Here is a 54,433-nt window from a genome sequence, read left to right as displayed (position 1 = left end):
GGTAGTACAGGCTCGGACGGTTTCGGGTACGGTCCGTCATCGAGATCCGCCAACGGGCGTACCTTGATCTCGTTCGCAGTACGCGTCCGACCGCTTGACTCAGCAGTAATCCCCGGTAGTGGCGACGTTCGGCCACTCGCTGTGATACTCCCCCGTATGGCGAAGACACCGGAGCTGGCGCGCAACCAGCGGGTGACGGGGACGGAGCGCACCAAGCTCGGGAACGAGCTGCTCAAGCGGTACCAGAAGGGTGCCAGCATCCGGGAGATCTGCTCGGAGACCGGCTACAGCATCGGCCGGGTCCGCCGGCTGCTCGTCGACGCCGGCGTGGAGTTCCGCGGCCGTGGCGGGACGCAGGGCCGCAGCCGCCGCGAGAGCAGCACCAAGAGCGCCTAACCGCGCTTGGACCCCCGGCGTCGTGCCATCAAGTTGAAGCCGCGCTTCGCGGCGGCGTCGAGGCGCGAGCCGTCGGCGGGCAGCAGGCCGATCTGGCGGGCGAACTGCATCTGGTCGAAGACCACGAAGTTGCTCGCGATGACGCCGTCGGCGAACGTGAAGTGGTCCATCCCGTCGAGGTCGACGTGTGAGCCCGTGGCCGCGATGCCCTCCCACTCGCCGCCGCTGTGGTGCCCGGTCAGCTGCCAGCGCATGAAGACCTCGTCGCCGTGCTCCACCAGACCCTGGATCGTCAGCGTGAGGTCGGGGACCGCGGCGAACACCTCGTCCCACCACGCCTCGAGCTCGTCGACGCCGCGCACGGTGCGCGGGGGGAAGCGGACGCGGACCTCGTCGGCCCACACCTGACGCATCGCCGCCGCGTCGCGGGCATTGATCATGTCCACGGTCCAGCGCACGATCGCCCCCGGCGAGCCGCCGGCGGGCGGCGTCGCCTTCGGCGGGTCGGGCGCCGGACGCCGGGTGGTCGACGGCACAGCAGACGAATCGGACTCGCTCACGACGCGGGAGCGTAGACCGCCGTCCGGTGGGGCACCTCCTCGTCCGGACTCACCCGCACCACCATCACAGAGGACGACCACGAATGACTTCGCAGATCGCCGCGCAGTGGGTGTCGGCGGTCGGCAGTGCCGGCTCGCTGCTCGGCTTCGCCGCCTATGTCTGGATCATGCTCCTGAACCGGAAGGACCAGGTCGAGGTCCGCCAGGAGCAGCAGGCGCAGGGCGTCACGGCCTGGCTCGATGAAGGCGCCCGGCACGACCGCGACGAGGACTACGTCCTCATCGTGCACAACGGGGGCGACTCCCCGGTCTTCCAGGTGCGCTGCCTGTTCAGCCTGCCCTCCAGCGACGAGCAGCACAGCGTCTCGATGGCGCTCCTGCCCCCGGCCAGCGACGAGATCCACTCGCTGCCCTTCGACGCCGGCGAGGTGGACCGCGACGAGCTCTACTCCGCGCCGGCCGTGCCGGAGATGCGGTTCACCGATTCCCACGGGACCCACTGGGGCCGCGACAGCAACGGGATGCTGCACCGCCTCGACCGCCGCAACGTGCGCCGCAAGCCGCGCTCGGACGGCGGCGAGGACGCGGCCCGCGACGACTCCGGGTGGGAGCAGGCGCACCGCGAGCGGGCGGACGCCCCGCGCGAGGGCGCGTCGCAGGGCGACTCGCCCCAGGACGACCGGGCGGCGAGCCAGTCCTAGGTGTGCCCTCCGGGCATGTGAGCAGTTCGAAGTGCTCCAGCACTCCGAACTGCTCACCTGCGCCGGAGGCGCACCTCAGGCCAGGGTCAGCACCCGCGGGCCGTTCTCGGTGATCGCGACGGTGTGCTCCACGTGCGCCGCGCGGCTGCCGTCGGCGGTCCGCAGGGTCCACCCGTCGGCGTCGTGGACGTACTCGTCCCCACCACCGGCGTGCAGCATCGGCTCGATCGCGATCACCATGCCCGCGCGCAGCCGCATGCCCCGCCCGGCACGGCCCTCGTTCGGCACGTGCGGCGCCTCGTGCATGGCGCGCCCGATGCCGTGGCCGCCGTGGTCGGCGAGCATCCCGTAGCCGGCCTCGCGGGCCACCGCGCCGATGGCCGCGCCCAGGTCGCCGAGCTTCCCGCCCGGCACCGCGGCGTCGATCCCGGCCTGCAGGGCCCGCTCGGTGGTGGCGATGAGCGCGAGGTCGGCCGGGTCCGGGTCGGCGCCGACCACCAGGCTGATGGCGGCGTCGCCGCACCAGCCGTCGAGGAACGCGCCGCAGTCGACGCTGAGCAGGTCGCCCTCGGCCAGCCGGTGGGGCCCGGGGATGGCGTGGACGACCGCGTCGTTGACGCTGGCGCAGATGACACCCGGGAACGGGCTGGGCGCGAAGTGCGGGTGGTAGTCGAGGAACGCCGGCACCGCGCCCGCGTCCTTCATGACGTCGTGCGCCACACCGTCGAGCTCCTCGAGCGACGTGCCGACCGTCGCGGCGGCCCGCACCGCGTCGAGGCAGCGCGCGACGACGCGCCCCGCCTCGCGCATCGCGTCGACCTCACCGGAGGTCTTGAGCTCGATCTCGGAACGCCGCAACATCCTTCCGACCCTAGACACCGGCCGGATCCGGGCCGGTAATCACAGGCGTGTAGTTCGTCCCCAGTGTGGACAGACCCTGTGGACAACTACCGCGAGATGAAGTCGTACTCGGCCGGATCGATCCGCGCGACGGCCCGCACGTACTGCTCCATGTAGTTCGGCCAGTTGGCGACGATGCGACCCGACTCGTCGCGGTACCAGGAGTCGCACTGCGTCCACGCCGTGCCCTCGAACTGGGCCTGGAGCCGCCGGTCGAACGCCTGCTCGACGTCGCGGCGCACCTCCAGGGCCGCGGCCCGGCGGCGCGCGGTCTCCTCGAGCGCCTGGCGCACGTACGCGACCTGCGCCTCGAGGAAGACGATGATCGAGCCGCCCGAGGTGTTGGTGTTCGGCCCGTAGAGCACGAACAGCGACGGGAAGCCCGGCACGGTCATCCCCAGGTGGGCGTGGGCGCCGTCGCTCCACTCCTCCTGCAGCGTCCGCCCGTGGCGGCCGACGACGTCCATCGGGAACATGAACTCGGTCGTCTTGAACCCGGTGCCCCAGATCAGCACGTCGGCCGGGTGGTGACGCCCGTCGTCGGTGCGCACGCCGTCGGGCTCGATCGCCGTGACCCGGTCGGTGACGAGCTCGACGTTGTCGCGCTCGAGCGCCGGCAGGTAGTGCGAGCTGAACAGGATCCGCTTGCACCCGAAGGTGTAGTCCGGCCACGCCTTGCGCCGCACCTCGGGATCGCGCAGCTGCCGTCGCATGAACAGCGTCGAGTACAGCTTCCCGAGCCGCCCGACGGTCGAGGGGTGGCGGATCATCACCGTCAGGGACTCGAGGTAGCCCTTGAGGAAGAAGCGCCGCGCGCGCATCACGCCGGGCACGCGCCGGAAGAACTCCCGCAGCGCCGGCGGGTAGTAGCGGTTCTTGCGCGGGAAGAACCAGTTCCCGCTGCGCTGGAACACCGTCATCTTCCCGACCTCGGGCGCGATGGCCGGCACGAACTGCACCGCGCTCGCCCCCGTGCCGACCACCGCGACGCGCTTGCCGTGCAGGTCGACGTCGTGGTCCCAGCGGGCCGAGTGCATCGTCGGGCCGGCGAAGTCGTCGGCACCGGGGATCGGCGGGATCGCCGGGGTGTTCAGCTGGCCCGTGGCCAGCACGACGGCGTCGGCCTGCCAGCTGCGCCCGTCCTGCGCCTCGACGGTCCACGTCATCGTCGCCTCGTCGAGCCGGACCGTGGAGACGAGCACCGACGGCTCGAACACCTCCTCGAGCCCGTACTCCTTCGCCACGCCCTGCAGGTACTCGAGGATCTCCGGCTGCGGGGAGCACAGCCGCGACCAGTCGCTGCGCTGGGCGAACGAGAACGAGTACAGGTGGCTCGGGACGTCGCACGCCGCGCCCGGGTAGCTGTTGTAGTACCAGGTGCCGCCGATCTCCGGCGCGCTGTCGAGGATCACGACGTCGGTGATGCCGTGGCTGCGGAGCTCGATCGCCGCGGCGATGCCGCCGAAGCCCGCGCCGACCACCACGACGCGTGTCTGCGTCCCCCGCTGTGTCCCCTGCTGACTCCCGTTGCGTCCCGTCACGGGCCGGGACGGTATCCGTTCCGCGCCGCTTTTGGCAGGCTGCCAACATGACCTCACCCGCGGGGCGACCGCACCCGTCGCTCGGGGGCGTGGTGCGTCGTCACGAGGGTTACGACGAGCTCGCGACGGCTCCGCTGCGGCGGCGCGAGGCACCGCACGGTGCCTGCACGCTGATCCTGTCCTGGGCCGACCCCCTGGAGACCTCCGGGCCCGGCGGGAGCAGCCGGCAGGCCGCGTTCCTCGCCGGCATGCACGACGGGGCCGTGCTCACCGCGTTCGCCGGCCACCAGCAGGGCATCCAGGTCGACCTCACCCCGCTCGGTGTCCTGCGCCTGCTCGACCGGCCCCTCTCGCTGCTGACCAATCGCATCACCGCACTCGACGACCTCGAGGTGCCCGCCCTCGCCGAGCTGCCCGGACGCCTCGCGGAGACGCCGAGCTGGCCGGACCGCCACGCCCTGGTGGACGCCACGCTGCGCCGGCTCCTCGACCGCTCGCACACGCGGCCCGACCCCGAGATCGTCCACGCCTGGGGCCGCCTGAGCGCGGCACGCGGCCGGGTGGCGGTCGCGACCCTCGCCGACGAGACCGGCTGGAGCCGCCGGCACCTGCTGACCCGCTTCCGCGACCAGGTCGGGCTCGCGCCGACCACGGCCGGGCGCGTGCTGCGGTTCCGGGAGGCGGCGCGGCTGCTGGTCCCCCGGGCGTGGGACCGGCACGAGCCGTCGTCCACGACCATCTCCGACGTCGCCGCCGCGTGCGGGTTCGCCGACCACTCGCACCTCGTGCGCGAGTTCCGCGACCTGGCCGGCGTGACCCCCACCCGCTACGTGCAGGAGTGGCGCAGCGGGTTCCCGGACGTCCAAGACGCGGCGGGGGCGGCGACCTAACGTCGTCGCCATGAGCGTCTTCCCGACCCTGCGCTACCAGGACCCCGACGCGGCGATCACGCTGCTGCGCGACGCGTTCGGCTTCACCGTCGCCGCCGCCCACCGCGACGGCTCCGGTGCGGTGCAGCACGCCGAGCTCGTCCACGACGGCGGCGCGGTGCTGCTCGGGCCCCGCCGGGAGGGCGATCAGTTCGCCACCGGGCGGGCCGTCACGTACGTCGTCGTCGACGACCCCGACGCCCACCACGCCCGCGCCGTCGCGGCCGGGGCGACGGTGATCATGGAGCTCGTCGACCAGGACTACGGCTCCCGCGAGTACGCGGCCGTCGACGACGAGGGCAACGTCTGGTCCTTCGGCACCTACCGGCCCGGCACCCCGGCCTCCTGAGGGCGCCATCCTGAGGGCATGGGCACCCTCATCGTCGTCCTGCTGGCGATCCTGCTCGTCCTCGCGATCCTGTCCGTCGCCTTGACGGTCGTGGAACGCCGGCGGCGGCGCCCGGGTGACGGCCACGACCCGCGGCTGCGCGCCGACCGCGACCCGAGCTGAGGCATCGTGGGGTGATGGACAGCCCCGCGACCGGCCGCCTCGTGTTCGACGGGCAGTGCGGCTTCTGCACCCGCTGCGTCGGCTGGCTGCGGACGATCGACCGTCTCGGCCGGATCGACGTGCAGCCCTTCCAGGCCCCGGGCGTGCCCGCGTCGGTCGGCGCCACCGTCGAGCAGTGCCAGGACGCGGTGCAGTGGCGCGGCCCCGACGGGGTGCGACGCAGCGGCGCCGAGGCGGTCAACGCGGTGCTCTCCACCGTCATCGGCACGGACGCGCCGTCGGCCCTCTACCGGGCGACCTCCGGCGTGCAGGATCGCGCCTACCGCTGGGTGGCCGAGCACCGCGGGCGCTTTCCCGGGATGACGCCGCACTGCCAGACGCACCCGGCGGAGTGCGCCAGCACTGGTCCTGAGTAAGGACTCTCCAGTACGGTCTCGGGATCAGATGGAGACCCGTCCCGCCCGTCACGGCGGTTCCACCCGTCGTCGCGCGGCGCTACCTTGGCCCGCTCGTCCTGGTCCCTCGAGCCCCTGGAGAACGTCGTGGGCGTCCGTCTCAACCCGTACCTGCACTTCGACGGCAACGCCGCGGAGGTCGTCGCGTTCTACACCGACGCCCTGGGCGGCACGTCCAACGTCATGACGTTCGGATCGATGGGCATGGAGGGCCCCGACGCCGACAAGATCATGCACGGCCAGATCGAGACCGACAGCGGCATCACGCTGATGGTGTCGGACTTCCCGCCCGGCGTGTCCCGGGAGTCGGGCAACGACGTCACCATCTCGCTCTCCGGTGACGACGAGGCGACGCTGCGCGGCTACTGGGACAAGCTCTCGGCCGGCGGGAAGGTCGAGACCCCGCTGGAGAAGCAGATGTGGGGCGACACCTTCGGCGCCTGCGTCGACCGCTACGGCGTGAGCTGGCTGGTCGACATCTCGGCCCCGACGAGCTGAGTCCTGGCTGGCTGAGACCTGTCCCGGGGACCTCCCGGAGACCTACGGTCACTCTCGTGACCGGGGCGCGCGAGGTGGAGGCGGCGCGCTGGCGGTTCCTGCGCGGCGGCGCGTCCGCGGTCGGCGACGGCGCGGTCCGCGCGGTCGTGCTGGCCTCCTGGGAACGCTCGCGGGCCCACGCCGTCGACACCGAGCGCCTCGGGGCGTCCTTCGTCGGCCACGGCGGTCCCCCGGCGACACCGCTCGAGGCCGCCGGCTCCGTGCTCGACGAGGCGCACGCCGACAACCCGGAGTTCACCGGGTCGCTGCTGCTCGTCGACGCCGACGGCCTCGTCCGCGTCCGGCGCGACGGCGACCCCGCGCTCTCGGACCTGCTCGACGCCGTGCGCCTGGTACCCGGCTACCGCCACGCCGAGGCGGCGGTGGGCACGACGGCGGCGACCCTCGCGCTGCACGAGGGGACGGCGCTGGCCGTCGAGGGTCCCGAGCACTTCCACCCGCAGCTCAGCTCCCTGGCCGCCGCGGCCGCGCCCGTCGGGCAGGGGCGGCCCGACCTGGCGCTGGTCGTCGTCCGGCACGCCGCCGACGGTGCCGCCGACCACCTGCCGTGGGCGCGGGCGCTCGCGCGGCGGGTCGACGACCAGGGCACCCGCCGGCGGCGGGCCCGGGTGCTCGCGCTGCACGACGCCCTCGACGCGGCGGGCGCGGACGGCGCGCCGTGGGCGGTGGCCACCGACGGCGACGTCGTCCTCGTCAGCAGCGGTGTCCGGCGCGTGGCGCCCGAGGACCAGCAGTCCCTCAGCGACCGCGCGCTCGCCGCGCTGGTGATCGACGAGCCGCCGCGGCCCCACCACGTCGACCTCCCGTCGGGGACCTGCGCCGAGGTGGCGGTGCACGAGATCCGGGCGGACGGCGTGCCCGTCGGCTGCGTGCTCACCGGCGGACCGGCCGAGCACGACGAGGCCCCGGCCGCGACCGAGGCGCGCCGCCGGCAGGGCTCGCACGTGGCGCCGACCGCCCGCCGTGACTTCGCCGCGCCACTGCGCGACGACCGCTCCCCCGCGGAGCGCGCGCACGCCGAGGCCCGGGTCCGCGCCAACCGCGAGCTGCTCAGCCCGTACCTGCGGGCGCGCCAGGAGGTCGTCGCCAACCTGGGGCACCGGCGCCACCAGGTGCTCCTCGGCGAGACGGGCGTCGGCAAGCGCACGCTGGCCCTCGAGCAGTTCCACCGGCTGCACCCGGACGGCGCGGTCACGGTCGTGGAGTGCGCCAAGATCGGCGACACCCCGGCCGCGACGGATCCCCTCGCCGGGCTCGCGCAGACGTCACCGTCCCGTCCCCACCTCGCGCTGCTGCGCGGGGTGCAGGCCCTCGGGCCGGTCGCCGCCCGCCGCCTCGACGAGTCGTTGCGCGTGCTGGTGGCCCGCGCCGACCCGGTGGTGGTCGTGGGGTGCCTCGACACCGCGTCGGTCGACGCCACCCGCCCCTACGGCCTGCTCCTGCGCCATTTCCACGAGACCGTGCGGGTGCCGGCCCTGCGCTACCGGGCCGATGAGCTCGGCGACATCGCGCAGTCGGTGCTGCGGACGATGACCACCGGGCGGTCGCTGCGCCTGTCCCACCAGGTGGTGCGCGTCCTCGAGGGCTACCCCTGGCCCGGCAACATCAACGAGCTCGAGGACGTCCTGCGCTACGTCGTCGCCCGCAAGCCCGTCGGCGTCGTCCAGGCGCCGGACCTGCCGTCCCTGTGCTTCACGAGCCGCGCCCCGAAGCTGTCGATGCTCGAGACCGCCCAGTGCGACGCGATCATCCAGGCCCTCTACGAGGCCCGCGGCAACCGCTACCGGGCGGCGGCGATGCTCGGGATCGCGCGCTCCTCGCTCTACCGCAAGATCGACGCCTTCGGGATCAGCTACATCGCTTGATCCCCGGTCCCCGGGATGACCACTGTCCCGGTTCCCGGTCAGTGATCCACACCGGACGCCCGCCCGTGACGCGGATGGTCCCGGAATGGGACAGGCGCCTGTGTCCTGCGCCACTAGCGTCGGTCGGCGGACGACGCGGCAAGCCAACGAAGGCGGCACACACATGAAGGCACTGGTCTACCACGGTCCGGGCAACAAGGCCTGGGAGGACGTCCCCGACGCACGGGTGGAGGAACCCACCGACGTCGTGGTCAAGGTCGAGACCACCACCATCTGCGGGACGGACCTGCACATCCTGCAGGGCGACGTCGCCGCGGTCACCGACGGACGCATCCTCGGCCACGAGGCCGTCGGCACCATCACCGAGGTCGGCGACGCCGTCCGCGGGTTCTCGGTCGGCGACCGTGTCCTCGTCCCCGCCATCACCAAGTGCGGGCGCTGTGAGTACTGCCAGCGGGGGATGCCCTCGCACTGCCAGACCGTCGGCGGCATCGGCTGGATCTTCGGGCACCTCATCGACGGCACCCAGGCCGAGCTCGTCCGCGTGCCCTACGCCGACACCTCGCTCTACGCGGTGCCGTCCGGGGTGAGCGACGAGCAGGCGATCTTCCTCGCCGACTCGCTGCCCACCGGCTACGAGGTCGGCGTCCTCGCCGGCGGCGTGCGTCCCGGCAACACCGTCGCGGTGGTCGGCGCCGGCGCGGTCGGCCTGTCCGCCGTCCTGACCACCGGGCTGTGGGGCGCGTCGAAGGTCATCGCCATCGACTCGAACAAGTTCCGGCTGGAGAAGGCCCTCGAGTTCGGCGCGACGGACACCGTCGAGGTCGGCCCGGGCACGGTCGGCGACGTCATCGGTCTCACCGACGGACTGGGTGTCGACGTCGCGATCGAGGCCGTCGGCTACCCCGAGACGCTGCTGACCGCGGCATCCCTGGTCCGGCCGGGCGGCACCATCGCCAACGTCGGCGTCCACGGCACGCCCGTCGAGCTGCCCATGCAGGACATGTGGATCTCGAACGTCACGCTGACCATGGGCCTGGTCGACACCGTCTCCATCCCGACCCTGCTGAAGATGGTCGCCTCCGGGCGCATCCCGGCCGAGAAGATGGGCACGCACCGCTTCACGTTCGACCAGTTCGACGAGGCCTACGACGTGTTCGCCAACGCGGCGGCCAACCTCGCGCTCAAGGTCGTCATCACGCCCTGAGCGGGTCCGCCCGCGACGGCGCCGTCACGCGTCCCCTCCGCGTGACGGCGCCGTCGTGCGTGACGGGGCGGTTCAGCCGTCGCCCTCGGCGGGGGCCTTGGCCGGGGTCTTCGCGGACGCCTTGGCCGGCGCCTTCGCCGGGGCCTTCCCCGCGGCCTTCGTCGGTGCCTTCGTCGCGGTCCTGGTCGCCGACCGGGTCGTGGACGTGGTGTCGTTCGCCGCCGACGTGGCGGTGTCCGTCGCCGACGTGGCGGTGTCCGTCGCCGACGTGGCGGTGTCCGTCGCCGACGTGGCGGTGTCGGTGGCCGCGTCCACGGCGCCTTCCGGCGACGCCGTCACCGAGGTGCTCGCGGCGGGGGTCGACGCGGACGCGGAGGCCGCGGGCTCGTCCTCGGTGTCCTCGCCCTCCTCGTCGTCCTCGTCCTCGTCCTGGGGCGCCGACCGGGTGCTCCGGCGCCACGACAGCTCGATCTCGAGCTCCACCTCGTCGCCGTCGATCTCGACCTCGATCTCGAGGTCCATCTCGTCCGCGACCGGCAGGGTGAGCACCGGGCCGGACAGCGAGAGCTCGGCGGAGCCCCCCTCGCGGATGGCGTCCGCGAGGTCCGCCAGCCAGTCGGCCACCTCCTCGCGCGACAGCGTGACCTCGTGCTCGACCTTGACGTCCGACATGCGCCGTCCCTTCGTCGGGGCGCCGGTCGGTCCCGGGCGCCGTCTCCGGGTCCAGCCTCCCGGATCAGCGCCGCGGTGACATCCACCGGCTGAACTGCTCCTCGAGCGGGCACCCCGGGGACAGGACCGCCGACGACCTGGGGAGCGCGCATGGCCGAGGACATCGCTGACGACCGGGGCGACGACGCGACGCCACCCCCCGACGACGCCGACGCCGACGCCGACGTCGAGGCCGCGCTCGGGGCGGCGGTGGACGACGCCCTCAAGGACGAGGTCCAGCGCCAGAAGGCGCGGTTCGTGCAGGAGATCATGGGCCTCGACCGCCAGGAGGGCGTCGGCCGCGACGACGGCCTGCGCAACGACAGCACCTACCGCGACCTCGACCCGGACCGTCAGGAGGACCCGGAGGCCTGACGCCGGGGGGTCAGCTCCACCCGCGGGCGACCGCGAGGAGGCTCAGGCCGCGCCCCTCGCGACGGAGGGCGAGCCAGGTCCGCAGGATCCGCATGGCTGCGGAGGGTGCCGGGGCGCCCGGTCGGTGTCCATCGAACAGGCGTGCGACCGACCCGGTGGCCTACCCGCGCACGGTGCCGGTGACCGACGGCGAGGTCCCGGGCACGCCCGCCTCGAGGGCGAGCCCGTCGTCCGGCTGGTCGGCCGCGGGCTCGGCGACGACGTGCTGGCCGGCGAAGACCGGGCGGCTGAGGCGGAAGTCGAACCGGCGTACCGGCTCCGCCGGGCGGTGCCGGCGTGGCACCTCGAGCAGCTGCAGCGCCAGCAGCGGCCCGTGGACCACCAGGCCCGGATAGCCCTCGACCTGCGTGACGTACGGCAGGTCGTAGTGGATGCGGTGGGTGTTGTAGGTCAGCGCCGAGAACCGGAACAGCATCGTCTCGCTCGGCGTGAGCGTCACCGCTTCCGCTCCGGGGGTGGGGGCGGGCCCGTCGGGGGCATCGAGCGTGAGACCGCGGGCCTCGCCGGGCGGCTGGGAGCGGTAGACGATGTCCTGCTCCTCGGTGACGATCGTCGTGCCCGCGCGCACGAACTCGTGCCGGACGGTCACCAGCACCATCTGCCCGCTGCGCCCGGACTTCACGTCGCAGCGCCGGAGCGAGGAGTGGCGCTCGAGGGTCTCGTCGACCCGCATCGGCGCGTCGATCTCCAGCCGGCCGCCGGCGATCATGCGCCTGCGGTGCGGCAGCGGGGGCATGAAGTGGCCCTGCGCCGGGTGGCCGTCGTCGCCGAGCTGGTCCTGGCGGGGGTGGTCGAGGAACCCGAACCAGTGCCACAGCGGCGGCAGGTCGTCCCCGCTGTCGGCGACGGGGGGCAGGTCGAACAGGCCGGACACCGCGCCGACGGTCCAGGCGCCGGTGGAGCCCGAGGTGACGAGCGGTTCGGGGGACCACCCGCGGACGAGCTCGGCGAGGTCGGGCGGGGTCGGGGCGCTCATCGGTGATCGGCCTCCCGGGACGGTTCGGTCGTGCGCAGCCACGCGCGCACCTCGTCGTCGTGCTCGCCGACGGCCGGGACACGGGCGGGCGGCGACGGCCACCCCGCCGTGACCGGGGGCCGGAGCATCTCGATGTCGCCCTGCGGGGTCCCGACGGTCATCCACCGGTCGCGGGCCTGCAGCTGGGGGTGCTGAGCGAACTCGTCGAGGCCGCGTTGACGGACGTGGGCGATGCCGGCGGCGTCGAGGCGGCGCTCGGCCTCGGTCACGTCGAGACCCGCGAAGACGCCCTCGATGGCCTCGTCGAGCTCCGCGCGGTGCTCGGCGCGGGCCGCGTTGCCGCGGAACCGCGGGTCCTCGGTCAGGTCCGGGCGCTCCAGCACGTCGGTGCACAGGGCGGCCCACTCGCGCTCGTTCTGCACCCCGATGGTGATCACGTGTCCCGACGCCGTGGCGACGGGACCGTAGGGCGCGATCGTCGCGTGCGCGGCCCCGGCCCGGCGGGGGGACGTGCCGCCGTAGCGGGCGTAGAGCTCCGGGTAGCCCATCCACTCGCCGAGCGCCTCGAGCATGGACACCTCGAGCGCCCGTCCGCGGCCGGTCCGCTCGCGGTCGTAGAGGGCGGTGAGGATGCCGGTGTAGGCGTACATGCCGGCCGCGATGTCGGCGATGGAGATGCCGGCCTTCGCCGGCTCGTCCGGGGTCCCGGTGATCGAGACGAGGCCGGCGTCGCACTGGATGAGCAGGTCGTAGGCCTTGCGGTCGGAGTACGGGCCGCCCGCTCCGTAGCCGGACACGTCGCACGCGACCAGCCGGGGGTGCTGGGCGGCGAGGGTGTGCGCGTCGATCCCGAGACGCCGCGCCGCGGCGGGCGCCAGGTTCTGGACCACGACGTCGGCGCGCGCCACGAGCTCGGCCAGCGTGCGGCGTCCCTCGTCGGCCTTGGCGTCGAGGGTGATCGACCGCTTGCCCCGGTTCAGCCAGACGAAGTGGCTCGACTGCCCGCGCACGGAGGCGTCGTAGCCGCGGGCGAAGTCGCCGTCGCCCGTGCGCTCGACCTTGATGACGTCCGCACCCAGGTCGGCGAGCTGGCGGGTCGCGAACGGCGCCGCGACGGCCTGCTCCACCGCCACGACGACGATCCCCGCGAGGGGACCGCGCGCCTCCGTGTGCCCCTGCGGGCTCATCGTGCTCCTCTCGGCGGGACCCCGGTCGGGGCGAGGCAGGCCTGGTGACTCAGGGCGTCGGGTCGCTCCACACCGGCGGGCGCTTCTCGGCGAAGGCCGCCAGGCCCTCGCGCTTGTCGGGGCCCTCGGCGATCCGCACCTCGGCGCGGTGCGTCGCCGCCCAGCCCGCCTCCTCGGCGTCGGACCACTGCTCCTCGAGCGCCGCCAACGTCGCCGAGACCGCGGTCGGCGAGGCCACGCCGATCTCCTCGGCGAGCTCGAGGGCCACCTCGACCGCGGCACCGGGTTCGGCGAGCCGGTTCACGAAGCCGATCTCGTGGGCCCGTCGCGCGTCGAGCCGGGCGCCGGTCAGCAGCAGCTCGCGCGCGACGTTGATCGGCAGGCACCGCATCGCGCGGCCGAGCGCCCCGGAGTTCGCGACGAGGCCCCGCCGGGTCTCGGGCAGGCCGAAGGACGCCGCGGCGGAGGCGACGACGAGGTCGCAGGCCATGGCGATCTCGAAACCGCCGCCGAGCGCGAGCCCCTCGACGGCCGCGACCACCGGCTTGGTGTGACGGCGCCGGATGATGCCGTAGGGACCGCCACGGGGCGTGGGCTCGCCGGGGCCGGCGACGATGTCGGTGCCGGCGCAGAACACCTCCGGCGTGCCGGTGAGGATCGCGACCCACAGCCCGGGGTCGTCCTGGAACCCGTTGAGGGCGGCGTCGATGCCCTCCGCCGTCGGCCCGTCGATCGCGTTGCGCTTCTCGGGTCGTTCGATCCGGACGACGAGGACGCGGCCGTGCCGGTCGGTGCTGACGGTCATCGAGAACCTCCCTCGTCGAACGGGGCCGGGACGGGTCAGTAGCTGCTGATCTCGACCAGATTCTGGTCCGGGTCGCGGACGTAGACACTGCGGATCGGGCCGAGGGCCCCGGTGCGGTCGACCGGACCCTCCTCGATCCGGACGCCGTGGGCCGTGAGGCGCTCGATCACCGTCTCCAGCGCGTCGTCGGTGACGAGGCACAGGTCGGCGCTGCCCGGGGTCGGGTGGAGGGCCTTGGGCTCGAACTCCTGCCCGGCCCGATGCAGGTTGATCTTGTTGCGGCCGAACGCGAGCGCCCGGCGTCCGCCGCCGAAGGTGACCGGCTCCATCCCCAGGGCGTCGACGTAGAAGGCGATCGTCGCGTCGATGTCGGCGACGGTCAGCACGACGTGGTCGAAGCCCTGCAGCGGCATGGACGTCCTCCCTCGCGCCGGAGGAGCGCGGGCCGCCCGTCCGTCGACGCGGGTAGTGTCCCCCGCCCGTGGGTGTCCGCCGGATCGCCCCGACCGACGTCGGGACCGTCACCGAACTGGTCCACGAGCTGGCCCGGTACGAGAAGGCCGCCGACCAGTGCCACCTCACCCCCGAGCAGCTGTCCGCGGCGCTGTTCGGCGAGCACCCCCACCTGTTCGGCCACGTCGCCGAGCAGGACGGCGCCGTGGTCGGGTGCGCGCTCTGGTTCCTCAACTACTCGACGTGGGACGGCGTCCACGGCATCTACCTCGAGGACCTGTTCGTGCGCGCCGACCACCGCGGCTCCGGGCTCGGCAGGGCGCTGCTCGCCGAACTCGCCGCCGAGTGCGAGCGGCACGGCTACTCGCGGCTGCAGTGGTGGGTGCTCGACTGGAACACCCCGGCGATCGAGTTCTACCGGGCCCTCGGGGCCGAGGCGATGGACGAGTGGGTCGTCTACCGCGTCTCGGCCGGTCCGCTGCGCACGCTCGCCGGCCCGACCGCGCGGGAGCGATGAGCTGCGCGGACCCCGCTGGGCCGGTCTCGTGGGCGCATCCGCGCTACGGTGGCTCTCGCGGCGTTCGACCTGACGGGCGCCGATCGGACGCGGAGCGTTCCGCTCGGTACGAACGCTCCCGGCGGTCCCGTTGATCATGTGCGTCCCGACCCACCTGCGGGTGGCGGGCAGATCGCAGCCCATGGCGCTTCGGCTCTGCTCGGCGCACCGGCACCCTCGGCGTGTGCGCGCGTCCCCGCCGCGACGCACGAGGTAGGGCCCCATGAACTCCTCCCGGCACGACGACCTCGTGACCGCCCTGCGCCAGGCCGCGCGTGGCCTGGCGAGCCGGCGCAGCATCCGCGACCTCGAGGAGACGCTCGGGCAGATCGTCACCTCGGCGGTGGCCACGATCCCCGGGGTGGACGCGGGCAGCATCTCCATCACCCACCACGGGCGCATCGAGACCCGCCACCCCACGACCGAGACGATCGGCAAGCTCGACCGCACCCAGAGCGAACTGAACGAAGGCCCCTGCATCTCGGCGATCGAGGACCCGCCCGAGGACGGGATCGTGATCGCGCGGGACCTCGCCGGCGACGACGCCGAGCGTTGGCCGCGGTTCGCACCGCTGGCGGTCGAGGCCGGTTACCGGGCGCTGATGTCGACCCAGCTGTCGGCCAACGGGGGCCCGCGGGCCGCGCTGAACCTGTACTCAGCCAAAGCGGACGCCTTCGACGAGCACGCCCAGACCCTGGCGGGGCTGTTCGGCATCCAGGCCGCGATGCTGCTCTACGGCGCCGACACCGCAGCGAACCTGCAGCGGGCCGTCGACAGCCGCGACCAGATCGGGCAGGCCAAGGGCATCCTGATGGAACGCTTCTCCCTCGACGACGAGGCCGCGTTCCAGATGCTGGTCAAGTCCTCCCAGGAGACCAACATGAAGCTCACCGACGTCGCACGCTGGCTCACCAGCGAGACCGGGAAGCGTTCCGCCGGGCTCGGCACCGACCGCGAGAGCCGCTGATCCCTCGCCGGTTCCCTCATCCGGGGATCCGCTCGATCTCACCGGGCCGCCAGGTCTTGTCGAACCACGATGCGAGCGGACCGTAGAGCCGCAGGATGGTGAACCAGGACTTGCCGGGAACGGTCCGGACCCAGTTCGCCTCCCGGCCGGCCGGCGGGGTCGGCCCGAAGAAGAGGTCGACGCTGCCGTCGTCGTTCGCGCTCACGGCGGGGTCGAGGCTCACGACCGAGGGATGGGGGTCGTCGACCTCGAGCAGGGAACGGGTCTGGGTGTCGTAGAGGTCGACCGCCCAGAAGTTCTTCGCCGGGATGCCGGCGGGCAGGCGGAGGCGGTAGGCCCAGGCGCCGTCGAGCCAGGCGCCGGTGGCGTCCTTGGCGGTGTAGGCGTAGGCCGACCCGGTGCCGACGTGCTCGGCGGCCATGGCCGGGGTGATGACCGTGGCGAAGTAGTGGAACTGGGCGCGGGCGTCGAGCAGTCGCGCGTGCTGCCGCAGGAACTCGTGGCTGCCGCCGACGAAGCCGTGGAGCCACTGGCTGTCGGGGTAGATGTAGGCCTCCGGATCGCGGGGCGAGTACGCGAGCGCCCGGGCGGCGGCCGCGGCGAGCGGGGCGGCCAGGGCGAGGATGCGCCGCATCCTCTCGTCGGGGGCGAAGGGCTGCCCGTGCACGATGCCGAGCGCGGCGCACTGGCCGGCACGTTCGGGGTCCAGCGCGGCGGCGGGCTCTTCCTGGACGAGGGTGTTGATCTCGTCGTAGAACGTGTGGTCGTTGGCGTGGATGGTGTTGAAGCGCCGGTCACCGATCTCGAGGTAGGTCATCGCGGGCGGGTCGTCGGCCATGGCCAGTGGATAGACGCGGGTCCCGGTGATGTCGTCGACACCGCCGAGGGCGCGCACGACCAGCCAGTTCGTGAAGGTCGGGGTGCGCAGGACGGTGTAGCCGTCGGGTGCGGGGCCGTCGTGGTCCGGCGGCAGCAGCACGTACTTCCCGCCGGCGCCCCGGTCGGGTCCGGCGAGGCCGAGGTCGCCGACGTAGCGGAACCAGAAGTCGTCGATGACGCACAGGGTGTTCGGCGGGTTCTCCACGACGAGGGGGCCGTCGTGGAGGTCGAGGAACATCACGCCGTAGGGCGTCGCGGTGTTGGCGGTCAGGAAGAAGGCGCCCGAGTTGGCGCGGGGCGTGATGACGCCGAGGGTCGCGTTGCCGTCGAGGCCGACGCTGCGGAAACCGTGGCGCATGGCGACGAGTGAGGCTCCGGGCAGGGTGGTGAGGTAGACCTCGATCGCCCGGTTCAGGTCGAGCATGTCGTAGATCGCCGGGATCGACTCGGCGCTGGGCACCCCGTCGAAGAAGGTCAGCTCCCCGAACGGTGACGCCACGCGGTCGGGAAGGGCGATCGCCCGCCGCGCCGCGTCCATGTCCCCGACAGCGCCCACCGTGGTCGTCATGACGGCGACTGTGCCGCCCGTCGCGGGGCGGCGACCTCATGCACAAAGGATGACGTCCGACGGGCCCGAAGTGGAGACGTCGACATCCATCGACGGATGTTAGAGTCAACCCGTGGAGTCCGAGAACCTCGCGTTCGACGCGCTGTCGGACCGCGTGCGGCGCCGGATCCTGAGCGCCCTGGGCGACGAGGGCGAGCTGACCGTCACCGACATCACCGACCGCGTGGGCGCGGTCGGTCGCACGACGATCTCGAGCCACTTGCGCGTCCTGCGCACCTCGGGAATCGTGCGGGAGCGCCGGGTCGGACGGAACCGCTACTACTCCCTCGACACCGACGGCGCCGTCCGTGACGCCTTCACCTACCTGCAGTCGATCATGCGAGCGGGCGTCGACGATCTCCAGCAGGCGACGTCCGCGGCGCCACGGGAAAGCGACCGCGGCGTCGGCTAGCACCTGAAGCCAACGGGGCCCGATGTACACGACCGTCGCCGCCGAGCAGACAGTGTCGCTCGCCCCGCACGAGGTCTTCGCGCTGTTCGGGTCGGCGCACGCGACGGGATGGCTCTTCAGTGCGCGGTGCGACGCCGTGGCACCGGGCGCGATCGTCTCCATGCAGTTGCCCCTCGACGAGCGCGGCGGGAGCCGGGGCGTCGACATCCTCGGGCGTCTGACCCGGGTCGTGCCGGGCGCGATGATCGACATCGAGCACACCCAGCCGTGGCGCGGGCGGATCTGCCTGCGCTTCCGGCCGGCGGGTGCCCGCCGTACCCGGGTGCAGGTCCGTGCGAGCGTGCCGCTCGAGGGCGTCCAGTGGCTGCTGCACCGACGGGGCCTCCCGTTGCCCGAGCCCGCGGACGACGGCGCGGTACGCCTCGGCGTGATCACCTCGGCCTCGGGCACGGGGGCGGTGTACTCGATGTCGGCCGAGCTCATGGCCGAGCTCGCCGTCGACGAGATCAACGCCGACGGCGGGGTCGCGGGCCGTCGGGTGCGGCTGGTGGTCGCCGACGACGCCACCGACGCCGACCAGGCCGCCGACGAGGCGCGACGCATGGTGCGCCTCGGATGTCGCGTCGTCTTCGTCAACAGCACCTCGGCCAGCTTCGACGCGGTCCGGCGCGCCGTCCGCGGGCGCAAGGTCCTGGTGGTGCACACCGTCGTGAACGAGGGCGGTGGCGTGTCCCCGACCGTCGTCCGTCTCGGCGAGCGTCCCCAGGCCCAGCTCGACGCCCTCGCCGCACCGGTGATGCGGCGGGCCGACGCCCGTCGGTGGTTCTTCGTCGGGCAGACCTACGTCTGGTCGCACGGAGCGCACGCCGCAGCCCGGCGTGCGGTGTCGCGCGCGGGCGGACACGTCGCGGGCGAGGACCTCGCCCCTCTCGGCACCACGGACTTCTCGGACACCCTGGACCGCATCCAGCTCTCCGGCGCCGACCTGGTGCTCAGCACGCTGGTCGGGGCCGACGAGGTGGCGTTCGAGCGGCAGAGCGAGGCGGCCGGGCTGCGCGGCTCGACCCGGACCGTCTCGCTCGTGCTCGAGGAGTCGACGCTCGCCCACATCGGCCCGCGTGCCAGTGCCGGGCTGCAGACGGCGCTGAGCTACTTCCAGGACAACCCGCTCCCGGGCAACGCCGACCTGCTCGCCCGCTACCGCGCCGCCTACGGACCGTGGGCGCCTCCGGTGACGTCCCTGTCCGAGACGGTGTACGAGGCGATCCACCAGTACGCGCGGATCCTGCACGTCGACCCGGAGGGCGACGCCGCCAACCACGGTCGCGCGCTCTCACGACGACGTCGCGGGTCGCACGGGGACGCCATCGGGTCCCGCGATCTGGTCGCCCCCGCGCTCTACGTCGCCGAGGCCGGTCCGTGCGGGCTGGAGATCGTCGAGGCGGTGCGGGAGAAGGCCGGGGCCTGACGGCGTCCGCGACACGTGATCGAAACGCGTAGATGCGTCGCTGAGTATTGACGTGTCTTCCCGGCTGTTCCTAGGGTCGGTGCTCCCCCCGTCCGCTGCTCGAGGGAGCTGCCATGTCCCTGCCCGTCCCCGACAACGCCGCGCTCGAGGGGGTGGCCGCCGGCTACCGACTGGGCCTGGACCAGGCGCAGCTCGACGAGTACGCGCCGCTCGTGGCGGGCCTGCTGGCCTCCTGGGACGCCGTCGCGGAGCTGTACGAGGCGGAGGCCCCGGTCGCGCCGCAGCGGCCGTGGTCGCAGCCCTCGGACGCGGAGAACCCGTTCCACGCCTGGTACGTGCAGACCTCGATCACCGAGACCACCGACGGCCCGCTGGCCGGCCGGACGGTGGCCGTCAAGGACAACACCGCGGTCGCCGGCGTCCCCATGACCAACGGTTCGAGCACCTTCGAGGGCTACGCGCCCAGCGAGGACGCGACGATCGTGAAGCGCCTGCTCGCCGCGGGCGCCACCATCGCGGGGAAGGCGGTCTGCGAGGACCTCTGCTTCTCCGGCGGATCGCACACCGCGGTGTCCGGGGCGGTGCAGAACCCGTGGAACACCGCGCACAACTCCGGCGGGTCCTCCAGCGGCAGCGGCGCGCTCGTCGCCGGCGGCGTCGTCGACCTGGCGACCGGTGGCGACCAGGGCGGTTCGGTCCGCATGCCGGCCGCCAACTGCGGGCTGGTGGGGCACAAGCCGACCTGGGGTCTCGTGCCCTACACCGGCGCCTTCCCCATCGAGGCCACCATCGACCACCTCGGTCCGATCACGCGCACCGTCTCGGACGCCGCCCTGATGCTCTCGGTCATGGCCGGGCCGGACGGGCTCGACCCGCGCCAGCCACACGATCTCGTCCCGCAGGACTACCTCGCGGCGTTGTCCGAGGGCGCCCGTGGCCTGCGGGTCGGGGTGCTGCGCGAGGGGTTCGGTCGCCCGGAGTCCGAGGAGGTCGTCGACGAGACCGTCCGGCACGCGATCACCGTGCTCGGCGACGCGGGGATGAGCGTCTCCGAGGTCTCGGTGCCGTGGCACCTGCACGGCGCGAAGATCTGGGACGTCATCGCCACCGAGGGCGCCACGTCGCAGATGGTCGACAACTACGGCTTCGGGCTGAACTGGAAGGGCCACTACGACCCCGAGCTGATGCACCACTTCGGCCGTCGTGCGACCGAGGACGGCTCGCAGTTCTCCGAGACCGTGAAGCTCGTCCTGCTCGCCGGGAAGTACGGGCTGAACACCACCCACGGACGGCACTACGCCATGGCGCGCAACCTCGCACCGAAGCTCGCGGCCGCCTACGACGCCGCGATGGCCGACCTCGACGTCCTCGTCATGCCGACCCTGCCGATGCGTGCCACGGCCATCCCGCCGCAGGACGCCGGCATCACCGAGGTCGTCGCCCGCGCGCTGGAGATGCTGGGCAACACCTGCCCCTTCGACGTCACGGGCCACCCCGCCTGCTCGGTGCCGGCCGGGCTCGGGGACGGCCTCCCGGTCGGGATGATGATCGTCGGTCGCCAGTTCGAGGACGCCACCGTCCTGCGCGCCGCCCACGCCTTCGAGCAGGCCGTCGGCGGCTTCCCCGCGCCCCGGGCCGCCACTCCAGTCGGCACCGGCGCCTGACCGTCCCGCTCAACCCCGTCCCGATCAACCCCGTCTCGTTCAACCACAGGAGAGTCGATGAGCAGCGGAGTCCATGATCTCGGTGGTCGTGAAGGGATCGGCGCCATCAACCCGACCCCCGCCGAGCCGGTGTGGAAGGCGGAGTGGGAGAAGCACGCCCACGCCCTCTTCCCCCTGGCCTTCCGGGCCGGGTTCTTCGGACTCGACCAGTTCCGCTCCGGCATGGAGCAGATGGACCCGGACGAGTACCTGAACACCCCGTACTACGAGCACTGGGTCCACTCCGTGGTCCACCACGGTGTGCGGCACGGCCACTTCGACGCCGACGAGCTCGACCGGCGCACGCAGTACTACCTGGAGAACCCCGACGCGCCGCTGCCCGAGGGCAAGGACGCCGAGGGCGAGCTGGTCGCGTTCATCGAGGGCATCGTCCCGGTCGGTGCGCCAGCCGGCCGCGACACCGGCAAGGCGGCGAAGTTCTCCATCGGCGACCGCGTCACCGTGCTCTCCGACGCACCCGAGGGCCACACGCGCCGGGCGCGCTACATCCGCGGCAAGACCGGCGTCATCGATCGGGCCCACGGCGAGATGATCTATCCCGACACCGCGGGCAACGACAGGGGCGAGTCGCCGGAGCACGTCTACACCGTCCGCTTCACCACCGAGGAAATCTGGGGCGCCGAGGAGGGCGAGCCCAACGGCTCGATCACCTTCGACGTCTGGGAGCCCTACATCGTCCCCGCGAGCAAGTGAGGCCCGCCGTGAGCGCACCCGAGAAGGCCACCGACCACCAGGCGGAGATCGCCGCCCGCGTCAAGGCCATCGAATCCATCATGATCGAGAAGGGCCTGATGACCACCGAGGCGGTGGACAGGCTCGCCGAGATCTACGAGAACGAGGTCGGTCCCCAGCTCGGCGCCAAGGTCGTGGCCCGGGCCTGGACCGACCCGGAGTTCAAGGCCCGGCTGCTCGAGAACGCCAGCACCGCGTGCGCGGAGCTCGGGATCAGCGGCCTGCAGGGCGAGGACATGGTGGCCGTCGAGGACACCGACGACGTCCACCACGTGATCGTCTGCACGCTGTGCTCCTGCTACCCGTGGCCGGTCCTGGGTCTGCCGCCGAACTGGTACAAGATGCCGCCGTATCGCGCCGCGATGGTGAAGGCGCCGCGCAAGGTGCTGCGCGAGGAGTTCGGCTACGACGTGCCCGAGTCGGTCGAGATCCGGGTGTGGGACTCCAGCTCCGAGCTGCGCTACTGGGTGCTCCCGCAGCGGCCGGCGGGCACGGAGGACTTCACCGTCGAGCAGCTCGAGGCCCTCGTCACGCGCGACTCGATGATCGGCGTGGGTGCACCGAAGGCCGCCGCGTGACCGCCCCGGAGCGCGAGGGCACCGAGATCGGCGACGCCCGCCGGCGCGTCCAGACCCTCGTGGCAGGGCTCCCGGGCGGTGAGGAGCAGGCGTCCTTCCGCGAGCCGTGGGAGCTCCGTGCCTTCGCCCTCGCGGTCGCCGCGTACCACGCCGGCCAGTACGAGTGGTCGGAGTTCCAGCTCTCGCTCATCGAGTCGATCCGGCGGTGGGAGGACGACGGCGCGAACGCCTCCACCGAACCGTGGAGCTACTACGAGCACTGGCTCACCGCCCTCGAGACCGTGCTCGCCGGGAGCGGTCTGCTCTCCGAGGCCGACCTCGACGACCGGACCAGAGCCGTCCTCGCCACCCCGAAGACCGCGAACCACCACGAGGCGCACCGCGAGCCGGTCGCCGTCGACCCCGCCACGCGCTGACGTACCCGGGGCCCCGCCGACCGGTGACGGTGGGCGGGGCGCTCGGGACGTTGCGGCCGCTCAGCCGACGGCGACGGGCAGGTCCGGATCCGCGGTCCACTCCGACAGGGAGCCGTCGTACACGGCGACCTCCGCCCCGCTGACGAGGTAGGCGGCGAAGGCGGGCAGCGTCGCCGCGATCCCACCGCCGCAGTACGTGACGGCCCGTTCGCCGTCCACGAGCCCGGACTCCCGGAGCTCCTCCGCGAGCGTGTCCCGGTCCAGCAACCGTCCCGTGGCCCGATCGACCAACGTGGAGCCCGGCAGGTTGCTGCTGCCGGGGATGCGACCGCGACGCGAGTACGGGCTCACCTCGGACTCGCCCCGGAACGTGGCGGGATCGAGCGCGCACACCACGGTGCCGCCCGCGGTGGCCAGGGCGGACACCTCGTCGGTGTGGGCCACGAGCTCGGGACGGAAGCGCGGGGTGAACGTCACCGCACCGGGCGGGGCGCTCTCGCCCGTCTCGACGGGATGCCCGGCCTCGCGCCAGGCCCGCAGCCCACCGTCGAGCACGGAGACCCGGTCGTGGCCGAAGACCCGCAGCAGCCACCAGACCCGGGTCGCCCACGCCGCTCCGGTGTTCGAGTAGACGACCACGTGGCTGTCGTCCGCGATCCCGAGCGCCGTCGCGGCCGCCGCGAACGCCTCCGGCGACGGCAGGGTGAACGCGAACCGGCCCGTGGGGTCCGACAGCTCCGAGGCCAGGTCGGCGAACCGCGCTCCGGGGACGTGCTCGGCGAGGAACTCGTCACGGTGCGGGTGGACGGTGTACGGGACCCCGTCCGACGAGGTCGTCAGGTGGGTCGACGCATCGAGGACCACGACGTCGTCGCCCAGAGCGGCCAGGTCGTCGGCGGACAGCAACGGGGGTACGGGGGGCACGGCGCGGATGCTAGCTGAGGCCGCGACAAGTGGACACGTATCGACTCGTGATGTGACGGGGTGGGCACCGGAATCCCGCGCGCTCCGCCTCGGCGCCGGCGTGGCACCGCCACACATCGGCGTCCGGTGAGGCGGCGTCCTGGACGCCGACACCGGGTAGGCGATGGGCACGACCGTTCGCGGAGCGTGATCGGTAGGGACCGGAGGAGGCCGTGGCGACTCAGGAGCAGAGCGGTGACGCGACCTCCGCGGACACGTCCCGCGAGGACGCGGCGTCCACGACGACCGAGAAGAGGGCCGAACGGGAGACCTCGCGCGCCGAGGAACGCGCCGAGGAAGCCGGGGAGCGGGCCCAGCGTTCCGACGACCCCGCCGAGGAGGCCTCCGAACGCGCCGAGCAGGCCGCCGAGCACGTCTACAGCGAGCTCGCCGGCCTCGGCGCGGCCGGGGAGGGCGAAGCCCCGATCCGAGCGGTCGAGCTCCTCGGCCGCGTCGGCCTCATCGGCTACGGCCTGGTGCACGTGCTCATCGGCGCGATCGCCGTGCACCTCGCGCTCGCCGGGGGCGGGCAACCCGATCAGCAGGGCGCCCTGGGCAGCCTCGTCACCAGTACCGTCGGCATCGTCGTGGTGGGCGTCGTGGTCGTGGGACTCGTGGCCTTCGCCGTGTGGCAGGGCCTGGCCGCCGCCACCGGGTTCCGCTGGACCTCCGGAGGCGTGCGGTTCCGCAAGCGCGTCGGCGCAGGGGCCAAGACCGTCGCGGTCCTCGCCGTCGCCCTCGCCGGGGCCCGCCTGCTGCTCACCGGCTCCTCGGGCGGCTCCAGCTCGACGAGCTCGGAAGCGGCCACGGCGGGGCTGCTCGCGCTGCCGGCCGGCCGACTCCTCGTCGGGGCCGTGGGCGTGGTCGTCCTCGTGATCGCCGTCGCCACGGGCTACACGGGCGTGGCCCGCAACTTCTCCGACGACCTCGACTACCGCCGCCTCCCCGAGCACCTCCACCGGCCCGTGGAGGTGCTCGGCATCGTCGGACACCTCGCCCGTGCCCTGGCGTTCGCCATCGTGGGGGTGCTGTTCGGAGTCGCAGCGCTGCAGGCCGATCCCGGGCGGGCCGGAGGGCTCGACCAGGCCCTGACCACCCTGGCCGCCCAGCCCTACGGCCCGCTGCTCCTGCTCGCCGTCGCCCTCGGGTTCATCGCCTTCGGCCTCTACACCTTCGCCGAGTCCTGGGCCCGCCGCATCTGACCGCAGGGGCGTGGCCTCGTCGTCACTCCGACGCGGTCCACTCCCCGCCGGGCCGCACCGTCGCTGCCTACCGGCCGGTGACCTCGTAGCGCCGCAGTCGGCCCCCGTCGCGGTCGTCCTGTCCGGTGACGAGGGTGTGGTCCCGGCCGTAGTGGCCGAAGAGGTGGCGCTCGTCGTCGGGTGAGAGCTCGTGGTCGAGGTCCTGGTGCGGGGCGTTGCGGACCTGTTCGCGGGTGTAGGGCAGGTGGAGCACACCGCCGCGGTACTCGGCCTCGTTCAGGGGCATCACGGAGACGCGTGAGCCGGACAGGCCCGTCATCACCGCCACCCACTCCGGGCGCTCGGTCTCGGTGTCCAGGTACACGGCGTCGACCGTGCCGAGCTCGGTCTCCCGATTACCGGTCACGCCGACGCCGATCAGCTCGCCCGGATCGGACACGTTCTCGAGCATCGGGCACTCCTCCCACCTCGCTCCACCACGTCGCACGACGGTGTTCCCGATCGACGGGGCTCACACAGCACGTCCAGCCGCCGTGGCGAGCACCAGGTACGACGTCCCGGGCGTCGAGCGGGCACGTGTTCGTCGGGGAGGGGGTCGGGTAGCAACCCTGGATGAGTGCCGCGATCGGGCCGCAGGTCCCGGAGGGCTGGGAGCTGCGGCGGCAGGGCGGCCTGCGCCCGTTCACCACCTACGTCGAGTACGAGCGGCCGGACGGGTCGCTCTACCGGTACGAGACCCGGCTGGGGCGCAAGGGCCACGGACCGCGCCGCGCGGGACCCACGAGCGTGCCGTCACACGGTCGGCGCCGCGCTCTACACCGTCAGCGTGTACGGCCAGCTTCTCGAGTACCTCAACGAGGACGACCGCATCACCGAGGAGGACGGCAGCCTGGCGCCGGAGTCGTGGCGGTGGTGGGCCTGGCGGCCGACCGAGCTCGGCTGGCTGGTGCCCTTCGTCTTCCTCGTCGGCGCCCTGGTCTTCAACTACGAGACGATCGCCGCCCTGCTCTCCAGTCTCGGGCTCGTCTCCGAGCACGTCGGCCTGTGGACGACGAGCATGCTCGGCTCGGTCCTCTTCCTCGCCGCCTCGGTGCTCCAGATCGCCGAGGTCGGCCACGGGACGTTCCGCGCGCAGCCGCGGAACATCTCCTGGTGGGTCGCCGTGCTCTTCGTGATCGGGTCGATCGGCTTCGTCGTCGGTTCGCTGCCCGGCTTCGGGACCGGGGGCGGCGGCCTGCCGAACGCCGATCAGGAACCCGGCCCGCTCATCGTCAAGGTCGGCTTCCTGCTCGGCGGCCTCGCCTACACCGTCGGCAGCTACCTCATGCTCCCCGAGATGTTCCAGGAGCTGGGCCGCCAGCAGGGCGCCGAGGGCAGCGACGAGGACCAGGAGCTCGAGTCGAGTGGGTGAGCCGGTGGACCCCGGGGTCGAGTCGGGGCGCCTGACACGCTGGCGGCCCCACGCCGCCGACGAGGCGAGGCCCCCAGCCCACCTCAGGTGCGTGTTATCGCGGCGGCCGCATCGGCAAGCCGAAGGGTGCGGTGGGTTCACCCAGCATCCGGCCGCGACCGACCGGCATCGACGAGGAGGACGGTCATGGCGACGAAGGCACGCGAGATCATGACGGCCGAGCGCACGTGCGCGAACGAGACCGACACCGTGCAGTCGGCGGCGAGCACGATGGAGCGTCTCGGGGTCGGGGCACTGCCCATCTGCGGGCAGGACAACAAGCTCAAGGGCATGATCACCGACCGCGACATCGTGATCAAGGTCGTGGCCGGCGGGAAGGACGCCTCGGCGGTCACCGTCGGCGAGCTCCAGCAGCCCGAGGCCGTGACGATCGGCGCGGACGACGACGCCGACGAGATCCTGGCGACCATGCGCGAGCAGAAGGTACGCCGCCTGCCCGTCATCGACGGCAACGAGCTGGTCGGCGTGATCGCCCTCGCCGACGTGGCGAAGGCGCTGGACAACCCGACGACGGGCCAGCTCGTGGACGTGCTCTCGACCTCGAACTGATCCCGCACGGCCGCTGCGGCGAGTCCCGGGACGACGACCCGACACGGCCGACGAGGGGCGGGGCCGGCGCACCGGCCCCGCCCCGTGCGGCTCTCCACCGGACGGCGAGCACGCCGTCACGGCTCCTCCGCTTGCCCGAACGGTGCTCACGGAGGATCCTCGTGCTCCCCGAGGAGGTTGACCGTCGCAGCCTTCGCGTCCGTCGGCGGCTCTGCCGCTCGGGCCGAAGGAGACACCGTTGTCCATCCGCGGAATCTTCGACGACATCTTCCTGCTGGAGCTGTCGATCGCGGGCGCGGTCTTCGTCGTCATCACGGTCCTGCTGGTGGTGTTCCTCGTGCGTCGGCGCGCCGGTGCGGGGCGTCCCGCCTCGTCCCGCGCGGACAACATCGTCCTCGAGGTGTCCTACGCGGTCGCCCTCCTCGGGATCGCGGTCTTCCTCGTGGTGGTGACCGCGCAGGCCAACCATCGCCAGCAGCAGATGCAGGCGCAGTTCCGCGGCGCGCCCGACGTGGTGCGGGTCGACGTCACCGCCTTCCAGTGGTGCTGGCGGTTCCAGCACCTGGACGGTCCGGCGAGCACGACCGGCACCTGCCAGGAGGACCCGGCCACCCGACCGACGCTCGTGGTGCCGATCGGCAGGCCCGTGGAGCTGCGCATGACGTCGCATGACGTCGTCCACGCCCTCTGGATTCCCGACCTGGCGCTCAAGAGCGACGTCTACCCCGACCACACGAACTCCCTCGCGGTCACCTTCGACCACGCCGGCACCTGGCTCGGGCGGTGCTCGGAGTTCTGCGGCACCCACCACCCGACGATGGACTTCTACGTCCGGGCCGTGCCGGAGCAGGAGTACCAGCAGTACCTGGCCTCCGGGTCGCCGGCGTGACGACGACGAGCGCACCCTCGCCACGCCCGGCGCCGCCCGCCGGGCGGGGGACGGCGTCGGCGTGGCTCACCACCACGGACCACAAGCGCATCGCCCTGCTGACGCTCGGCACCGCGACGTTCCTGTTCCTGGTGGTCGGCGTCCTCGCCATGATCATCCGAGCGCAGCTGACCCTGCCGTCCCAGCACCTGGTCAGCAACGACATGTACCACGGGCTGTTCACGATCCACGGCTCGGGAATGATCTACCTCGTCGTCACCCCGATCGCGATCGCGCTCGGGGTCTACCTGGTGCCGCTGCAGGTCGGGGCCCCGGCGATCGCCGCACCCCGCCTCGCGATGGCGGGGTTCTGGCTCTACCTCGGCGGGGCCCTGATCATCTTCTCCGGGTTCCTCACCGCGCTCGGACCGGCTCTCGCCGGCTGGTACTCCTATCCCCCGCTGTCGGGCAGCCGGTACACCCCCGGCGCAGGGCAGAGCCTCTGGATCGCCGGCGTGTTCCTCGCCGTCCTCGGACTGATCCTGCAGGCCGCCACCGTGCTGTGGACCGCACTGCTCAAGCGCGGACCGGGCGTGACCATGCTCCGGATGCCGGTGTTCACCTGGTCGACGGTCGCGACCAACCTCATGGTGATCGGCTCCTTCCCCTCCCTGCTCGCGGCGATGGGCCTGCTGGGATGGGGCCGCGTGTTCCCGCAGCTGTTCACCGAGAACCTGTGGAACATCGGGTACCAGCACCTGTTCTGGTTCTTCGCCCACCCCGTCGTCTACGTGATGTTCTTCCCCTTCGTGGGCGTCGTCGCCGAGGTGCTGTCGACGTTCTCCGGGCGGCGCTTCTTCGGCTACCGCGCCACGGTGGTCTCACTGCTCGTCTTCGCCGCGTTCTCGATGAGCGTGTGGGGCCACCACATGTTCTCCACCGGGCAGGCCAGCAACGACTACTACTCGCTGACGTCGATCCTCCTGCTGGTCCCGGCCGGGGTGGAGTACTTCGGGTTCCTGGCCACGGTGATCGGTGGCCACCTGCGGTTCCGGGTCCCGATGCTGTTCGCGCTGGCCTTCGTCCCGCAATTCCTCGTCGGCGGGCTCACCGGGATCATGGTGGCCACGCCCGTGATCGACTATCAGGTCACCGACAGCTACTTCATCGTCGCGCACTGGCACTACACCCTCGCGGCGGGAAGCCTGTTCGGGATCTTCGCCGCGTTCTACTTCTGGTTCCCGAAGGCCACCGGCCTGATGCTGGACGAACGCCTCGGCCGCTGGCACTTCTGGCTGCTGGTGGTGGGCACCAACGTCGCCTTCCTGCCCATGTTCTGGCTCGGGCTGCAGGGCATGCCCCGGCGGCTGGCCACCTACCTGCCCGGCGACGGGTTCACCACCGCGAACATCGTGTCCACCGTCGGCACGGCGGTCCTCGCGCTGGGCGTCCTGGTCGGCGTCGTCAACGTCGTGACCGCGGTCCGCTACCGCCGTCGACCCGCACCCGACGACCCGTGGGAGGGGTTCACCCTGGAGTGGGCGACGTCCTCGCCGCCGCCGCCGCTCAACTTCGACGACGACCATCCGCTCCCCCCGGTGCGCAGCTTCGCCCCGCTGCTCGACGAGCGCGAGCACGCCGGCCAGGAGGGCGCCGACGACCCGGCCGAGCACGGAGCGCTGCGATGACGCTCCCCGCCCACGTCGTCGGCCTGTGGGCCACGCTCAACGTCGCCCTCACCCTCGTCCTGCCGGTCTACGACGAGTGGCCCTTCGCTCTCGTGCTGCACCTGCTCGCCACCGGCCTCGTCGCCGCGTTCGGCGTCGCCGTGCTCGTGGCCGTCCGGCGCCGCGGCCTCGGGCCCCAGCTGCGGCTGCCGTACCGCAGCGTCGCGGCGCTCGCCACCGGCGCCCTCGGCCTCGTCGTCACTCTGTCGGTCGTGTGGGGCTGGTGGCTGCTCCTGCTGGCGCCGTACCCGTTGATCGTCCTCCTGGTGACCCTGCGCTCCGAGCGGATGCCCGCCGACGTGGAGCCAGGTCCGCTGCGGACGCCACGGCCCGTTCCCGTCGACCGGCCGGCGACGAACCGGGAGATTCGCGCCGAGGCTCTCGAGAGCGCCCACGCCCGCAAGCGGGCGCGGCGGGGGGAGGCCACATGACCGGGCACGAGATGGCCGGCCATGGGTCCGGGGTGGCCGGGATGGTCGTCATGGGTCTGCTCACCTCGGTGGTGGCGCCGCTGCTGGTGCTCGCGGGCCGACGCCGCCACCGCGTCGCCCCCGCGACGTCGCGACTCGTCCGCGCCGTCGCGATCCTGGCGGGCTTCACGGTCCTGCACGCCGCCGTCGTCCTGCTGACCGTCGCGCCCACGACGGGGACCGTGGAGCACGTGCTCGCGCACGCGGTGCTGCTCGCCGGTGCGGTGCTGTTCTGGCTGCCGGTGCTCGGCCACGGCAGCACCCGCCTCCCCCCGGCCGGACGCAGCGTCTACCTGTTCCTCGCCTGCCCGCTGCTCGACATGGCCGCGCTGGTCCTCGTGGTGGGCGGCGACGAGACCTCGGGCGTGGCGATGATCGTCGCCATGCTGCCCGTCGCGCTGGCGGCGGTCGTGCTGACCTGGCGGTGGATCGCGGGCGAGGAGCGCGCGGCCCGGGCCGCCGACGATCTCGTCAACGCCTCGGCGGTCGGTGGACCTCGATGAGCGGCGACGGGGTGACCGGTCGCGGCTACCGGCCGCACCGCAGGACGCCGACCGCGGCGGTGGCGCGCGGCGTCGAACGCCGCTTCCAGATCGCCGGCCTCTTCCGGCACCAGGTCAACAAGGTCTTTCCCTGGCACTTCTCGTTCCTGTGGGGCGAGATCGCGCTCTACTCGTTCGTCGTCCTCGTCGGATCCGGAGTGTTCCTCACCCTGTTCTACGTGCCGTCGATGGACGAGCTCGTCTACCAGGGCTCCTACGTCCCGACCTCCGGGCTGGAGGGCAGCCGGGCCTGGATCTCCACGATGCAGCTGTCGATCGACGTCCGCGGCGGGCTGTTCGTGCGCCAGCTGCACCACTGGTCGGCGTTGGTGTTCCTGGCCGCCGTCATGCTCCACATGGGCCGGATCTTCTTCACCGGCGCCTACCGCGCACCCCGCGAGATCAACTGGTTCCTCGGGGTGGCGATGCTCGTCCTCGCGATCTTCGAGGGCTACCTCGGCTACTCGATGATCGACGACCTGCTCTCGGGCACGGGCGTCCGCATCTTCTCCGGCATCCTGCTGTCCGTCCCCGTGATCGGGACGTGGCTGCACTGGTTGGTGTTCTCCGGCGAGTACCCGGGCGAGATCGTCGTCGAGCGCTTCTTCATCGCGCACGTCCTGCTGATCCCCGCGATCCTCGCCGGGCTCATCGTCCTGCACCTGGCCGTGGTCTGGTACCAGAAGCACACCCAGTTCGCGGGGCCGCCCGCCGGCGAGGGCAACGTCGTCGGCAACCGCACCCTGCCCGTGTTCTCGCTGCACAGCGTGTCGATGCTGCTCGGGGTCACCGGCGTGCTGGGCCTGCTCGCCGGCGTCGCCCAGATCAACCCGATCTTCCACTACGGGCCCTACAACCCCACGCAGGTCTCCAACGGTTCCCAGCCCGACTGGTACGCCCTGTGGTTGATCGGCTCGCTGAAGCTGTTCCCGCGCGTCGACATCGCGGTGTTCGGCCGATACACCGTCCCGGCCGGCTTCTGGGCCGGCGTCGCGATCCCGCTGGTGCTGATCCTGCTGCTGCTGGCGTGGCCCCTGGTCGACCGTCTCCGCACCCGGGACCGCGAGCTGCACAATCTGCTCGACCGGCCCCGCGACGACGCGGCGCGCACCGCCATCGGGGTCATGGCCCTGACCTTCTGGGGCGTGCTCACCGTCGCCGGCGCCGACGACATCGCCGCCACGGTGTTCCAGATCCCGCTCGAGGGCCTGCGCTGGGCCGAGCGCGGCGCGCTGCTGATCCTCCCGCCGCTGGCCTACGTGATCACCCGGCGTGTGTGCCTGCGGCTGCAGCGCTCCGACCGCGACGCCCTGGCCGGCGGCGTGGCCACCGGGATCGTCGAGGAGACCACGGAGGGGACCTACCGGTCGGTGCAGCAGCCGTTCGTCGGGGTCGACCCCGAGGGCGGCGAGCACCCGCCGCGCTACGACGGGGCCCGCATCCCGAAGGTCCCGGCCCGGGAGCACGCGGAGGGATCGTCGTGAGCGAGAACGGGACGCCGTCGGAGCGCGAGCTCGACCGGATGGACGTCCACGAGCTCGGCCGCGTCGGCGCGCGCCTCGACGACGTCGAGATCGTCGACGACCACGAGCGGTTCACCCCGGGCAGCCCGGCGGAGCGACGGGCCGAGCGACGGGTCGCCGCGTGGTTCGCCCTCGCCGCCCTCGGTGGTGTCGCGTTCGTCCTGGTCTACGTCCTGTGGCCCTGGCACTACATCGGCGTCGGGCCGCAGCGGACGGTGACGGCCTGGTACACCCCGATGCTCGGGATCACCTTCGCGACCTGCGTGCTGGCGCTGGCCTTCGGGTTGACCGCCTACGGCAGGACGTTGGTCCCGCCCGACGTCGCCGTGCAGCAGCGCCACGACGGACCGTCGCCCGCGGTCGCCCAGCGCACGGCCGCCGCCCGTCTCGTCGAGCTCGAGCACCAGACCGGCCTCAAGCGGCACCGCCTGCTGCGCCGCACCGTGCTGGCCGCCGGCACCGCCTTCGCGGGCGTCCTCACCGTGACCTTCGTCGGCGCCCTGTGGCGCAGCCCCTGGCCGGCCGGGCAGCTCTCCCCGCTGCTGGTCACCGGGTGGCGCTCCCCGAACGGCGAACGGACCTACCTGCGCACCGACACCGGGGACCCGCACGGCGTCACCCTCGTCCGGGCCGACGACGTGGCACCCGGCGGCCTGCTGTCGGTGTTCCCGTTCCGCGAGTCCGAGCGAGGTGACCCCGACCGCCTCGCCACGGTGCTGCGCAGCGCCGACGACGCGGTCGTCCTGGTCCGCCTGCCACCCGGGATCGCCGTGGTCGAGCGCGCCGGGCAGGAGGACTTCCACCTCGGGGACCTCTACGCCTACTCCAAGATCTGCACGCACATGGGCTGCCCGGTGTCGCTCTACGAGCAGTCGACCCAGCGCATCCTCTGCCCCTGCCACCAGACCGAGTTCCAGGCGAACGAGTACGCCCGGCCCGTCTTCGGGCCCGGCGCCCGTCCGCTGCCCCAACTGCCCATCGCCGTGGACGAGTGCGGCTACCTCTACGCGCGCCACGACTTCATCGAGCCGGTCGGTCCCGGCTTCTGGGAGCGGGATCCCCGTGGCTGAACGTCATCGCCGTCCGTCCCTGCGCCGGCGCCTCCGGCACGCCGTGTCGCTCGCCGTCGCGCTCTGCCTCCTCGGCGGTGTCCACGCCCTGCTCGTGCCCACCGCTCCCGTCGCCCAGGCCGACGACCCGGCGCTGGTCCGCGAGGGACGGGCCCTCTACGACGGCTCCTGCATCACCTGCCACGGCACGAACCTGCAGGGCGTCCCGGATCGTGGCCCGAGCCTCGTGGGCGCCGGCGAGGCGGCGGTGTACTTCCAGGTCTCCACCGGTCGGATGCCGCTGGCCGAACAGGGCGCCCAGGCCCAGCGCAAGCCCCCGCGGTTCACGCCGTCGCAGATCGACGCGCTCGGGGCCCTCGTCCAGGCGACCGGTGGCGGCCCGGTCACGCCGTCCGCGGAGGAAGCCCGTCCCGGCGAGGACATCAGCCGCGGCGGACACCTCTTCCGGCTCAACTGCGCCCAGTGCCACAACTTCACCGGACGCGGCGGCGCACTCTCGGACGGCAAGGTCGCGCCGTCGCTGGAACCGGCGACTCCCGATCAGGTGTACTCCGCCATGCTCACGGGCCCCGGGAACATGCCGGTCTTCGCCGACTCACAGCTCTCGCCGGAGGAGAAGCGGAACATCATCGCCTACATCGAGACGGTGAAGGACACCGACGGTGCCAGCCCCGGCGGCCACAGCCTCGGCGGCTTCGGTCCGGTGCCCGAAGGGCTCGTCGCGTTCGCGATCGGGCTGGCCGCCCTCGTCGGACTCTCCCTCTGGATCGGCTCGCGTCAGTAGCAGCTGGCCGAACGCTCTCCCGGTCAGCCGGTCCGGGTCCTCAGACCTGGTCGAGACCGGCGGCGGAGAGCCACCCGCGGGCGATGGGGCTGCCGAGGTGGAGCAGGTGGAGCCCGACACCGGCTTCGCGGGCGCGGGCGCACACGACGGTGAGGACCTCGACGCCCTCGTCGAGGCAGGCCGGGACTCGGCCCACGTCGATGACGAGCACGGTCGGCTCGGCGTCGAGCTCGCCGTGCAGGCAGCGGCTGAGCCGTGCCGCATCGTTGGGACCGATCGTGCCGGCGACGGTGACGATGACCCCGCCGGCGGCGGCCACGCGCCGGACGTCGATGGTGGCGCCGAGCGGTGGCGAGGCCGGTGCCGCCGGGTCGATGTGGGTGTCGGGTCGGAACGTGGTCATCGGCTCCCCAGGAGGACGATCGGGCGGGACGACGCGAGCGCGCCGAACGGCTGGGGGGCTCAACCAGGACGCCTGGCTACCCAGCCCGTCGGGCGCACACTCCAGGTCGACGCTCGCGGCACAGCGGTGCGCCGACCCCGTCCCGTCGTCCTCCGGATCGGTTCGCCCGATGCCGTTCGCCGGGTAGCCGTGGCGTCATGACCGAACAGCAGCAGTCGCCCCAGGCCGGCATCGCGGGAGCGCTGACCGACCTCTCCGAGCAGACCCGGATCCTCGTCCGCGGCGAGATCGGCGCCGCGCAGCGGGAGACCTGGGGCAAGCTCAAGGCCACCGCCCCCGCCCTCGGCCTGCTCGGTGGTGCGGGCGTCCTGGGGCTCGCAGCGTCGGCGTCGGCGTACCGCGCGAGCCTGCGTCTGCTGGAGCGTTGGCTCCCGCCGTCGGGTGCCGCGCTCGTCGCCACCGCCGTGTACGGCAGTGGTGCCGCCGCCGTGGGAGCGATCGGCCTGCAGCAGTTGAGGACCCTGCCGATGCCCTTCCCCGCCGAGACCATGGCCGAGACCGGTGCGCTGGTCGAAGAGACCGCCGCCGAGGTCCGTCGCGGCGCGGGAGGGGCGTCCGAAGGGCTCGCCGGACGTTCCGAGGGCCTGATGCCGAGCGATCTGCCTCGACCCTGAGGTCCGGCCCTCGAACGGCCGGGACGGGAGTCGGGCCGGCCGTCGTGGGTAGCCCAGGACCACGAGCCGTTGAGCGAGCAGCGACCTCCTCAGAAGTCGAGACCCAGGGGTCCTGATGATCGTCGACACCGTGGTGCGCGAAGCGATGCGCACCGGCACCACTGAGCAACGGCGCCGTGCCGCCGTGGCCGAGGCCGTCGACGAGGCCCTCGCCGGCGCCCGCTCGGGGCGCGCGGTGATCGCGATACGCCGGTTCGACGACGGCGCCCTCGTCGTGGCGCTGGGCGGGCACATCGACCACGCGACGGTGCGCGACATCGACGCGGTCCTCCGCGAGGTGCACCACCTCGCGAGCCGGCACCTCGTGATCGACCTGACGGCCGCCCGCAGCTGCGACGCCGGCCTGGCGCGGGTGCTCGGCCACGCGCGCATCCGTTGCCTGGTCGCCGAGGCCGCCGTGACCGTGCTCAACCTGCCCGACGAGCTCCGCGACGAGTACGGCCACCAGATCGGCTGCCCGGCGATCCCGGGCCCACGAGCCGGGTGACGACCAGGCGACTCCTCCTGAGCGTTCGTCTGCGCCGCGACGAAGGGGTCCTCACCGGGCACCTGCCGGCGGTCGGCGTCGGCGAGAGATGACGTCGTCGGTCTCGCACCGCGCGCCGGCCCTGGTGCGGCCACCACGCACCTGGTGGAGCACGCGCAGCAGGGATCGGCTGCATCCTCGGAAGCCCGCGAGGTCGACGACCAGTTCGATGCCCGCGAGGTCCTCCAGGTGCCGGGTGAGGGCGTGAAGGCGCGCGAGCCCGTCGTCGTCCGGCGTCCCGACCAGCGCCACCGCCAGACGACCTCGGGAGAAGCACCGCAAACCGATCGCCAGCACCTCGGGTCCTCTGTCACTCGCGGCAGCTCGCGCGTCCGACAGCGCCTTCTCGAGAGCCCGTTGTCGACGCCGATCGAGGGCACCGACCTGGTCCGCCGACTCCGGTGCGCGCTCGGTCGATGCCACGGCGTCTCCCTGTCACAGCGGGCCACGCGTCGGTCGCCCAGCTCGGAGACGGCGGAGGGTTTCACCGTCGACGTTCGACCCACGGATACCCGCACCTCGCGGTGCGGCATGCCAGCGCAGAGGTTCGGGACGGGGCCGGTGACCGCCCGTGCCGGCCGACGTCACCGGGAGGTCAGAGCAGGTCGGCGACGGCGACCGACCCGGCGTCGCGCTTGGCCTTCTCGTCGACACCCTCGATGTCGGCGATCGCCCGGTAGACGACCCGGGACGGGTCGAGGCCGAGCGCCGCGACGTCCTGCTCGTCGAGCCTCTCGACGAGCGCCTTCGACGCCAGCACCTGCCCGCCGGCGGCGCACTGCTCGATCCGCGCCGCCTCGTTCATCTCGTCGCCGAGGGCGGTGATCTCGAGGCGGCCCTGGCTCGCGACCTGGCCGACGTAGAGGCTCGGCCCCCAGTGCACGGCGATCTTCAGCCGGCAATCGTCCGGGTCGATCGGCAGGCCCTCGTCCGCCAGGCCGCCGGCGACCTCGCGGACGGCCTCCGGCAGACCACGCGCGGTCTCGAGCGCAGCGCGCGCCGCCCCGGAGGCGGAGTCCAGCTGCTCGGCGAGGAACAGGGCGCTGACGCCGTCGCCGGCGTGCTTGCCGACGATCCCTCCCCGCTCGGCCACCGCCGCCTCCAGCGCGGTCCTGATGTCACGGACCAGCCGGAAGTAGACCGAGCTCGGGAGCCGCCGCGACAGCGACCCGGAGGCCCGGAGGTCGGCGAACAGGACCGCGGCCGACCGCTGACCGGGACGCACGAGCGCGGCCATCCGCTCGTGCATCGCCCGGTCACCGCGCAGCAGCAGAGCCGCCGTGCTCGCGGGCACGTCGAGGGTGTAGACGACGAGGTAGCCCAGCAGCTCGCCCGCGGCGTCGTGGACCCGCTCGGTGAGGTAGGTGAACCGGCCGAAGAACTCGTCGCGTGCGAAGTCGACCGTCGAGGTCCAGGCAGGCGGAGCGGGCCGAGGTTCGCAGCCCCGGAGCGTTTCCGCCGCGTCCGGGTCGAGCATATCGGCGAACTGCTCGGCGCCGCCCCCGGCGTCGTGGAGCAGGAAGGGGCCGTTGAGGCGCAGCCACCGCTGCGCGCTGTCCTGCGTGATCGTGCCCCGACCCAGGGCCCTCCCCCGCGCCGCGAGGACGTGGCCGCCCACGCCGACCTGCTCGGCGTCGCGCTCGCCGTACACCGCCAGCAACTCGTCGGACACCCAGACCAGGTCCCAGCGGTGGTCGAGCAGCTCCGCCGCCCAACCGTTGGCGTCGAGCTGCTCGGCGAGCTCCTTCAGCTGCTGGTTCATCCCCGTGACAGCCCGGGTTCCGCCGGTTCTGGACGGGGAGCCGCGGACGGCGTCTCGGTCCGGACGTTCATCGGCGAGGCTCCTCGACTCTCGGTGCGGGGTCGGTGCCCGGGGGAGCACACGCTAGCCCGACACATGGGCAGCAAGCAGGGCGCGGTGGACGCCCCGCTGGTCCCGCCGCTCCGGCGCTCACAGCCCCGCGAACGGATCGGTGACACCCCAGGCGTGCGGGAGGAGCACCTCGACGCCGTCGGCCCTGCCCCGCTCGGTCAGGAAGGCCGCGGACCGCTGACGTCAGCGTTCCGGCGAGCCCGTGGTGTCAGGAGGACCATCGGCCGCCTGGTCGAGACGCAACCGGTGGGCCAGGACGTCCGAGGCCGCGTCGACGAGCAGTCGGCTCTCGACGAACGCGTGCCCACGCAGCCGGTCGAACGCATCATCGGTGGACAGGCCGAGCTGCTCGGCGAGCATGCCCGCAGCCATGTGCACCTTGTCGTGCCCCGCCACCTGGACGCCGAGCCGTCCTGCCGAGACCTCACGCTGGACCTGGGCGGCGGTACCGGCCGGATCCTGGAGGCTCAGAAGCACCAACGCCGCGGTCTGGGCCAGTTCTCCCCCGGCGGCGAGGGCCTCGGGACCGAGGGGGGCCGGGGTCGTGCGGTAGGTGCTCAGCGTGCCGATCCGCAGCGACGCGAACCGCACCGGGAAAACGAACACCGCCCGGGCGTGCGAGTGCTCCACCACCCGGGAGACATAGATCGGCCAGCGCGAGCCGGCCGTGCCGTCGAGGTCGGGCAGCAGGACGGGGACCCCGAGGTCGAACGCCTCGAAGCAGGGTCCTTCCCCGAGGCTGTACTGCAGCTCCTCGAGCTCGGCGGCGGTCTCGTCGCTCGCGCACAGCGTCTCCCGGTGGCGGGTACCGGTGATGGTCGAGATCGCCGCGCCGTCGACCAGCAACGCCTCCGCCGTCGATCGGCACACGACCCGCATCGCCTCCACGGGATCGGAGCCGCGCAGTGCGAGCGCCACGGCGTCGCGCACGCCGCTCAGGTCCGGCAACGCGTCCCTCCGCGCCTCATCGGTCACCGGTCGCGCCCGGTGTGGTGGGCGGACTCGATCAGGCGCAGCGCGGTGCCGTCGGCCTCCGCGCGCTCCGCAGCGGTCGCGAGGACCTGCCCCAGCGCGTCGTCGCCGCCACGGAGCCGGTTCGTGTCGACCACCATCCTCGCGGGCGACGCGTCGAGCTCCGTGTGCAGATGACAGCTGAGCAGCGCGACGTCACGGCACCCGAAGTCTCCGTGCAGGGTGATGACGACACCGTCGACGTCGTCGTGACCGACCTCGACACGGGCGTGGCGCGCGTCGGGCTGCGCGTCTGCTCCGCCGTCGTCGACAGCGCGACGGGTGCGGACGGTGGGCGGTGAGTCGGTCAAGGGACTCCGGACCTCGAGGCGATTCGGCGGGCAGCCGAGGGGCGAGGCTGGGGTATCAACCAGGACGCGGAACCTACCTCACGGTGCGTGCCGCAGCCCGGCCGACGACGACGCCGCGTCCGGCCGGTGGTGCCCGACCACGGGGTCGGCCCCACACCCGCGGGGTCGCGGTGGTGGAGGCCTGGGGCGCAAGCCCCCCGGGGGGTGACCGGGAGTTCAGGCGCCCAGCGGGAGAGCCGCGGTGTCCTCGGGACGGGCGGCGTGGTCGTCGAGGGCGACGGCCACGGCGCGACGGGCGGCTGTGCCGGTCAGCAGGCTCAGGTGCCCGCCGGTGACCTCGACATTGCGGGCCGCCGGGTCGATGCTCGCGTGGGCGGGGACGGTCCGGTCGCCGCGGCTGTAGATGCTGGTGAACGGCATCCCGTCCGGCAGGGGGCGGCGCAAGGTGCCGCGGAAGTCGCGACAGCACGAGCCGGTCAGGCACCGCAGGGTCGCCATCCCGGGCACCCCGAGGGTGCCCGCGGCGGTGACCATCGCCGCCGCGGCCAGCGTGGGCAGGCCCAGGCCGTAGAGGTCGAACGGAGCGCCCAGGGTGATCAGGCCCGCGACGTGGCCGGGAGCGGCACCGGCGACGGCGCGGGCGAACTGCCCGCCGCGGCTGTGCCCGACCAGCCACACTGGGGACCGCGTGCGCTCGGCGGCCGCGACGGTGTGGGCGCGCAGCGCCTCGACGGTCGAGCCGGCGCAACCCATCCCCGCCCCGCCGGTGACCGGCGTGACGTCCCACCCGCGGGCGGTGAGCCACCGGTTCATCGGTTCCAGCACCGGGTCGGTGGTGGCGAAGCCACCGACGAGCACCACCGCACCACCCCGACCGGACTCGACCGAGCTCCGTCCACGCGGGTGCTGGTCGTGGTCGTCGGGACATCGCACGACCGCTCGGCCCAGAGTCTGCAGGACAGCGGTCATCATCGAGTCGAACACGCAGGGGTCCTTCCGGCCGCGGTGACGATGCGGCTGCGGAGTTCAACCGGCGCAGGGACTGGGCTACCCGCCGGAGCCGGAGGCAGGAACGTCCGTCCTCGCCGAGCGCGCGGGGTCACGGTGACGGCGCTCGGTCGCCCCGTAACGTGCGGCGCCTTCAACCATGCGACGCAGGGGGACGCAGATGCGACTGGAGGGCGCCGTTGCTCTGGTCACCGGAGCGTCGACCGGTATCGGCGCGGCGATCGCGGTCGATCTCGCCGCACGGGGAGCAGTGGTGCTGCTCGTCGCCCGCAACGCCGAGACGCTCGCCGAGCGGGTCGCCGACATCGAGAGCCGGGGAGGTCGTGCGGAGGCCTTCCCGGCCGACGTCGGAGACCGCGAGCAGGTCCTCGCCCTCGGCGCCGCGGTCCGCGAGCGCGTCGGGGTCCCCGATGTCGTGGTCAACAACGCCGGAGCGGGTCGCTTCCTCTATCTCGACGAGACCGAGCCCCGCGAGCTGGAGAGCATGACGGCCGTCCCGTACTCGGCCGCGCTGCTGGTCACCCAGGAGTTCCTGCCGGACATGCTCCGGCGCCGCAGCGGATGGCTCGTGAACGTCAACTCGCCCGTCTCGCGGATGCCGTGGGCCGGCGCCACGGGCTATGCCGGCGCGCGGTGGGCCCTGCGCGGGCTGACCGCAGCGCTGCGACAGGACCTGCGCGGCACGGGGGTCGGGGTCAGCGAAGTCGTGCCGGCCAAGGTCCACAGCGAGTACTTCGCCAACAACCCCGGCGCCGAGGAGCGCGTCCCCAAGGTCGACGCCTTGATCCCCCCGCGGACACCGGGTCAGGTGGCCGGCGCGGTCGTCCGGGCGATCGAGGGAGAGCGTCGCGAGGTGCTGTTGCCCTGGCAGCTCAGAGCCTTCGACGTGGCCGGACGAATCTTTCCCCGTCTGGCCGAGAGGGTCGTCGCGGTCACCGGCCATCAGCGGTGAGGGCCACCGATGGTGCTCGCTGACCGCCACGCGCTCAGCCGGGCGGGACGGCCGCCCGGGTGAGCCATTGAGCCTGCAGGACGGCGAGCTCGGCCGGGCCGGTCGGTTGGGTGAGATGGCTCAGCACGAGTCGCGCGAGCCCGTCGACGTAGGCGTCGAGGGTGGCCGCGGTCAGGCGCGTGTCGAAGCCCAGCGTGACCATCTCGGCGGCCAGGGCCTGCTTGGCGCGGATGAGCACCGCGTCGGGGCGTGCGGTGAGCAGCGGGAGCAGGCTGTCGCCCCGCGAGTCCTCGGCGTGGAGGATCGCCTTGAGCAAGGTGTTGTCCGCGCCGTGGTCGAGGGCGTGCCGGACCGCGGCACCGACCCCGGCCACCAGGTCGGTGGGGTGGGCGCGTAGCTGACCGGAGGTCACCGCCAGGAACTCGTCGGTCTCCCTGCTGACCAGGGCGTCGCCGAGGTCCTGCTTCGTGCCGATCTCGTTGTAGAGGTGTTGGCGGCTGATCCCGGCCCGGCCGGCGACGGCCCCCATCGTGAGCGCCGACCAGCCGTCGGCGGTGGTGATCGCCCGTGCGGCGTCGAGCAGCCGATGGCGCAGCTGCGCACGCATGTCGTCGCGGAACGTCCCGGGACCCGCCATGACGGCACCTTACATCTCAGGGCAAGATGTCTTCTCCGTTGACACTCTGCGGCCAAGTGTCAAATACTCTCCGGGTCGCGATCGATCACCAGGCGTGAGGAGGAGTCGATGTCGACGACCACCGACCCGTCCGACGAACGACGGGTGCTCAGCGAGGACGAGTCCCGGGCGATCCGCCGTGGCGTTCCGAATCCCCGGGTGCCGATGCCCGCGGTCGCGCTCCCGACCCTGGGTCTGTTCTTCGGGGCCCTCGCGCTCTGGGTCGGCGCCACCTGGCTGGTGCTCGCCGATCTCAGTCCCTGGTGGCTGGTGCTGACCATCCCGGTGCACGCCGTGGTGACCTTCCTGATGTTCACGGTGCTGCACGAGACCGCGCACCTGGCCGGCGGGCGGCTCCGCTGGGTCAACGAGGTCCTCGGCCGCCTGTCGATCGTGTTCGTCGCCGCGTGGGCGTCGTTCCCGGTGCTGCGCTTCGTCCACATCGAGCACCACCGCAACACCAACGAGGACCGCTTCGCCGACCCCGACGCCTGGTCGGAGCTGGGGCCGTCGTGGGCGCTGCCGCTGCGGTGGATGACCCAGGACCTGTACTACTTCTGGTTCTACTCCCCGCTGATCGCCCGCCGACCGCGCGCCGAGGTCGCCGAGCAGATCGGTGTGCTCGTGGCGGTCGTGGCCGCCTTCGCCACGATGATCGTCACCGGCCACGGCTGGGAGCTGCTGGTGATCTACGTGATCCCGCAGCGCCTCGGCATCGGACTGCTCGCCTGGTGGTTCGACTGGCTCCCCCACCACGAGCTGGAGGCGACCGCATCGTCGAACCGGTTCCGGGCCACCCGCGTCCGGGTCGGGTGGGAACGGGTGATGAACCCGCTGATGCTGTACCAGAACTACCACCTGGTGCACCACATCCACCCGACCATCCCGTTCTATCGCTACGTCCAGGCCTGGCGGCGCGCCGAGTCCGACTACCTCGACCGCGGCGCCCCGATCTCCACCGCCTGGGGGAGCGAACTCTCGCCCGCCGAGTACCGGGCCTGGCGCCGGATCACCGACAACATCGACCGGGACGCCGACCTGCCGCGCCGGCCGCACCGGCTGCGCGTGGCCGAGGTCCGTCGCCTCACCCCCGACGCGGTCTCGATCACCTTCGACGTGCCCGGCGAACTGCGCGAGACCTTCCGGTTCCTGCCCGGCCAGAACGTGGTCGTCGGCGCGGAGATCGACGGCGAGCACGTCCGCCGGAACTACTCGATCTGCACGGCCGCCGGGTCCGGGGTCCTGCGCATCGCCGTCCGCCTCACCGAGGACGGTCAGTTCTCCACGTACGCGAACACCCGCCTCGCGGCCGGCGACGAACTGAGCGTCACCCCGCCCGGCGGACAGTTCACCCTCACTCCCGACCCGGAGGCACGCCGCCACATCGCGGCCGTCGCCGCGGGCAGCGGGATCACGCCGGTGATCTCGATCCTGGCCAGTGCCCTGGCCACCGAGCCCGGCAGCCGTGCCACGCTGCTCTACGCCAACCGCGACGCCGGATCGGCGATGTTCGCCGACGAACTGGCCATGCTCACCCGCCAGTTCGAAGGCCGCCTCGAGGTCGTCCACTTCCACTCGCGAGCCGAAGGGCGGGACGGCGGCCCGACCACCACCGAGCACGAGGACGTCGTGCCCGCCCGCCTCGACGCCGATCGGCTCCGCCACCACCTGCGCGATCCCCGCCTGCAGAGCGCGGAGTGGTTCCTCTGTGGCCCGTCGACCCTGCTCGACGACGTCGAGTCCGTGCTCGAGGACCACGAGGTCCCCGCCGATCAGGTCCACCGAGAGCTGTTCGTCGCTCCTGACGACGACCTCGACGAGGACGACCTCGCCGACGTCGTGCCCGCCACCGTGACCGTCACCAGCGGCGGAGAACAGACGGTGGTCGAGAGCGAAGGCACCGCCTCCCTCCTCGAGACCGTCCTCGACGGCGGCGTGGACGTGCCCTACCTGTGCACCGGCGGCATCTGCGGCACCTGCCGCGCCACCATCACCCGCGGCACCGTGCACATGCAGCAGAACTACGCCCTCTCCGACGACGACGTCGCGGGTGGCGCCGTGCTGACCTGCCAGTCGCGCCCCACGAGCCCGGAGGTGGCGGTCGACTTCGACCGGTGACGGCCGAAGGGCGGACGGAGCGCCGGACACCCCTGGGGACGGCGGTCGTCCCCTACGAGGTGTCGGTGGTGCGGACCTCGCCACGTGGGTGGAGATGCCTCGGTCCGGGTCCCTGCTCACCGGCCGGCGGGTGGTTCAGGCCGGCGCGGGCCGGACCGGGCAGGGCCGTGACGTCGCCGGGCCCGAGGTGATCGCCGCAGCTCGTGCAGGTCAGGAGAGTGCGAACGGGGCCGCCGCAGCCGGTGTGCCGGAGCAGCCGGGTCGGGCCGTCGGGGTGCGGATAGTAGGTCTCGCCCCATTCCAGGAGTCGCGCGAGCACATCGAGCAGTTCCGCGCCCTTGGCAGTGATCCGGTACTCGTAGCGCTGCGGATGCTGCTGGTAGAGCTCCCGCTCGATGAGCTCGTGCTCTTCGAGGTGGCTGAGTCGGCGGGTCAGCACGCTGCGGGTGACGCCCAGGCTGACCACGAGATCGTCGAACCGCACGAGGCCCAGGAACAGGTCCCGCAGGATCAGCAGCGTCCAGCGTTGCCCGACGACCTCGAGGGCACGCGCTGCCGCGCAGACCTGGTCCTCGTAGTCGCTCCCCAGCACGACCGCGATCCTAGACCCCGAGTCGCGTGACGAAACGCACTCGCTACAGTGCGTCGCATGATCGAACCCGCCACCGAGCAGATCGAGATCGGCGGCAGAGGCGAACCGGAGGCAGGCCACACGCGCCGCGCCCGCCTGCTCGCGCTCTCGGGGCTGGGGATCGTGCTGATCGCCGGCCTCCTCCTCGCCATGGCTCAGGGCGCCATCGCGGCGTCGTTCACGATCGCGGGGGTGGCTGGCAAGCTCTCCGCCGATCGCTTCGTCGCCCAGGGGGTCGCCCAGTACCCCGCGGTCGAGCGCACCGAGGAGGCGGCCGTCCCCGTCTTCACCTCCGGGTTCCGGCAGGCGCAGGCGGCGAACTTCTGCTTCTCGGTCCCGGTGGGCGACCTGCCCGGCGTCGGACCCGTCGTCCTGCGCATCGCCACCCCCGGCGCTGAAGGCTTCCAGGCCGACAACGTGCTCACCACCGCCGAGCAGATCGACGGAGATCTCGTGCAGCGCAACGTCGAGCTCGGCCGCGACGCCGGCGAACTGGACAAGGGACCGGCCGACGCGACGGGCCGGCCGGGCGGGTTCGGCCAGCAGTCGGACACCCTCGAGGCGACCAACCTGCGCATCGTCACCCGCTCGGTCACCGCCGGCACGCTTCGGCTCAACCAGGCCCGGATCGCCCTCGGGGCCCGGGAGCGGGAGTGCTACTGATGGGGCCGGCGACACGCACGTCCGGGTTCCGACGCTGGCGGCGCACACGCCCGTTCTGGGGCGGGCTGGGCATCCTGGTCGGGGCGGCCGTCGTGCTCGCGATCCCCTTCGTCACCCTGCGCATCGGCGAGCTCGTCGTGTCGCTGTCCACCCCGGGAGGCTCCGCCGCCACCCTGGTCGCCGCGGTGCTGGCCTGCTGTGGATGCGCCGCCTGGTGGCGCCCGGAGTTCAAGACCGCCACCGGGGTCATCGCCATGATCGCGGCGCTGGTCGCGGTGGTCACCACCAACCTCGGCGGGCTGATCATCGGCAGCCTGCTCGCCGTCCTCGGCGCGGCAGCGACGCTGGCCTGGACCCCGACTCCCCGGTCACCCCGTGCTGACCCCCGCCCCTGACGTCACCAGCAGGTGGACGGCGACCGGGCTGCGGATCGCGGCCTGCGTCCTGCTCGTGGCGCTCGGCCTGCAGACCGACACCGCCACGGCCGGCGCCGCGCCGAGCCCCGGACCAGCCGGCGAGTTCACCCTGTCCGCGGCCGAGATCACGATCGACGGCCTGCGCATCGAAGGGGCCGGCCCGGCACCGGGCGATCCCCGGCGGCGGACGACCCTGCGCCTGAGCGCACTGCAGGCCGTGGCCCGACAGCTCGCGGTGCAGGCCTCAGCGCCGGCCGGACGGCTCGCGATCACCTGTCCCGCGAACTGCCGTGTCGCGGGGCGCCCCGCCCGGCTCTACGTCCTCGAGCTCACCGCCACCCCGGTCGTCGCGGGCATCCCCACCGTGCCCATCACCCTCTCGCCGACCTTCCCGCTCCCGCCGCCGGACGCCCTGGGCATCCTGCAGCTCCCGCGACTCACCCTCCGCGACCTGCGCGCCCGGCTGACCCTCGTCACGAGCGACCTCGTCGCGACCCCCGCGACACGGATCGACCTGCTTCCTCGCGGCTGACCGCAGCGAACCACCAGCCGACCGACGGTCCCGAGGGCGGATCGCCGTCACGACGAGGGATCGGGCGGAGCGACGAGGTGGTTCTGGTAGGCGATCACGACGAGCTGGGCCCGATCGTGGGCGCCCACCTTGAACATCGCCCGTCCGACGTGGGTCCTCACGGTGGCCCGACTGATCGTGAGTGCGTCCGCGATGTCCTCGTTGCTCAGTCCGTGAGCGACGAGTCCGACGATCTCCCGCTCGCGCGCCGTGAGCTGGTCCAGGACCGCGTGGTCGACGCGCGGGGTTCCCGGACGATCGACGAGGCGTGCCACGAGGCGGCGCGTCAGTCCCGGGGACAGCAGGGCTTCGCCACCGGCGACGACCCGTATCCCGTGGAGGAGCTGGCGGGGTTCGGTGTTCTTGACCAGGAAGCCGGCCGCTCCCACGCCGAGAGCCTCGATCACGTACTCGTCGTGGTCGAACGTGGTGAGGACGAGGACGTGGACACCGGCCAGCCCGGGATCGGCGGTGATCTCCCGTGTCGCGGCGAGCCCGTCGACCCCGGGCATCCGGATGTCCATGAGCACGACGTGGGGACGGGTCCGGCGTGCGATCGCGACCGCGGCCGCGCCGTCCCCCGCTTCGCCGACCACCGTCATCCCGGGCTCGGCATCGATCAGCACGCGGAAGCCGCCCCGGACCAGCGCCTCGTCGTCGGCGATCAGCACCCGGAGGAGATCGTCGTCGGTGGACGTCACCGGGCCTCCGGGACCGGGAGCTCCGCACAGACCTCGAAGCCGCCGTCGGGGTGCGGGCCGGCCGTCAGCGAGCCGGCGAGCGCGCGGGCGCGCTCGCGCATGCCGTCGATGCCCTGTCCCCAGACGTCGGTTGCCGGAGGCGCGGTGCCGTCGTCCCGGATGCGGAGGGTCAGCCGGGACGGCCGGTGCTCCACCGCCAGCCACACGGTCCGGGCGCGGGCGTGGCGGATCACGTTGGTGAGCGCCTCCTGGACGATCCGGTAGGCGGCGAGGTCGACGGGCACCGGCAGCGCTCGTCCGTCGACGTCGAGGTCGAGCTCGACGCGCAGGCCGGCCCCCTCGACGGTCTCGAGGAGTGTCGGCAGCCGGTCGAGCCCCGAGGACTGCTCGACGTCCCCGCTCGGGGTGCGCAGGGCCCCGAGGACGGCCTTGACGTCGGCCAGGCCCGCGTCGCAGATGGCCTTGATCGCCGCGAGGGCCTCCGCGGCCTGGCCGGGGCGCTGCTCGAGGACGTGCAGACCGACGCCGGCCTGCACGCTGATCGTCGCCATCGAGTGTCCGACCACGTCGTGCAGCTCGCGGGCGATGCGCAGCCGCTCCTCGGCGATCAGGCGGCGGGTCCGCTCCTCGCGGAACGACGTCTCCCTCGCGAGCTCGGCCCGCGTACTCGTCAGCAGGGCCCGGTAGTAGCCGACCGCCGCCCCCGCACTCCCCGCGGTGGCGGCGAGCAGGACCGCGATCGGCACCACGCCGACGGTGGCGACATCCCCGAGGACGACGCGGATCGCCAGGATCTGGACCCCCGCCGTGAGCGCCGCGCCGGCCAGGCCCCAGCGCCAGCCACGGTCCGCGGCGAGGGCGTAGCAGCCGACCAACGGAGCCAGCGCGACGAGCCGCCCGGGATACGGCCCGACGAACCAGAGGAGAACGACCGCGTTGAGCCCGACGAGCGCCGCGACCGGGTGTCGGCGACGGATGCCGAGCGCGCCGGCCAGTGCCGCCGCGAGGGCGAACGTTCCGACGTCGAGCGCGCGTGCGTTCGTCGTCGACGCCGGGCCGATCCCCGCGAACGCGGCGACGAGGACCACCGCGGCCACCGTGACGCCGAGACCGACGTCCACCGCCGTCGGTGTCGGGCGCCGACGCGCAGCCCCGAGCGCGGTGTCGCCCATCGGTCCGCCTCCCCGCTCGAGCCCGGGGTGCGCGGCCCGTTCCTCATCCTGCGCGTGATCGAGGGGAGCACGCGTCCGCCCGGGGACGTGCTCCGGCCGTAGCGCTCCCGCCGTAGGTCCTACGCCCAGGAGCCGACCGTACGGCGGGCACGGCAGACCGAACAGACGCCCGCAGGCCGATGCCGGCGGGGTCGCCACGCGCGCACCCTCGGCTCCGTGCTCCCGACCTGGAAGGACTCCTGATGCTCAACGACGTGATCACCGCGCTCCGGGCCACGGACATGCCCCTCGCCGCCGCCGGCTACGAGCTCGGCGTCGGCCGGACCGTGCCGACCACGGCGGCGGTGGTGGGACTGGCCGCCGTGGTCGTGGGTGTGCTGGGCCTGGCTCGCCCGGGCGCGCGCAGCAGGCCCCTCGCGGCCCTGGTGCTCGGGCTGGTCGCCGCACTCGTCGGCGGGCTGCACGCGGCGAGCGCCGCCGGCGGCCTCGGCACCGGCAACGGTCTGGCCGGGGCTGTCGTCGCCGTGGTCCTGGGGCTGATCGGCGCCGCTCTCGGTGGGCTCGCCCTCACGCGGTCCCGGTCCTCGAACGGCCGCGGGACAACGTCGTCGGCGGGAAGTAGTTCCTGATGTCGGGGTCCCGAGGGTAGGCCGCGGCTCCTAGCGTTCTCGGTGGCTGGCCGACCGGTTCCTGGCTCTCGGATCGGGAGGGCAGCCACCCACTGCCTTCTCGGCCACGCGACCGCATCGCACAGTCAGACGCGGCGGGGCGGGGCATCGCGGAGGCGGGCACGGAGTTGAGTGAGGGGCGTCCCGTCGGGGCGCCCCTCACTCCTCGCCGGTGCCGATCTCTCTTCTACGGGTGCGATGCCAGGTGCCGCACGCCTGCACCGTGGAGGCCGGGAAGCGCCGCCTCGGTGCGTCCGGTGAGCAGGAACAGGAGGTCGCGGATCGGTCCGCGCACCGGTTCGCCGTACCCCCGCATCCAGTCGGTGTCGGTGGCGGCGAGCTCCAGCCCGCGCAGCCGACGCCGGGCCCAGAACGGCCAGCCCATCCTCCAGACACGGTCGGCACCCTCGCGAGCGCCTTCCGGCGGCACGTCGACCTCGACGCCGAGGGGCACGGCGACGTCCTGCACGTGCACGATCGTGTCGAACAGCAGGTTGTCGACCGTCGTGATCGCAGGCCTGCGTCGACTGGACGCGACCGCCCGGAGCTCGCCCGCCAGGGCCGGCCCGAGCCGCTCGGCGTGGCCCACCGCCGAGGTGCGGTTGACCTCGTCGAAGTCGCCGCGAGCGCGCAGGGCCGACGCGAGGATGCGGGGCAGGCCCGGCGAGCACGGCGTGAGCGCGACGTGCGCGGCGACGTCGCGCACCCTCCAGCGCGCGCACAACGAGGGACGGTCGAGGTCCCGGTCGGACAGCCCCGTGAGCACGTCCGCGAGAACGGTGCGCTGGCCGGCGATCGTCTGCCACTTCTCGTCGACGTCCATCATCGATCCCGTCAGAGAGACTGACCAAAGAAGACAGAGTCTCTTACTTTCTCGTAGGCTCGTCAACGTGACGGAGGAGCTCAACACCGGGCTGCTGCTGTACCTGCCCTACCGGGCGATGGAGACGCGGGTGTTCGAGGAGCTGGCTGCGGCCGGCTTCGACGACATCACGCCGTCCCAGGCGCGCGTGTTCCAGCGCATCGCGCCGGAGGGCAGCCGGCTCAGCGATCTCGCCCGGCAGGCAGGGATCACCAAGCAGAGCGCCGGCTTCCTCATCGACCAGCTGGAGCGGCTGGGATACGTCCACCGCGTGCCGGATCCGGGTGACGGGCGGGCCCGGCTCGTGCGGATCGCGGAGCGGGGTCACCGGAGCGTGGAGGCGTCGCGCGCGGTCGTCTCCCGGGTGGAGGCCGAGTGGGAGACCCACCTCGGGGCACGCAGGATGGCGCAGCTGCGCCGCATCCTCGCCGACCTCCGCGAGATCACCGATCCCTGGCGGTAGTGCCGGGTTGCACCCTGGAGTGATGGCGCCGTCGGCGCCGGCGGAGGTCGTGGCCTGCAGTCGTGATCTTCGAGGCGGTGGCTGGGGTCGCCCTCCTCGACGCTGACCTGCCCACCCGTTCGAGCCTGCGTTCCGTTCGAGCGATCAGGCACGTACGGTCTGCGATCACTCACCCGATGAAGTGCGTCTTCTGGCAGGCTTCCTGGGCTGTTGGAGGACTTCTAGCCTTTCTCCATGTCACGGCGTGTGCATCTCGTGGGGAGCTGGCCGGGGGTCACGGCCCACGCAGCCATGCGCGAGATGGCCCAGCGGTGCGGCGGTGTGCTGACCTCTCTCCCTGACGGAGAGACCGGCGAGCGCGAGCGCTGGATCGCCAACATCGCCGAGAGCCTCCGCACGCATCCCGACCTCGATGTCCGGCGGGACGGCCACTGGACCTCCTACGACGACAGGCTCGACTTTCGTGTCCGTCGAGGGCACCGCCTCCGCGGCCGCGACCTGGACCTCCAGCACGTCGAACCCCACCGAGTCGGTCGACGCGTCCTCGACGCGCTGCACGCCGAGGGGGCTGTGCCGGCCGATCTCAGGTTCCAGGTCGGGCTGCCCGGCGACCTGGACCTCGCGACGTTCCTGATGGGACGACGGGGCGGACAGGTGCACCGGCGGGCGTTCACCGACGCCTTGCTCGGCGAGATCGAGGAGATCCACTCAGCAGACGGCTCCGAGGTCGTTTTCCAGCTCGAGATCCCACTCGAGCTCGTCCTCGTCGCCACGGCGCCTGGGCTGCTGCGTCCGGTGGTCGCCAGGTGGCTCGCCGCCGGCATCACTGAGCTCGCCCGCCGCGCCCCGGTCGGCGCGCGGTTCGGACTGCACCTGTGTCTCGGCGACCTGCAGCACCGGGCCCTCGCCCAACCGGAGGATGCCGGCCCGGCGGTGATGCTCGCCAACGCGATCGCGCGGCGCTGGCCGGCCGGGCGTCCTCTGGATTACGTCCACATCCCGCTCGCGGCCGGCGAGGAACCACCGTCACTCGACCCGCGGGCCTACGATCCCCTCGGGCGGCTGCGGCTTCCGGTCGGGACGCGTCTGGTCGCGGGATTCCTTCACGAGCGACTGCCGTCCGAGGAGCACCGGGCGATTCTGGCTGCGGTCGAGAACGTGGTGGGCCACGAGGTGGACGTCGCGGCGTCGTGCGGTCTCGGCCGACGCGGGCACGAAGCAGCCGTCGCCACGGTCGATCGGGGCGTGGAACTCTGCCTGGTCTCCGCCGTAGGTGTCCCGCGAGCCCGCGGAACGACCAAGGCACCAACCCGAACGCCGTCGTGACCGCACCGAGTGTCCAAGGTGCCCCCGACGCGTGAGGTGCGGGGCGCGCGAAGAGGTGCGCAGGGCACGGTGTTCCAGACACGAGACCCGACCCCGGGAGGCCCGATCCCGGGCCGGCCCGCTCGTCCTGGTCGAACTGCTCGCGCCGCGTCCTCGAGGCAGGACACCGCCGACAGCGTCTTCCCCGGGGATGACGAGAGCGCCTGACCTCGGCGCATTCGCCGTGTCAGGAGATCAGGTCGTCGAGCTCACCGGCCTTGATCGCGTCGACCAGCCTGGCGATCTCCATCGCGGCACACGTCAGCATCGGACCGTGAGGGTCCTTCGAATCCCGCACGGCGATATGCCCGTCGGGCATGCGGGCCATCTCCACGCACGCCCCGTTGGGGTTGCTGCGGCGGCTCTTCCGCCATGCCAGGACCGGTCCTCCGGCGTCGACGATCGGTCCGGACCCCGGTCCGTCGTGCGGCATCTCTCTCCTCCCGAGGTACCCGCGCCTCACGGTTGCGGTGCGCGTGCATCTGAGCGCTCGTTTGCGGTTGCACCGACCGTCGATCCGGCGACGCAGCGTGTCAACCGGCACGCGGCGGGGTGCTCCCCGCACGCGGTGGATGGTCTTTCGCCTCCCCTTTCTCGCCGGTCCGGGTCGGCGGAGCGATCGGGGTTGGTTGTGGTGCGCGTGATCCGCCGCCCGCCCAGGTCGTCGATGTCGGCCCGGCGTCGACGGCTCGGTCCGGCGAAGAGGGCGGTGGTCGTTGAGCACCAGCCGGCTCCTCCAGTGCCTGCGAGGCCGAGGGTGTGCCAGTGCCGCGGGTCGCTCGATAGGGTCACTGTCGGTACTGATGAGCAGAAGGGCGGAGCCCATGACCAACCCGAGCCAAGCTGCGACCGGAGGAGCGAACTCCTCCGCAGGGGTGATCGATACTTCCGTCCCTTCGATCGCCCGGGTCTATGACTATCTGCTGGGCGGCAAGCACTACTACGACGTGGACCGGGTGGCCAGCGAGGCCATGATCGACGCGGTGCCCGAGACGACGTTGCTCGCCGCGGCGAACCGCAACTTCATCCGCCGCGCCGTGCGGTTCCTCGTGGGCGAGTCCGGCATCGACCAGATTCTGGACATCGGCTCCGGCCTGCCGACCGCCGGCAACGTCCACGAGATCGCCCAGGAGATCAACCCGAACACACGGGTCTTGTACGTGGACAAGGACCCGATCGTGCTCGCGAACGGCCGAGCCCTGCTGAGTGCCAACGAGAACACCGTCGTCATCACCGCGGACCTGCGGGATCCCGAAGCCATCTTCGAGAACCCCGAGACCCAGCGGCTCCTGGACCTGAGCCGGCCCCTTGCTGTGATCCTCGGTGGCATCCTGATGCACATCGAAGACGAGGAGAACCCGCACGGAATCGTGGCGATGATTCGCGATCGGCTCCCGTCCGGCAGCTTCCTGGTGCACTCCGGCTGTGCCGACCCGGGCGAACCCCGTGCCCGCGAGCTCAACCAGATCTTCCACGACTACAACATGGGCTCTCGGTGCTTCCGACCCACCGCGGAACAGGCCGACTTCCTGAAGGGACTCGAGCTCGTCGAACCCGGCCTCGTGCCCTGCAGCGAGTGGCGACCCAGCTTCGACTTCCCCGACCCGGACAATCCCGCGCACCGGATGGTCATCGGGGCCATCGGCCGGAAGCCCTGAGGCCCGGCCGACGCACGGTTCAGCGCCCTGCTGCCCCAGGCCACGCTGATCTGGCACACTCTCGCCAACCCTTGCACACGGGCGGTGGTCATCATCGGTGAAGCGGGTTGGCCCGGCCACCAGCAGAGCCTGCGGGCGAGTGGCGGCGGCCCGACAGTGCTCCGCATCCTCGTGGGCACTCAACTACGGCGGCTACGAGAACAGTGCGGCATGAGTCGGGCCGCCGCGGCCGACCTCATCCGGGGGTCGGAAGCCAAGATCAGCCGACTCGAGCTCGGGCGGACGGGATTCAAGCAACGCGACGTCGTGGACCTCCTCTCGGCCTACGGGGTGACCGAGGACGCCGAGCGGGAGGCCGTCCTGGGCCTGGCCCGGCGGGCCAACGAGCCGGGTTGGTGGCAGTCCTACAACGACGTCATGCCGGGCTGGCTGGAGATGTACGTCGGCTTGGAGCAGGCCGCATCGGTGATCCGCAGTTACGAGCCCCAATTCGTCCCCGGGTTGTTGCAGACCGAGGCCTACGCTCAGTCCGTGATCGAGCAGGGTCAGGTTGCACGGCCAGCCGACGTCAAAGAGCGGGTCGCGTTACGCATGCGGCGACAGCATCTCCTCAACAACCCAGGCGCACCCGACTTCTGGGTCGTGATCGACGAAGCGGTCCTGCGACGGACCATGGGCGACACCGAAGTGATGCGCAGCCAGCTGGACCACCTCTTGTCGATGATGAAGCGGCCGCGGGTGACCGTTCAGATCATCCCCTTCACCCGTAGCGGCCAGGTGGCGACCGGTGGGCCGTTCACGCTACTGCGTTTCGCCGAGCCCGACCTGCCCGACATCGTTTACCTCGAGCAGCTCACCAGCGCCTTCTACGTGGACAAGCGTGAAGACGTCGAGACGTACCTCGAATTGATCGACCGGCTGAGCGTGACCGCGCTGACGCCCGAGGAGAGCGCTGACGTCGTGGCTGCGGCCCGCGCCACCCTCTGACCCGTCGTCTGGGCTCATCCGGCGACACAGAGGCCACCAGCGGGGACCGAGATCCTCTAGATCGGGTGGATGGCCGCGGCCCGAACCGTCTTCTCACGACGGAGAGAGCGCTCGCGGGCAGTTTCCCTGAGCTTGCAGCTGCACACGACGATGGTTATGCTCCTCTCAGATGCACATGCACGGGGCGCTCGGCGGAGGTGAGCAGGGTGCGATCCTTCGCCGACGTGAGCACGCGCCTCGTGGGGCCCTTTCGTGCGGAGTCGCCCGCCGTCTGCGACGGGTGCGGTGAGTAGCCATGCGCGGCGCGTATAGCGGCCACCACCGTGCGACTCGGCGACCCGAACTCGTCGAGCTGACGTGCGCGCTCGACGGCAACTCGCATCTGGTCGGTCTCGACGTCTTCGCGGCAGCCGCGCGATCGCGGAACGGGGTCTTCCCGGCGGTGTGCGGCCACGAGGTCATGGCCGTCTCGATGTCGACTCCACCCGGTCCCCTGTGCCGGCCATGCAGCTCGTTCTGAGCTGAACGCCCTGGAGGGCGCGATCACGCGACGACGCCCGCGTGCCCGACGGAGGTCCTGGGTCCGCTAGCGGGCCGATGTCACGGCAGACCTTGCCTGCACCGGCGGGCGCCGGTCGATGCCGGCGGGTGTCATTCGAGGGAGGTGACGTCACGGTGCCCCGACGGTGCGCGCCCGTCCGATACGTATCCGGCCGGGCCGATGACACCGCGTGGTCTCGCGGGGGACGCCTGCGCGGTGGCGGCGCCGGGGATGCGCAGCCTCCACGTGCACCCCGGTGATCAGGACGGTGGGCCGCGGCCATGACCGCCGGACCGGAGCGGACCGGAAGCGGAGCGACCAACTGCGAGGAACGACCAGGCGAACGCGACCACTCCCACCAGGGGGTCGCTTAGCTGCCACTTCTGCTCAGGTGGCCCTGGCCCCACAGGGCACGATCTGGGGTG

The 54,433-nt window shown here is 72.6% G+C and carries 63 protein-coding genes (1 of these 63 cut by a window edge); 41 read left to right on the top strand and 22 right to left on the bottom strand.

Annotated elements, in window-relative coordinates; all coding sequences use genetic code 11:
- On the top strand, positions 1-5 hold the final stretch of the coding sequence (locus tag PH191_RS22205) for an MT-A70 family methyltransferase (protein WP_274196816.1). The gene continues 688 nt to the left of window position 1, outside the view; the window shows 5 of its 693 coding nt (coding positions 689-693); the start codon falls outside the window, past its left edge; the stop codon is at positions 3-5.
- A gap of 151 nt (positions 6-156) precedes the next feature.
- A complete protein-coding gene (locus tag PH191_RS22200; RefSeq protein ID WP_274196815.1) occupies positions 157-396 on the top strand; it encodes a helix-turn-helix domain-containing protein in 240 nt (79 codons plus the stop codon).
- Here the strand turns inward: PH191_RS22200 and PH191_RS22195 are convergent.
- Positions 393-956: an ester cyclase gene (locus tag PH191_RS22195; RefSeq protein WP_274196814.1), complete on the bottom strand. Its 564-nt coding sequence runs from the start codon at positions 954-956 to the stop codon at positions 393-395. The two genes, PH191_RS22200 and PH191_RS22195, sit on opposite strands and share 4 nt — an antisense overlap.
- A gap of 83 nt (positions 957-1,039) precedes the next feature.
- Here PH191_RS22195 and PH191_RS22190 point away from each other — a divergent pair, with 83 nt between their 5' ends.
- The gene (locus tag PH191_RS22190; protein ID WP_274196813.1) at positions 1,040-1,657 is read left to right on the top strand and encodes a hypothetical protein; all 618 of its coding nucleotides are present in this window, start codon (positions 1,040-1,042) and stop codon (positions 1,655-1,657) included.
- A 75-nt stretch (positions 1,658-1,732) separates the two neighbouring features.
- On the opposite strand, the gene map is transcribed toward PH191_RS22190, so the two are convergent.
- Entirely contained in the window at positions 1,733-2,518 is a 786-nt protein-coding gene (gene map, locus PH191_RS22185; RefSeq protein WP_274196812.1) for a type I methionyl aminopeptidase, read from the bottom strand.
- Positions 2,519-2,604: 86 nt separating this feature from the next.
- Positions 2,605-4,098, bottom strand: coding sequence for a flavin-containing monooxygenase (locus PH191_RS22180; RefSeq protein WP_274196811.1), 1,494 nt, complete (start codon positions 4,096-4,098; stop codon positions 2,605-2,607).
- Between the two features lie 47 nt (positions 4,099-4,145).
- Between PH191_RS22180 and PH191_RS22175 the strand changes: the two genes are divergently transcribed.
- The 7 genes from PH191_RS22175 to PH191_RS22145 all read left to right on the top strand — a co-directional run bounded on the left by PH191_RS22175 (position 4,146) and on the right by PH191_RS22145 (position 9,623).
- A complete protein-coding gene (locus tag PH191_RS22175) occupies positions 4,146-4,988 on the top strand; it encodes a helix-turn-helix domain-containing protein (RefSeq protein ID WP_274196810.1) in 843 nt (280 codons plus the stop codon).
- Positions 4,989-4,998: 10 nt separating this feature from the next.
- Positions 4,999-5,376: a VOC family protein gene (locus tag PH191_RS22170; protein ID WP_274196809.1), complete on the top strand. Its 378-nt coding sequence runs from the start codon at positions 4,999-5,001 to the stop codon at positions 5,374-5,376.
- Positions 5,377-5,394: 18 nt separating this feature from the next.
- On the top strand, positions 5,395-5,538 hold the full coding sequence (locus PH191_RS22165) for a hypothetical protein (protein WP_274196808.1): 144 nt from the start codon (positions 5,395-5,397) through the stop codon (positions 5,536-5,538).
- 14 nt (positions 5,539-5,552) lie between these two features.
- Positions 5,553-5,954: a thiol-disulfide oxidoreductase DCC family protein gene (locus PH191_RS22160; RefSeq protein ID WP_274196807.1), complete on the top strand. Its 402-nt coding sequence runs from the start codon at positions 5,553-5,555 to the stop codon at positions 5,952-5,954.
- Between the two features lie 126 nt (positions 5,955-6,080).
- Positions 6,081-6,491, top strand: a complete 411-nt coding sequence (locus tag PH191_RS22155; RefSeq protein WP_274196806.1) for a VOC family protein — start codon at positions 6,081-6,083, stop codon at positions 6,489-6,491.
- 56 nt (positions 6,492-6,547) lie between these two features.
- Positions 6,548-8,416 carry a helix-turn-helix domain-containing protein gene (locus PH191_RS22150; protein WP_274196805.1) on the top strand — a complete coding sequence of 623 codons (1,869 nt, stop codon included), beginning with the start codon at positions 6,548-6,550 and terminating at the stop codon, positions 8,414-8,416.
- 163 nt (positions 8,417-8,579) lie between these two features.
- Positions 8,580-9,623, top strand: coding sequence for an alcohol dehydrogenase catalytic domain-containing protein (locus PH191_RS22145; RefSeq protein WP_274196804.1), 1,044 nt, complete (start codon positions 8,580-8,582; stop codon positions 9,621-9,623).
- 72 nt (positions 9,624-9,695) lie between these two features.
- Here the strand turns inward: PH191_RS22145 and PH191_RS22140 are convergent, their stop codons facing one another.
- A complete protein-coding gene (locus PH191_RS22140) occupies positions 9,696-10,295 on the bottom strand; it encodes an amphi-Trp domain-containing protein (protein ID WP_274196803.1) in 600 nt (199 codons plus the stop codon).
- A 150-nt stretch (positions 10,296-10,445) separates the two neighbouring features.
- Between PH191_RS22140 and PH191_RS22135 the strand changes: the two genes are divergently transcribed.
- Positions 10,446-10,709: a hypothetical protein gene (locus tag PH191_RS22135; RefSeq protein WP_274196802.1), complete on the top strand. Its 264-nt coding sequence runs from the start codon at positions 10,446-10,448 to the stop codon at positions 10,707-10,709.
- Positions 10,710-10,869: 160 nt separating this feature from the next.
- Here the strand turns inward: PH191_RS22135 and PH191_RS22130 are convergent, their stop codons facing one another.
- From PH191_RS22130 to PH191_RS22115, 4 genes are read right to left on the bottom strand one after another with little or no spacing between them, the layout of a single operon-like run.
- Entirely contained in the window at positions 10,870-11,745 is an 876-nt protein-coding gene (locus PH191_RS22130) for an HTD2 family dehydratase (protein WP_274196801.1), read from the bottom strand.
- Positions 11,742-12,932, bottom strand: coding sequence for a CaiB/BaiF CoA transferase family protein (locus PH191_RS22125; RefSeq protein ID WP_274196800.1), 1,191 nt, complete (start codon positions 12,930-12,932; stop codon positions 11,742-11,744). Before PH191_RS22125 ends, PH191_RS22130 begins: the two co-directional genes overlap by 4 nt.
- 49 nt (positions 12,933-12,981) lie before the next feature.
- Positions 12,982-13,737 carry an enoyl-CoA hydratase-related protein gene (locus tag PH191_RS22120; protein WP_274196799.1) on the bottom strand — a complete coding sequence of 252 codons (756 nt, stop codon included), beginning with the start codon at positions 13,735-13,737 and terminating at the stop codon, positions 12,982-12,984.
- A gap of 35 nt (positions 13,738-13,772) precedes the next feature.
- Complete coding sequence (locus tag PH191_RS22115; protein ID WP_274196798.1) at positions 13,773-14,150, bottom strand: VOC family protein; 378 nt, start codon at positions 14,148-14,150, stop codon at positions 13,773-13,775.
- A 68-nt stretch (positions 14,151-14,218) separates the two neighbouring features.
- Here PH191_RS22115 and PH191_RS22110 point away from each other — a divergent pair, with 68 nt between their 5' ends.
- Entirely contained in the window at positions 14,219-14,707 is a 489-nt protein-coding gene (locus PH191_RS22110; protein ID WP_274196797.1) for a GNAT family N-acetyltransferase, read from the top strand.
- Positions 14,708-14,969: 262 nt separating this feature from the next.
- Complete coding sequence (locus tag PH191_RS22105) at positions 14,970-15,713, top strand: ANTAR domain-containing protein (protein ID WP_274196796.1); 744 nt, start codon at positions 14,970-14,972, stop codon at positions 15,711-15,713.
- Between the two features lie 16 nt (positions 15,714-15,729).
- Here the strand turns inward: PH191_RS22105 and PH191_RS22100 are convergent, their stop codons facing one another.
- Positions 15,730-17,160, bottom strand: a complete 1,431-nt coding sequence (locus tag PH191_RS22100; protein ID WP_274196795.1) for a DUF1254 domain-containing protein — start codon at positions 17,158-17,160, stop codon at positions 15,730-15,732.
- Positions 17,161-17,272: 112 nt separating this feature from the next.
- Between PH191_RS22100 and PH191_RS22095 the strand changes: the two genes are divergently transcribed.
- From PH191_RS22095 to PH191_RS22070, 6 genes are all read left to right on the top strand, one after another.
- Positions 17,273-17,611 (top strand): ArsR/SmtB family transcription factor, encoded by a 339-nt coding sequence (locus PH191_RS22095; RefSeq protein WP_274196794.1) that lies wholly within the window; start codon positions 17,273-17,275, stop codon positions 17,609-17,611.
- A 22-nt stretch (positions 17,612-17,633) separates the two neighbouring features.
- On the top strand, positions 17,634-19,079 hold the full coding sequence (locus tag PH191_RS22090) for an ABC transporter substrate-binding protein (protein WP_274196793.1): 1,446 nt from the start codon (positions 17,634-17,636) through the stop codon (positions 19,077-19,079).
- A gap of 113 nt (positions 19,080-19,192) precedes the next feature.
- On the top strand, positions 19,193-20,743 hold the full coding sequence (locus PH191_RS22085; protein ID WP_274196792.1) for an amidase: 1,551 nt from the start codon (positions 19,193-19,195) through the stop codon (positions 20,741-20,743).
- Between the two features lie 57 nt (positions 20,744-20,800).
- Positions 20,801-21,496, top strand: coding sequence for a nitrile hydratase subunit beta (gene nthB / locus PH191_RS22080; RefSeq protein WP_274196791.1), 696 nt, complete (start codon positions 20,801-20,803; stop codon positions 21,494-21,496).
- 8 nt (positions 21,497-21,504) lie between these two features.
- Positions 21,505-22,113 (top strand): nitrile hydratase subunit alpha, encoded by a 609-nt coding sequence (gene nthA, locus PH191_RS22075; protein WP_274196790.1) that lies wholly within the window; start codon positions 21,505-21,507, stop codon positions 22,111-22,113.
- A complete protein-coding gene (locus PH191_RS22070) occupies positions 22,110-22,529 on the top strand; it encodes a nitrile hydratase accessory protein (RefSeq protein WP_274196789.1) in 420 nt (139 codons plus the stop codon). Before nthA ends, PH191_RS22070 begins: the two co-directional genes overlap by 4 nt.
- Before the next feature lie 60 nt (positions 22,530-22,589).
- Here the strand turns inward: PH191_RS22070 and PH191_RS22065 are convergent, their stop codons facing one another.
- The gene (locus PH191_RS22065; RefSeq protein WP_274196788.1) at positions 22,590-23,453 is read right to left on the bottom strand and encodes a sulfurtransferase; all 864 of its coding nucleotides are present in this window, start codon (positions 23,451-23,453) and stop codon (positions 22,590-22,592) included.
- A 212-nt stretch (positions 23,454-23,665) separates the two neighbouring features.
- Here PH191_RS22065 and PH191_RS22060 point away from each other — a divergent pair, with 212 nt between their 5' ends.
- Entirely contained in the window at positions 23,666-24,694 is a 1,029-nt protein-coding gene (locus PH191_RS22060; RefSeq protein ID WP_274196787.1) for a DUF1206 domain-containing protein, read from the top strand.
- 67 nt (positions 24,695-24,761) lie between these two features.
- Here the strand turns inward: PH191_RS22060 and PH191_RS22055 are convergent, their stop codons facing one another.
- The gene (locus tag PH191_RS22055; protein WP_274196786.1) at positions 24,762-25,145 is read right to left on the bottom strand and encodes a PRC-barrel domain-containing protein; all 384 of its coding nucleotides are present in this window, start codon (positions 25,143-25,145) and stop codon (positions 24,762-24,764) included.
- A 375-nt stretch (positions 25,146-25,520) separates the two neighbouring features.
- Here PH191_RS22055 and PH191_RS22050 point away from each other — a divergent pair, with 375 nt between their 5' ends.
- The 9 genes from PH191_RS22050 to qcrC all read left to right on the top strand — a co-directional run bounded on the left by PH191_RS22050 (position 25,521) and on the right by qcrC (position 33,698).
- Entirely contained in the window at positions 25,521-26,105 is a 585-nt protein-coding gene (locus PH191_RS22050) for a hypothetical protein (RefSeq protein WP_274196785.1), read from the top strand.
- Between the two features lie 186 nt (positions 26,106-26,291).
- The gene (locus tag PH191_RS22045) at positions 26,292-26,714 is read left to right on the top strand and encodes a CBS domain-containing protein (protein ID WP_274196784.1); all 423 of its coding nucleotides are present in this window, start codon (positions 26,292-26,294) and stop codon (positions 26,712-26,714) included.
- A 238-nt stretch (positions 26,715-26,952) separates the two neighbouring features.
- Complete coding sequence (locus PH191_RS22040) at positions 26,953-27,603, top strand: cytochrome c oxidase subunit II (protein WP_274196783.1); 651 nt, start codon at positions 26,953-26,955, stop codon at positions 27,601-27,603.
- Complete coding sequence (locus PH191_RS22035) at positions 27,600-29,270, top strand: cbb3-type cytochrome c oxidase subunit I (RefSeq protein WP_274196782.1); 1,671 nt, start codon at positions 27,600-27,602, stop codon at positions 29,268-29,270. Before PH191_RS22040 ends, PH191_RS22035 begins: the two co-directional genes overlap by 4 nt.
- Positions 29,267-29,740, top strand: coding sequence for a hypothetical protein (locus PH191_RS22030; RefSeq protein WP_274196781.1), 474 nt, complete (start codon positions 29,267-29,269; stop codon positions 29,738-29,740). Before PH191_RS22035 ends, PH191_RS22030 begins: the two co-directional genes overlap by 4 nt.
- Positions 29,737-30,282 carry a cytochrome c oxidase assembly protein gene (locus PH191_RS22025; protein WP_274196780.1) on the top strand — a complete coding sequence of 182 codons (546 nt, stop codon included), beginning with the start codon at positions 29,737-29,739 and terminating at the stop codon, positions 30,280-30,282. The genes PH191_RS22030 and PH191_RS22025 overlap by 4 nt, the downstream gene beginning before the upstream one ends.
- Complete coding sequence (qcrB, locus tag PH191_RS22020) at positions 30,279-31,805, top strand: cytochrome bc1 complex cytochrome b subunit (RefSeq protein WP_274196779.1); 1,527 nt, start codon at positions 30,279-30,281, stop codon at positions 31,803-31,805. The genes PH191_RS22025 and qcrB overlap by 4 nt, the downstream gene beginning before the upstream one ends.
- On the top strand, positions 31,802-32,914 hold the full coding sequence (gene qcrA / locus PH191_RS22015) for a cytochrome bc1 complex Rieske iron-sulfur subunit (RefSeq protein WP_274196778.1): 1,113 nt from the start codon (positions 31,802-31,804) through the stop codon (positions 32,912-32,914). The genes qcrB and qcrA overlap by 4 nt, the downstream gene beginning before the upstream one ends.
- Positions 32,907-33,698, top strand: a complete 792-nt coding sequence (qcrC, locus tag PH191_RS22010; RefSeq protein ID WP_274196777.1) for a cytochrome bc1 complex diheme cytochrome c subunit — start codon at positions 32,907-32,909, stop codon at positions 33,696-33,698. Before qcrA ends, qcrC begins: the two co-directional genes overlap by 8 nt.
- 40 nt (positions 33,699-33,738) lie before the next feature.
- Here qcrC and PH191_RS22005 read toward each other — a convergent pair whose 3' ends face one another.
- A complete protein-coding gene (locus tag PH191_RS22005) occupies positions 33,739-34,101 on the bottom strand; it encodes an STAS domain-containing protein (RefSeq protein WP_274196776.1) in 363 nt (120 codons plus the stop codon).
- Positions 34,102-34,298: 197 nt separating this feature from the next.
- Between PH191_RS22005 and PH191_RS22000 the strand changes: the two genes are divergently transcribed.
- Positions 34,299-34,775, top strand: coding sequence for a phage holin family protein (locus tag PH191_RS22000; protein ID WP_274196775.1), 477 nt, complete (start codon positions 34,299-34,301; stop codon positions 34,773-34,775).
- 115 nt (positions 34,776-34,890) lie between these two features.
- Complete coding sequence (locus PH191_RS21995) at positions 34,891-35,322, top strand: STAS domain-containing protein (RefSeq protein WP_274196774.1); 432 nt, start codon at positions 34,891-34,893, stop codon at positions 35,320-35,322.
- Between the two features lie 634 nt (positions 35,323-35,956).
- Here the strand turns inward: PH191_RS21995 and PH191_RS21990 are convergent.
- The 4 genes from PH191_RS21990 to PH191_RS21975 form a co-directional block, all read right to left on the bottom strand.
- Positions 35,957-37,123, bottom strand: a complete 1,167-nt coding sequence (locus PH191_RS21990; RefSeq protein WP_274196773.1) for an adenylate/guanylate cyclase domain-containing protein — start codon at positions 37,121-37,123, stop codon at positions 35,957-35,959.
- A 294-nt stretch (positions 37,124-37,417) separates the two neighbouring features.
- Positions 37,418-38,182 carry a GAF and ANTAR domain-containing protein gene (locus PH191_RS21985; protein WP_274196772.1) on the bottom strand — a complete coding sequence of 255 codons (765 nt, stop codon included), beginning with the start codon at positions 38,180-38,182 and terminating at the stop codon, positions 37,418-37,420.
- A gap of 23 nt (positions 38,183-38,205) precedes the next feature.
- Entirely contained in the window at positions 38,206-38,556 is a 351-nt protein-coding gene (locus tag PH191_RS21980; protein WP_274196771.1) for a hypothetical protein, read from the bottom strand.
- 216 nt (positions 38,557-38,772) lie between these two features.
- Positions 38,773-39,417, bottom strand: a complete 645-nt coding sequence (locus tag PH191_RS21975) for an alpha/beta hydrolase family protein (protein ID WP_274196770.1) — start codon at positions 39,415-39,417, stop codon at positions 38,773-38,775.
- A gap of 307 nt (positions 39,418-39,724) precedes the next feature.
- Between PH191_RS21975 and PH191_RS21970 the strand changes: the two genes are divergently transcribed.
- Positions 39,725-40,516: an SDR family NAD(P)-dependent oxidoreductase gene (locus PH191_RS21970; RefSeq protein WP_274196769.1), complete on the top strand. Its 792-nt coding sequence runs from the start codon at positions 39,725-39,727 to the stop codon at positions 40,514-40,516.
- A 34-nt stretch (positions 40,517-40,550) separates the two neighbouring features.
- Here PH191_RS21970 and PH191_RS21965 read toward each other — a convergent pair whose 3' ends face one another.
- The gene (locus PH191_RS21965; protein WP_274196768.1) at positions 40,551-41,153 is read right to left on the bottom strand and encodes a TetR/AcrR family transcriptional regulator; all 603 of its coding nucleotides are present in this window, start codon (positions 41,151-41,153) and stop codon (positions 40,551-40,553) included.
- Positions 41,154-41,261: 108 nt separating this feature from the next.
- On the opposite strand from PH191_RS21965, the gene PH191_RS21960 reads away from it, so the two are divergent.
- Positions 41,262-43,310, top strand: a complete 2,049-nt coding sequence (locus tag PH191_RS21960; protein ID WP_274196767.1) for a fatty acid desaturase — start codon at positions 41,262-41,264, stop codon at positions 43,308-43,310.
- Positions 43,311-43,362: 52 nt separating this feature from the next.
- On the opposite strand, the gene PH191_RS21955 is transcribed toward PH191_RS21960, so the two are convergent.
- A complete protein-coding gene (locus PH191_RS21955; protein WP_274196766.1) occupies positions 43,363-43,902 on the bottom strand; it encodes a winged helix-turn-helix transcriptional regulator in 540 nt (179 codons plus the stop codon).
- A 57-nt stretch (positions 43,903-43,959) separates the two neighbouring features.
- Between PH191_RS21955 and PH191_RS21950 the strand changes: the two genes are divergently transcribed.
- The 3 genes from PH191_RS21950 to PH191_RS21940 are packed head-to-tail and all read left to right on the top strand — an operon-like array spanning position 43,960 to position 45,552.
- Entirely contained in the window at positions 43,960-44,604 is a 645-nt protein-coding gene (locus PH191_RS21950; RefSeq protein ID WP_274196765.1) for a DUF6230 family protein, read from the top strand.
- Positions 44,604-44,999: a DUF6114 domain-containing protein gene (locus tag PH191_RS21945; RefSeq protein ID WP_274196764.1), complete on the top strand. Its 396-nt coding sequence runs from the start codon at positions 44,604-44,606 to the stop codon at positions 44,997-44,999. The genes PH191_RS21950 and PH191_RS21945 overlap by 1 nt, the downstream gene beginning before the upstream one ends.
- On the top strand, positions 44,980-45,552 hold the full coding sequence (locus PH191_RS21940) for a hypothetical protein (RefSeq protein ID WP_274196763.1): 573 nt from the start codon (positions 44,980-44,982) through the stop codon (positions 45,550-45,552). Before PH191_RS21945 ends, PH191_RS21940 begins: the two co-directional genes overlap by 20 nt.
- Before the next feature lie 47 nt (positions 45,553-45,599).
- On the opposite strand, the gene PH191_RS21935 is transcribed toward PH191_RS21940, so the two are convergent.
- Together PH191_RS21935 and PH191_RS21930 are read right to left on the bottom strand one after the other, a co-directional pair.
- A complete protein-coding gene (locus tag PH191_RS21935; protein WP_274196762.1) occupies positions 45,600-46,292 on the bottom strand; it encodes a response regulator in 693 nt (230 codons plus the stop codon).
- Positions 46,289-47,464, bottom strand: coding sequence for a sensor histidine kinase (locus tag PH191_RS21930; RefSeq protein ID WP_274196761.1), 1,176 nt, complete (start codon positions 47,462-47,464; stop codon positions 46,289-46,291). Before PH191_RS21930 ends, PH191_RS21935 begins: the two co-directional genes overlap by 4 nt.
- Before the next feature lie 242 nt (positions 47,465-47,706).
- Between PH191_RS21930 and PH191_RS21925 the strand changes: the two genes are divergently transcribed.
- Entirely contained in the window at positions 47,707-48,093 is a 387-nt protein-coding gene (locus PH191_RS21925) for a DUF6223 family protein (protein ID WP_274196760.1), read from the top strand.
- A gap of 226 nt (positions 48,094-48,319) precedes the next feature.
- Here the strand turns inward: PH191_RS21925 and PH191_RS21920 are convergent, their stop codons facing one another.
- Positions 48,320-48,958, bottom strand: coding sequence for a maleylpyruvate isomerase family mycothiol-dependent enzyme (locus PH191_RS21920; protein ID WP_274196759.1), 639 nt, complete (start codon positions 48,956-48,958; stop codon positions 48,320-48,322).
- A gap of 64 nt (positions 48,959-49,022) precedes the next feature.
- Between PH191_RS21920 and PH191_RS21915 the strand changes: the two genes are divergently transcribed.
- Entirely contained in the window at positions 49,023-49,457 is a 435-nt protein-coding gene (locus PH191_RS21915) for a MarR family winged helix-turn-helix transcriptional regulator (RefSeq protein ID WP_274196758.1), read from the top strand.
- Between the two features lie 291 nt (positions 49,458-49,748).
- Positions 49,749-50,783, top strand: a complete 1,035-nt coding sequence (locus PH191_RS21910; protein ID WP_274196757.1) for a hypothetical protein — start codon at positions 49,749-49,751, stop codon at positions 50,781-50,783.
- Between the two features lie 226 nt (positions 50,784-51,009).
- Here the strand turns inward: PH191_RS21910 and PH191_RS21905 are convergent, their stop codons facing one another.
- Positions 51,010-51,255, bottom strand: coding sequence for a DUF397 domain-containing protein (locus tag PH191_RS21905; RefSeq protein ID WP_274196756.1), 246 nt, complete (start codon positions 51,253-51,255; stop codon positions 51,010-51,012).
- Positions 51,256-51,646: 391 nt separating this feature from the next.
- Between PH191_RS21905 and PH191_RS21900 the strand changes: the two genes are divergently transcribed.
- Together PH191_RS21900 and PH191_RS21895 are read left to right on the top strand one after the other, a co-directional pair.
- Positions 51,647-52,480: an SAM-dependent methyltransferase gene (locus PH191_RS21900; protein ID WP_274196755.1), complete on the top strand. Its 834-nt coding sequence runs from the start codon at positions 51,647-51,649 to the stop codon at positions 52,478-52,480.
- 93 nt (positions 52,481-52,573) lie between these two features.
- Positions 52,574-53,467, top strand: a complete 894-nt coding sequence (locus PH191_RS21895; RefSeq protein WP_420791837.1) for a helix-turn-helix domain-containing protein — start codon at positions 52,574-52,576, stop codon at positions 53,465-53,467.
- Positions 53,468-54,433 lie beyond the last annotated feature (966 nt).

It is taken from the genome of Actinomycetospora callitridis, from assembly GCF_028737265.1.
GTDB classification, from domain to species: domain Bacteria; phylum Actinomycetota; class Actinomycetes; order Mycobacteriales; family Pseudonocardiaceae; genus Actinomycetospora; species Actinomycetospora callitridis.
The sequence above is the reverse complement of the archived record's forward strand: the minus strand, read 5'-3'. Positions and strand labels throughout refer to the sequence as shown.

Bases quoted from the DNA above. Each gene is read 5' to 3' on its own strand.
- PH191_RS21990 (WP_274196773.1), bottom strand. From the start codon at position 37,123: ATGAACCAGCAGCTGAAGGAGCTCGCCGAGCAGCTCGACGCCAACGGT.
- PH191_RS21950 (WP_274196765.1), top strand. From the start codon at position 43,960: ATGATCGAACCCGCCACCGAGCAGATCGAGATCGGCGGCAGAGGCGAA.
- PH191_RS21930 (WP_274196761.1), bottom strand. From the start codon at position 47,464: ATGGGCGACACCGCGCTCGGGGCTGCGCGTCGGCGCCCGACACCGACG.
- PH191_RS22175 (WP_274196810.1), top strand. From the start codon at position 4,146: ATGACCTCACCCGCGGGGCGACCGCACCCGTCGCTCGGGGGCGTGGTG.
- PH191_RS21970 (WP_274196769.1), top strand. From the start codon at position 39,725: ATGCGACTGGAGGGCGCCGTTGCTCTGGTCACCGGAGCGTCGACCGGT.
- PH191_RS22000 (WP_274196775.1), top strand. From the start codon at position 34,299: ATGACCGAACAGCAGCAGTCGCCCCAGGCCGGCATCGCGGGAGCGCTG.
- PH191_RS22085 (WP_274196792.1), top strand. From the start codon at position 19,193: ATGTCCCTGCCCGTCCCCGACAACGCCGCGCTCGAGGGGGTGGCCGCC.
- PH191_RS22025 (WP_274196780.1), top strand. From the start codon at position 29,737: ATGACCGGGCACGAGATGGCCGGCCATGGGTCCGGGGTGGCCGGGATG.
- PH191_RS22165 (WP_274196808.1), top strand. From the start codon at position 5,395: ATGGGCACCCTCATCGTCGTCCTGCTGGCGATCCTGCTCGTCCTCGCG.
- PH191_RS21905 (WP_274196756.1), bottom strand. From the start codon at position 51,255: ATGCCGCACGACGGACCGGGGTCCGGACCGATCGTCGACGCCGGAGGA.
- PH191_RS21995 (WP_274196774.1), top strand. From the start codon at position 34,891: ATGATCGTCGACACCGTGGTGCGCGAAGCGATGCGCACCGGCACCACT.
- PH191_RS22055 (WP_274196786.1), bottom strand. From the start codon at position 25,145: ATGCTCGAGAACGTGTCCGATCCGGGCGAGCTGATCGGCGTCGGCGTG.
- PH191_RS21945 (WP_274196764.1), top strand. From the start codon at position 44,604: ATGGGGCCGGCGACACGCACGTCCGGGTTCCGACGCTGGCGGCGCACA.
- PH191_RS22200 (WP_274196815.1), top strand. From the start codon at position 157: ATGGCGAAGACACCGGAGCTGGCGCGCAACCAGCGGGTGACGGGGACG.
- PH191_RS21925 (WP_274196760.1), top strand. From the start codon at position 47,707: ATGCTCAACGACGTGATCACCGCGCTCCGGGCCACGGACATGCCCCTC.
- PH191_RS22005 (WP_274196776.1), bottom strand. From the start codon at position 34,101: ATGACCACGTTCCGACCCGACACCCACATCGACCCGGCGGCACCGGCC.
- nthB (WP_274196791.1), top strand. From the start codon at position 20,801: ATGAGCAGCGGAGTCCATGATCTCGGTGGTCGTGAAGGGATCGGCGCC.
- PH191_RS21960 (WP_274196767.1), top strand. From the start codon at position 41,262: ATGTCGACGACCACCGACCCGTCCGACGAACGACGGGTGCTCAGCGAG.
- PH191_RS22130 (WP_274196801.1), bottom strand. From the start codon at position 11,745: ATGAGCGCCCCGACCCCGCCCGACCTCGCCGAGCTCGTCCGCGGGTGG.
- PH191_RS22090 (WP_274196793.1), top strand. From the start codon at position 17,634: ATGTACACGACCGTCGCCGCCGAGCAGACAGTGTCGCTCGCCCCGCAC.
- PH191_RS22125 (WP_274196800.1), bottom strand. From the start codon at position 12,932: ATGAGCCCGCAGGGGCACACGGAGGCGCGCGGTCCCCTCGCGGGGATC.
- map (WP_274196812.1), bottom strand. From the start codon at position 2,518: ATGTTGCGGCGTTCCGAGATCGAGCTCAAGACCTCCGGTGAGGTCGAC.
- PH191_RS22100 (WP_274196795.1), bottom strand. From the start codon at position 17,160: ATGACGACCACGGTGGGCGCTGTCGGGGACATGGACGCGGCGCGGCGG.
- PH191_RS22160 (WP_274196807.1), top strand. From the start codon at position 5,553: ATGGACAGCCCCGCGACCGGCCGCCTCGTGTTCGACGGGCAGTGCGGC.
- PH191_RS22030 (WP_274196781.1), top strand. From the start codon at position 29,267: ATGACGCTCCCCGCCCACGTCGTCGGCCTGTGGGCCACGCTCAACGTC.
- PH191_RS22190 (WP_274196813.1), top strand. From the start codon at position 1,040: ATGACTTCGCAGATCGCCGCGCAGTGGGTGTCGGCGGTCGGCAGTGCC.
- qcrB (WP_274196779.1), top strand. From the start codon at position 30,279: ATGAGCGGCGACGGGGTGACCGGTCGCGGCTACCGGCCGCACCGCAGG.
- PH191_RS21920 (WP_274196759.1), bottom strand. From the start codon at position 48,958: ATGATGGACGTCGACGAGAAGTGGCAGACGATCGCCGGCCAGCGCACC.
- PH191_RS22135 (WP_274196802.1), top strand. From the start codon at position 10,446: ATGGCCGAGGACATCGCTGACGACCGGGGCGACGACGCGACGCCACCC.
- PH191_RS22170 (WP_274196809.1), top strand. From the start codon at position 4,999: ATGAGCGTCTTCCCGACCCTGCGCTACCAGGACCCCGACGCGGCGATC.
- PH191_RS21910 (WP_274196757.1), top strand. From the start codon at position 49,749: ATGCGCGAGATGGCCCAGCGGTGCGGCGGTGTGCTGACCTCTCTCCCT.
- PH191_RS22045 (WP_274196784.1), top strand. From the start codon at position 26,292: ATGGCGACGAAGGCACGCGAGATCATGACGGCCGAGCGCACGTGCGCG.
- PH191_RS21900 (WP_274196755.1), top strand. From the start codon at position 51,647: ATGACCAACCCGAGCCAAGCTGCGACCGGAGGAGCGAACTCCTCCGCA.
- PH191_RS22140 (WP_274196803.1), bottom strand. From the start codon at position 10,295: ATGTCGGACGTCAAGGTCGAGCACGAGGTCACGCTGTCGCGCGAGGAG.
- PH191_RS21965 (WP_274196768.1), bottom strand. From the start codon at position 41,153: ATGGCGGGTCCCGGGACGTTCCGCGACGACATGCGTGCGCAGCTGCGC.
- PH191_RS22115 (WP_274196798.1), bottom strand. From the start codon at position 14,150: ATGCCGCTGCAGGGCTTCGACCACGTCGTGCTGACCGTCGCCGACATC.
- PH191_RS22145 (WP_274196804.1), top strand. From the start codon at position 8,580: ATGAAGGCACTGGTCTACCACGGTCCGGGCAACAAGGCCTGGGAGGAC.
- PH191_RS22120 (WP_274196799.1), bottom strand. From the start codon at position 13,737: ATGACCGTCAGCACCGACCGGCACGGCCGCGTCCTCGTCGTCCGGATC.
- PH191_RS22105 (WP_274196796.1), top strand. From the start codon at position 14,970: ATGAACTCCTCCCGGCACGACGACCTCGTGACCGCCCTGCGCCAGGCC.